This is a genomic window from Akkermansia sp. UNK.MGS-1 (genome assembly GCF_000980515.1).
Lineage (GTDB): Bacteria > Verrucomicrobiota > Verrucomicrobiia > Verrucomicrobiales > Akkermansiaceae > Akkermansia > Akkermansia muciniphila.
Map to the genome: position 1 here is coordinate 194,971 of NZ_LBCB01000008.1, position 51,413 is coordinate 246,383.

Annotated in this window: 36 protein-coding genes and 1 pseudogene; 12 read left to right on the forward strand and 25 right to left on the reverse strand. The window is 55.4% G+C overall.

Going from position 1 to position 51,413, the window contains the following annotated elements; translation table 11 throughout:
• From WW58_RS04495 to WW58_RS04505, 3 genes are all read right to left on the reverse strand, one after another.
• On the reverse strand, positions 1-867 hold an 867-nt coding region (locus WW58_RS04495), incomplete at its 3' end, for a glycosylhydrolase-like jelly roll fold domain-containing protein (RefSeq protein WP_046435722.1).
• A 153-nt stretch (positions 868-1,020) separates the two neighbouring features.
• Positions 1,021-4,890, reverse strand: coding sequence for a glycoside hydrolase family 2 (locus WW58_RS04500; RefSeq protein ID WP_046435723.1), 3,870 nt, complete (start codon positions 4,888-4,890; stop codon positions 1,021-1,023).
• Between the two features lie 22 nt (positions 4,891-4,912).
• The gene (locus WW58_RS04505) at positions 4,913-7,051 is read right to left on the reverse strand and encodes a glycoside hydrolase family 2 protein (protein ID WP_102732122.1); all 2,139 of its coding nucleotides are present in this window, start codon (positions 7,049-7,051) and stop codon (positions 4,913-4,915) included.
• 325 nt (positions 7,052-7,376) lie between these two features.
• Here WW58_RS04505 and WW58_RS04510 point away from each other — a divergent pair, with 325 nt between their 5' ends.
• Entirely contained in the window at positions 7,377-8,471 is a 1,095-nt protein-coding gene (locus WW58_RS04510; protein WP_164907728.1) for a tyrosine-type recombinase/integrase, read from the forward strand.
• A gap of 70 nt (positions 8,472-8,541) precedes the next feature.
• Here WW58_RS04510 and speA read toward each other — a convergent pair whose 3' ends face one another.
• The gene (gene speA / locus WW58_RS04515; protein WP_046435856.1) at positions 8,542-10,479 is read right to left on the reverse strand and encodes a biosynthetic arginine decarboxylase; all 1,938 of its coding nucleotides are present in this window, start codon (positions 10,477-10,479) and stop codon (positions 8,542-8,544) included.
• Between the two features lie 23 nt (positions 10,480-10,502).
• Positions 10,503-11,705, reverse strand: coding sequence for a carboxynorspermidine decarboxylase (gene nspC / locus WW58_RS04520; protein WP_022198810.1), 1,203 nt, complete (start codon positions 11,703-11,705; stop codon positions 10,503-10,505).
• Between the two features lie 221 nt (positions 11,706-11,926).
• Here nspC and WW58_RS04525 point away from each other — a divergent pair, with 221 nt between their 5' ends.
• Complete coding sequence (locus tag WW58_RS04525; RefSeq protein ID WP_128153903.1) at positions 11,927-12,673, forward strand: hypothetical protein; 747 nt, start codon at positions 11,927-11,929, stop codon at positions 12,671-12,673.
• A gap of 315 nt (positions 12,674-12,988) precedes the next feature.
• Here the strand turns inward: WW58_RS04525 and WW58_RS04530 are convergent, their stop codons facing one another.
• The gene (locus WW58_RS04530) at positions 12,989-14,674 is read right to left on the reverse strand and encodes a sulfatase (RefSeq protein WP_232051405.1); all 1,686 of its coding nucleotides are present in this window, start codon (positions 14,672-14,674) and stop codon (positions 12,989-12,991) included.
• A gap of 169 nt (positions 14,675-14,843) precedes the next feature.
• Between WW58_RS04530 and leuS the strand changes: the two genes are divergently transcribed.
• Both leuS and rpe read left to right on the forward strand, forming a co-directional pair.
• On the forward strand, positions 14,844-17,417 hold the full coding sequence (gene leuS, locus WW58_RS04535) for a leucine--tRNA ligase (RefSeq protein ID WP_046435859.1): 2,574 nt from the start codon (positions 14,844-14,846) through the stop codon (positions 17,415-17,417).
• Between the two features lie 24 nt (positions 17,418-17,441).
• On the forward strand, positions 17,442-18,095 hold the full coding sequence (gene rpe / locus WW58_RS04540; RefSeq protein WP_031931165.1) for a ribulose-phosphate 3-epimerase: 654 nt from the start codon (positions 17,442-17,444) through the stop codon (positions 18,093-18,095).
• A 128-nt stretch (positions 18,096-18,223) separates the two neighbouring features.
• On the opposite strand, the gene WW58_RS04545 is transcribed toward rpe, so the two are convergent.
• From WW58_RS04545 to WW58_RS04560, 4 genes and pseudogenes are all read right to left on the reverse strand, one after another.
• Entirely contained in the window at positions 18,224-19,120 is an 897-nt protein-coding gene (locus tag WW58_RS04545) for a phosphatidylserine decarboxylase (RefSeq protein WP_022198805.1), read from the reverse strand.
• A gap of 319 nt (positions 19,121-19,439) precedes the next feature.
• A pseudogene (locus tag WW58_RS04550) lies at positions 19,440-20,271 on the reverse strand (basic secretory protein-like protein).
• 714 nt (positions 20,272-20,985) lie between these two features.
• A complete protein-coding gene (gene ilvB / locus WW58_RS04555; RefSeq protein WP_046435729.1) occupies positions 20,986-22,839 on the reverse strand; it encodes a biosynthetic-type acetolactate synthase large subunit in 1,854 nt (617 codons plus the stop codon).
• A 149-nt stretch (positions 22,840-22,988) separates the two neighbouring features.
• Complete coding sequence (locus WW58_RS04560) at positions 22,989-23,597, reverse strand: HAD family hydrolase (RefSeq protein WP_046435731.1); 609 nt, start codon at positions 23,595-23,597, stop codon at positions 22,989-22,991.
• Positions 23,598-23,757: 160 nt separating this feature from the next.
• Here WW58_RS04560 and rpsT point away from each other — a divergent pair, with 160 nt between their 5' ends.
• Positions 23,758-24,021 carry a 30S ribosomal protein S20 gene (gene rpsT, locus WW58_RS04565; RefSeq protein WP_012420682.1) on the forward strand — a complete coding sequence of 88 codons (264 nt, stop codon included), beginning with the start codon at positions 23,758-23,760 and terminating at the stop codon, positions 24,019-24,021.
• Between the two features lie 80 nt (positions 24,022-24,101).
• On the forward strand, positions 24,102-24,323 hold the full coding sequence (locus tag WW58_RS04570; RefSeq protein ID WP_022198802.1) for a hypothetical protein: 222 nt from the start codon (positions 24,102-24,104) through the stop codon (positions 24,321-24,323).
• Between the two features lie 135 nt (positions 24,324-24,458).
• Here the strand turns inward: WW58_RS04570 and WW58_RS04575 are convergent, their stop codons facing one another.
• A complete protein-coding gene (locus tag WW58_RS04575) occupies positions 24,459-25,658 on the reverse strand; it encodes a 4-hydroxy-3-methylbut-2-enyl diphosphate reductase (RefSeq protein ID WP_046435734.1) in 1,200 nt (399 codons plus the stop codon).
• 70 nt (positions 25,659-25,728) lie between these two features.
• Between WW58_RS04575 and WW58_RS04580 the strand changes: the two genes are divergently transcribed.
• Genes WW58_RS04580 through WW58_RS04590 form a run of 3 tightly spaced genes read left to right on the forward strand, consistent with a single transcriptional unit; the run spans position 25,729 to position 28,400 of the window.
• On the forward strand, positions 25,729-26,787 hold the full coding sequence (locus tag WW58_RS04580) for a tRNA dihydrouridine synthase (protein ID WP_012420680.1): 1,059 nt from the start codon (positions 25,729-25,731) through the stop codon (positions 26,785-26,787).
• Between the two features lie 12 nt (positions 26,788-26,799).
• Positions 26,800-27,939: a transglutaminase-like domain-containing protein gene (locus tag WW58_RS12980; RefSeq protein ID WP_215833432.1), complete on the forward strand. Its 1,140-nt coding sequence runs from the start codon at positions 26,800-26,802 to the stop codon at positions 27,937-27,939.
• Positions 27,936-28,400 (forward strand): diacylglycerol/lipid kinase family protein, encoded by a 465-nt coding sequence (locus WW58_RS04590; protein ID WP_215833431.1) that lies wholly within the window; start codon positions 27,936-27,938, stop codon positions 28,398-28,400. The genes WW58_RS12980 and WW58_RS04590 overlap by 4 nt, the downstream gene beginning before the upstream one ends.
• A gap of 258 nt (positions 28,401-28,658) precedes the next feature.
• Here the strand turns inward: WW58_RS04590 and WW58_RS04600 are convergent, their stop codons facing one another.
• Together WW58_RS04600 and WW58_RS04610 are read right to left on the reverse strand one after the other, a co-directional pair.
• A complete protein-coding gene (locus WW58_RS04600; protein WP_046435737.1) occupies positions 28,659-28,979 on the reverse strand; it encodes a hypothetical protein in 321 nt (106 codons plus the stop codon).
• Between the two features lie 413 nt (positions 28,980-29,392).
• On the reverse strand, positions 29,393-29,548 hold the full coding sequence (locus WW58_RS04610; RefSeq protein WP_288143406.1) for a hypothetical protein: 156 nt from the start codon (positions 29,546-29,548) through the stop codon (positions 29,393-29,395).
• Between the two features lie 505 nt (positions 29,549-30,053).
• On the opposite strand from WW58_RS04610, the gene WW58_RS12985 reads away from it, so the two are divergent.
• Positions 30,054-30,401 carry a hypothetical protein gene (locus WW58_RS12985; protein ID WP_257228008.1) on the forward strand — a complete coding sequence of 116 codons (348 nt, stop codon included), beginning with the start codon at positions 30,054-30,056 and terminating at the stop codon, positions 30,399-30,401.
• Between the two features lie 143 nt (positions 30,402-30,544).
• Here the strand turns inward: WW58_RS12985 and WW58_RS04620 are convergent, their stop codons facing one another.
• The 12 genes from WW58_RS04620 to WW58_RS04675 all read right to left on the reverse strand — a co-directional run bounded on the left by WW58_RS04620 (position 30,545) and on the right by WW58_RS04675 (position 48,747).
• Positions 30,545-31,327 (reverse strand): enoyl-ACP reductase FabI, encoded by a 783-nt coding sequence (locus WW58_RS04620; protein WP_012420677.1) that lies wholly within the window; start codon positions 31,325-31,327, stop codon positions 30,545-30,547.
• A gap of 67 nt (positions 31,328-31,394) precedes the next feature.
• Positions 31,395-32,270 (reverse strand): bifunctional methylenetetrahydrofolate dehydrogenase/methenyltetrahydrofolate cyclohydrolase FolD, encoded by an 876-nt coding sequence (gene folD / locus WW58_RS04625; RefSeq protein ID WP_022198797.1) that lies wholly within the window; start codon positions 32,268-32,270, stop codon positions 31,395-31,397.
• Positions 32,243-32,971, reverse strand: coding sequence for a lysophospholipid acyltransferase family protein (locus WW58_RS04630; protein WP_022198796.1), 729 nt, complete (start codon positions 32,969-32,971; stop codon positions 32,243-32,245). The genes folD and WW58_RS04630 overlap by 28 nt, the downstream gene beginning before the upstream one ends.
• 15 nt (positions 32,972-32,986) lie before the next feature.
• Positions 32,987-34,570: a hypothetical protein gene (locus tag WW58_RS04635; RefSeq protein WP_215833109.1), complete on the reverse strand. Its 1,584-nt coding sequence runs from the start codon at positions 34,568-34,570 to the stop codon at positions 32,987-32,989.
• Positions 34,571-34,648: 78 nt separating this feature from the next.
• Positions 34,649-37,150 (reverse strand): Amuc_1098 family type IV pilus outer membrane protein, encoded by a 2,502-nt coding sequence (locus WW58_RS04640; RefSeq protein ID WP_046435745.1) that lies wholly within the window; start codon positions 37,148-37,150, stop codon positions 34,649-34,651.
• A 135-nt stretch (positions 37,151-37,285) separates the two neighbouring features.
• Positions 37,286-39,055: an alpha-amylase family glycosyl hydrolase gene (locus WW58_RS04645; RefSeq protein ID WP_102734541.1), complete on the reverse strand. Its 1,770-nt coding sequence runs from the start codon at positions 39,053-39,055 to the stop codon at positions 37,286-37,288.
• A gap of 26 nt (positions 39,056-39,081) precedes the next feature.
• Positions 39,082-40,464: a CCA tRNA nucleotidyltransferase gene (locus tag WW58_RS04650; protein WP_232051404.1), complete on the reverse strand. Its 1,383-nt coding sequence runs from the start codon at positions 40,462-40,464 to the stop codon at positions 39,082-39,084.
• 8 nt (positions 40,465-40,472) lie between these two features.
• Positions 40,473-41,771, reverse strand: coding sequence for a TlpA family protein disulfide reductase (locus WW58_RS04655; protein WP_022198790.1), 1,299 nt, complete (start codon positions 41,769-41,771; stop codon positions 40,473-40,475).
• A 503-nt stretch (positions 41,772-42,274) separates the two neighbouring features.
• Positions 42,275-44,515, reverse strand: a complete 2,241-nt coding sequence (locus WW58_RS04660) for an inorganic phosphate transporter (protein ID WP_022198789.1) — start codon at positions 44,513-44,515, stop codon at positions 42,275-42,277.
• 114 nt (positions 44,516-44,629) lie between these two features.
• Positions 44,630-47,215, reverse strand: coding sequence for an ATP-dependent helicase HrpB (gene hrpB / locus WW58_RS04665; protein WP_046435746.1), 2,586 nt, complete (start codon positions 47,213-47,215; stop codon positions 44,630-44,632).
• A gap of 36 nt (positions 47,216-47,251) precedes the next feature.
• Positions 47,252-48,217, reverse strand: a complete 966-nt coding sequence (locus WW58_RS12990; RefSeq protein ID WP_102732132.1) for a phosphatidate cytidylyltransferase — start codon at positions 48,215-48,217, stop codon at positions 47,252-47,254.
• Complete coding sequence (locus WW58_RS04675; RefSeq protein WP_102737876.1) at positions 48,217-48,747, reverse strand: hypothetical protein; 531 nt, start codon at positions 48,745-48,747, stop codon at positions 48,217-48,219. The genes WW58_RS12990 and WW58_RS04675 overlap by 1 nt, the downstream gene beginning before the upstream one ends.
• Between WW58_RS04675 and WW58_RS04680 the strand changes: the two genes are divergently transcribed.
• Together WW58_RS04680 and WW58_RS04685 are read left to right on the forward strand one after the other, a co-directional pair.
• On the forward strand, positions 48,740-50,959 hold the full coding sequence (locus WW58_RS04680) for a carboxy terminal-processing peptidase (protein ID WP_257228149.1): 2,220 nt from the start codon (positions 48,740-48,742) through the stop codon (positions 50,957-50,959). The genes WW58_RS04675 and WW58_RS04680 overlap by 8 nt on opposite strands.
• Before the next feature lie 174 nt (positions 50,960-51,133).
• Positions 51,134-51,413, forward strand: a 280-nt coding sequence (locus WW58_RS04685; RefSeq protein WP_288143407.1) for an RpiB/LacA/LacB family sugar-phosphate isomerase, incomplete at its 3' end; no start/stop codon positions are given.

Sequence of the window (51,413 nt, forward strand, 5' to 3'; positions counted from 1 at the left end):
GGGATTTTCAGCCCGGTCCAGCACCTGCCCCTTCCCGTCCAACAATTCCGTCGTCACACGGTACATATTGGGGGCCGCGGGGCTCCACAACCTGGGGGAAGCCAGAGGAGGCAGGTCAGCCTGTACGCGAAACTCTTCCCCGGCCCTCAGTTCCGCGTCCTTCTCTCCCCGCAACACCACGCGGCCGCTTTGCTCCTCCCGCACAGTATGCCGCACCGTCACTTTCCTCACGATCCCGGTATCATTCTTCACTTCCGTCAAAATCCGGACCTTCCCGCGGGCCGCCGTCACCTCCGGCGTCTGAACCCATACTCCGTGCGCGGGCAGATACACGGGAGAACACACGTGCAGATGCACGTTCCGGTACAGTCCTCCGGAAAAAGTATGCTCCCCCGCCCGCGGCGCAATGCGGGGGCTCCAGCGGTTATCCACCCGTACCTCCACCCAATTCTCGCCGGGTTTCAGGAAAGGCGTCAAATCCGACCGGAAGGCCGTATATCCCCCTTCATGCCTTCCCGCAGTCTTCCCGTTCACCTTCACCTCCGCCACCTGGAAAGCTGCGCCGCAATCCAGAAACACCTTCTTCCCCTGCCATTCCTCCGGCATGACAAGCTTCTTGCGGTAGGAGCCGAGCCCCGTGTAAAAGGAATCGGACATAAAGTAGGGCAAACTGAACGTATGGGGCAGATGAACCGTCTGCCAGCCGCTCTTTCCGGGCTCGTCCTCAAGCCGGAACTCCCAGCCGCGATTCCAGATCATCCTCCCGAACGGGGATGAAGCTTTTTCCGCAGAGGAAACGCCTGTTTCCGCTCCGGCCATGGAAAAACACAGGGCAGCGCCCAGCATGCAGGCCATCATCTTGCGCATGCGTATGTTACCATTCCGCCATGCTCTTTCTTTCATTTAAAAAACATTTCCGCACCCTGAAAAGCCCGTAACAACAAGCCGTGCACCCCGGAAAAGGCTCACGGCTGGAAAACTTCTCCATCCGGGAAGCAACGCAAAACGTCTGCCGCTCCGTTACTGGGTAATGATATTCAGCTCCGCAACAGTGGCGCTCTGTTCCCCGCCCCTCACCGGAGACCGGGCGTCAAGCTTGAAGTAGCGTGCCTCCACAGGCCTACCGAAGTCGATGCGCTGAACAGCCGGATCCTTCCGGATATAATGGTAGGAGAACTGGCCTTTTTTCACTTCCCTCCAATTCTGACCGTCATCGGAAACGGAAAACGTGTACTGGCTGATGAGGCCCTTGTCCTTGTCCATTCTGGGCGTGTAGATAAATCCGGTAAACTTCATTCTGGTTCCCATATCCACGGCAATGGAGTGGGGGAACCCCGGCAGGCCGTTCGTATAGGATGTATGCCAACAGGTATCCGGATTCCCGTCAATGGCAAAATGGGCGAAACCGGTATCCGGCTCTTCCGAAGAAGCGCTTAGAATTTTCCATTCGCCCTGCCCCTTGACGAGGGGGAACTTCCTCTCTCCGGGAGACGTGGAAGGAACCTTGCCGGACTTCACGGAGGCAGCCCAGGCCCTCACTTCCCCTTCGGGAAGCTTGAAGGGATTCCGGTACGTTTTTTCCGGCCCCTTGTTGACGGAATACTTTATCTCCGCCTCGGGCGTAGAGGAAGTCAGACTGACCATGCCGTCCCCATCCCGTTCAATGACAGGGGAATGGGGAACGACCAGCCCCGTGCGCGCCAGATTCAGCAGGGCGGACGAGGGAGCCAGCACAAACCCCAGGGCTGTGGCCCCGCTCAATGTCTGGTACTTAGCCAGCGGGCGGGGCCCGCAGGAAGAGCCACCCAGCCCCATCTGGAAAGCATCCAGATTCACAATCACTTTATTTTTCTCCGGCAGCCTGTCCAGACTCCTGGCATCGTTAAGCTCCTTCGGCGTATAACGCAGGACGGAAACCTCCAGCGGAGCCCTGGGAGAGGAGGCTCCCACCCACAGAGCCTGGTCCTCTTGGGGTTTGGACAAGGCTATCCAGTCCGTTTCCATGCGATTGCCCATATCCTGGGGCCGGGAATAAGCAAAAAACATATCGTCCACGGAAGTGCGGAAAATGTCCTTCCAGCAGCTCGTGCGGCGGTCCCGGTAATTATCCCACGGTCCCAGCCCCAGGTACTCTACCCGGTCATACGCGGCAGGCATCCCGAAAGTGACGCCCAGCCGGAGGAGTTCTTCTCCCTTGGCGGAGGGATACATTCGGACGGAAGCATTGATAATGCCGTTGCCGAAAACCGTCCACGCGACTTCCCCGGAAAAGGAAAGCTCGGAACCTTTCGTCCGGAACTGTGCCGTGATTCGGGCCACGCCGGGGGAAATGACGGCAGCTTTAACGTCGGAATATTCCGCTTTCATATTCTGCATCTTCATTTTCCCTTCAACCTTGCTCCTGATCCAGGCATCGTTATCCACCGGAGAGCGGTACGCCTGGAGCTCCACCGGATAGCCGGGCAAAATCAAATCCCGGCCGCCATACCGGAGGGAGGAAAGCATCCCATTTTTGAAGGAGGCGGAAAAACCTTTTCCCTGCACGACCACGGAATCCCCCTGAAGCACGGAAACAGCAGGCAGCGCCGCCGGGGGAGGCACGGAAACCTCCTTCTCTGCAGATGCCGGAAACCACTCGTAAGCTTCGCACTCATTCGCCACATGTTCCAGTTGCTTGGCGGAAAGTTCCTTCACGTCTTCCGGGAGCTTGAACCGGGCATCCGCCAGAACCATCAGGGAACCGGTCCGCATAGCGGCTGAAGGCAGATTAACCGTTGCGGATTTGCCGGGGGGGACCTCCGGCAGAACCATGCGCTCCACGGCATGGCCGCCTCCGGGAACAAGGGATACCAGATAAAGCGTATAACCTTTCAAAGGCTTATGGAAATATTTGTTGCGAACGGACAGGGAACCGTCCTTGCGCTCAAAAGCCATGTACTGGTATACTTTCTTCACCTCCTTCGTCTTGGCCGTGGTGTTCCGGTTGCCAAGAATAATGCCGTTGTCGCAGAAATTGGCCTGGTTGGGCCTGTCTCCGAACATGCCGCCGTAAGCCTGTGTTACTCCCTTGAAAGGGGCGGGCTTGTAAATGCCGTTTCCGGCAGGATTGGCGCGGAGGGACTGGTCCACGAAATCCCAGATGGCTCCGCCCACCATGCGCGGGGAAGACTCGAAGGCATCCATGTACTCCTTGAAATTACCCAGGGCATTCCCCATGGAGTGGGCATATTCGCACACGAAAAAGGGGCGGGAAGTTTTCTGCTTCCCCCAGTTTTCCACCCGGTCCACGGGCGGATACATGGCGGAATCCATATCCACGGCCTTGTGGCCGTGCGGAAATTCGCAGTAATGGAGGGGCCGCGTAGTGTCATAAGCCCTGATAGCCGCCGCTGCCGCCTCAAAATTGGGACCGTTGCCGGACTCATTGCCCAGGGACCAGAAAACAATGGAAGGGTGGTTCTTGGAACGATGCACCATGCTCATATTGCGCTCCACATGGGCTTTCTTCCAGGAAGGCTTCCGGGAAATATCCATGCTGCTATTGCGGATGCCGTGGGCTTCACAGTTGGCCTCGTCCATCACGTACAGGCCGTAGCGGTCGCACAACTCATAAAAATAAGGATGATTGGGATAGTGGGAACAACGGACGGTATTGATATTATGCGCCTTGATAATCTGCACGTCCTTTTCCATCACTTCCCGCGGAATGGCGCGCCCGTAATCAGGATGGGCTTCATGGCGGTTGACCCCCTTGAACTTGACGGCTCTGCCGTTAATCAGCACGGCACCGTTATCCGCAATCTCCACGGAACGGAACCCGATATTGACGGAACGGGTATCTTTTCCATTCAGAGAATAAGTCACCCTGTACAGGTTGGGCGTTTCCGCCGTCCATGGCTTCACACCGGGAAATTTCCTGTTCAGGGAAATCTGCACCTCGCCTCCGGAGGGAATGGGGGGAACCTCCAGCGTTCCGGAATCCAGCCTTCCCCTGTTATCCGTCTGCACGCGGCCGGAACCGTTCCTGCCCTCCCAGTTCAATTTGGTGGAAATCCCGTCGATGGAATAATTCAGCTTCATGCCGGCGGGAATATCCTTTTTACCGGAATTGCGGATGGTGAACGTTCCGTCCAGTACCCCGGTTGTGTAATCCTCCCTGTCCAGTCCGGCCTTCAGGAACAGGTCACGCACGTGCGTCTGCGGCTGGGCAAACAGGGTCACGTCCCGGAAAATGCCGGAAAGGCGCAGGAAATCCTGGTCCTCCAGGTAAGAACCGTCGCTCCAGCGGTATACTTCCACGGCAATCGTATTCCTGCCGGGCCTGACATGGGGAGTAAGGTCAAACTCCGCCCCTGTATAGGAATCTTCGGAATAGCCGACTTGACGGCCATTTACCCACACATAAAAGGCGGACTCCACCCCGTCAAACCGGATCATCACCTGCTCTCCCTTCCAGGAAACGGGCAAATTGAAATCCCGGCGGTAGGAACCCACGGAATTACGCTCCCTGTACGCCGGCCAGTTCTTGGGCGGTTCCCCCATTACCTTGGGAGGATTCGGCTTGAATGGATAGGGAACATTCGTGTAAATGGCCGTTCCATAACCGTAAAGCTGCCAGTTGGAAGGAACCTTGACCGTATCCCATCCGGAAACGGAATAGGAGGGATTGAAGAAATCGGCAGGCCTCTCGTCCGGAGTCATGGAAAATTTGAACTTCCAATCCCCGTTCAAGCTCAACGTTTTATCCGATGCCGGAAAAACGGAGGCTCGGGGAGCCTCCTTATTGATTCCCGTCACCTCTTCATTTTCCCAATCCGGAACATCCCCCAGCAGGGGAAGAGCCGGAGCCAGACACATCACGGAAAACAGAAACGCGCGTACCGTCTTCATCTCGGAATGAATATGGAATTGCTTACTTATACTTTTTCAGGGACGGATCCTGATAACGCTCTGAATCCTTCTTCCCGTCACCTCCGGCAGGGTTCAACGTCCACTTGCAGGAATCCGTGTACGTTTTCCCTCCTATGGAAGCCGTGGCCGTAATAGTGTTGACGCCGGGCTTGAGAGTCACTTCCGGCCAGACGGCGCGCTTCAAATCATCCGGTTTGACACTCCCAACGGGCTTCCCGTTGACGCTCAGCTTCACCACGGAACCATTGCTGTAAACCTTCACGGGCACCGTTTTTTCCGTACGTTCCGCAAACCTGCGGGATGTGATGTATACGGTAGGACGGGGGCTCCAGTTGGCCCTGTAGAAAAAATAGGCGTCCTTGGGCGTCTTGCGGTCATAGGTCACCAGCCCCTTGTCGTTAATGCCGGGGCTTTCCCCCTCAAAACGGGAAGAGGAACCGAAGTCAAACATGTTCCAGACAAAGGCCCCCCACACCTCCGGCCTTTCCCTGATGCACCTGTAATTGACCTCATGCGCATGGGACTGCCATTCCTCCGGATGCCAGAATCCGGTGGGAGACGGTCTTTGGGCCGGATTCTCATGCATGTCCACGCTGGCGCCGTGACCATACTCACTGACGGCAATGCCCATCTTGCCGCCATAGTCGCGGATGTAGCCGTTCAGGTTGCCCTTCATGGTTTCGGGCCCTCCTCCGTACCAGCCGGGATACGTATTGAATGCGATGTGGTCAGGAATATTGTTCAGTTTTCTGCGGCCCGCCTGATTGCTGGCCCCCACGGTCATGCGGGAGGGATCAGTCTCCTTCACGAACTTGTTCAATTCCGTCAACTCAGCTTCCATGTCCACTCCTCTCGTGGCAGCCTCGGGCTGGTGTCCGATTTCATTGAAAATTCCCCACATGCAAATGGAGGGATGATTCCAATGCTGGAAAATCATCTCCCGGGCCTGGAGGCGGTTATTCTCCCGGAACTCCGGCGTATCCCACACCAGGTTGACATTGGGGACCTCGGACCAGACAATCAGCCCCGCCTTGTCGCACAGGTCGTAAATATTGGTGGATGCGGGATAGTGGCCCGTTCTAACCCCATCCGCCCCCATATCCGCAATCAGCCTGATATCCCGCGCCTCATCTTCCGGGGAAAGGGCCCACCCCTTCCCCTTCATATCCTGATGGCGGCTGACCCCCTTGATCTGCATGGTCTTTCCGTTCAGGACAAAACCTTCCTTGGGATTGACGGAAACCGTCCTCAGTCCCAGCGGCTGCACCAGCTCATCCGTCTGGCCATCTGCCGTCCTGATGGAAGTTTTCACCTGGTACAGGTAAGGATTCTTCACTCCGTTCCAGAGTATGGGATTGGCGATTGCCAGCGTTACGGGAACCTCCAGTCTATTCTTTTCCCCGGCGGCGGCCTTTACCGTCTTCCCGGCTACCTTCCTGCCCTTCATGTCCAGGATTTCCACGGCAACATCCACATCCCCGGCCTTTCCGTCCGAATTGAGAAGGGTCTTCACTTCCACCTCGGCCTTGGATTTGCTTAAAGACTTTGTCGTGATGAAAACGCCGGGAGAAGCATAAAAAAGAGGATCAATGCAGACACCGTCCGTCTCAATCAGTTCAATGGGCCGGTACAGCCCGCCGAACATGGAAAAATCCCCGCGCTGGGGGGCGATATGATTACGCTGCGTGTTGTCCACCAGAACGGAAATCGTATTGGAGCCTTTTTTCAAAAGGGGCGTTATTTCATAACAGAAAGCCGTAAACGCCCCCTCATGGCTGCCGGCAGGTTTCCCATTGACGGAAACCTCGGAAACAATGCTGGCTCCCCCGCCGCGGATGAAATACCTCTTGCCCGGCCTGGGCTCCACCGGAAGCGTGCGCGAATAAACGGCCGGCCCGCGGCGGTAGGCGTCACTGTTGACGGATTTGGCGTCTTCCCGCTTCCCCTGAGCACCATTGGCGGCATCCTCTGCGTTCCATGTATGGGGCACCGTCACTTTTTCAGCAGGCTTCCCGTTAAAACTGAAATCCCAGGAACCGTTCAGGGGATAAACCTCACGGGCGTCCGCCGCGAAAAAAGACCCCAATACGCAGCAAAGGCCGACACATGATACGTTGAAAGAATGAATTCTGATGTTCATGGTACAGAAAAGCAGTACCTACCATATACGTTCAGCCATATAAAATACTTTCATCCGGCCGTTCCTTTACCCCTCTTCCGACAGAAATATACTCATGCCGGACAAGTCACGTCCATCTTGACATTCAGCACAGGGAGCCGCGCTTTCTAACATTTTCGGTTCCTGCACCATCAGAAACTTTGATTTTGCGGCCGGTTCAAAGAAAACATAAGTAACAACATATCCTTGACGGTTACGCGTTTTCTAGTGGAAAGCATAAGTTTTCCCCATTATAAGGATAGCCTTTTTCATTAAAACCGTGTTTGGACAAACACGAGAAATGAACATGAAAAAAGCACCGAATACAAACAAATTGAAATATGTCGGAGCCGCACTTCTGGAGGGGGAATCAGTCACCCTGATCCAGGCTGCAAGGCTGGTATTGGAAATCAAGGAAGCCCTTGGAGATGAAATCTGTACCATTACCCGGTGCCGGGAAGTCGTCTCCCTGGGATTGAACGCCATTAAAAACAAACATCAAACCGTCAGTTTCGGCACGGCGGCCGTGGAATGCCTACGTTCCAAAAGCCACCGCCGTCCCCGGACGCTGACGGACATCAGGAGCATCATCCACAAGCTTAAAAAGAGCAATCCGGAACTGGAACACACCTCCCTGCGCAACCTGAGCGTGGAGGAATGCCAGAACATCCTGATGAATACCTTTACCACATCCCGGCAGAGGCACAAAGCGAGGCTCATCTTGAGCGGAATTTTCTCGTTCTCCGTCAAACGCGGATGGTGTGACGAGAATCCCATCCTCCGCGTAGACACGCCTTTTCTGCAGGAGCAGGAAATCCCCGCTCTGACGCTGAAGGAAATAACTCAGCTTCTCAAGGCAGCCATGGAAGAATTTGACGGAAGCTGCGCAGCCGGAGCGGCGCTGATGATCTTTGCAGGAATCCGCCCGCAGGAAGTGGAACGCCTGCTCTGGGAAAACATCGCTCTCCGCGACGGCTGTATCATTCTGAACTCCAAGCATACCAAAACCGGAGGCGCCAGGCACGTCACCATCCTGCCCGTGCTCGCCAAATGGCTCAAATTCTGCCGTGACAGGACCAAACCCGGACCCGGAACTCCCATCTGCCCGAAAGGGTGGACAATCAAGTGGCGCAAAATCCGGAAAAAAGCCGGCTGGGGAGGAAGAAAAAAATCATGGGTGCCGGACTGCCTGCGGCACACCTACGCCAGCTACCACGCCAAGCACTTCAAGGACTACAACCTGTTGCAAATGGAAATGGGGCACCGCTCCTCCTCCCTGCTCCGCACACGGTACTTGAACATGAAAGGCATCTCTCCGCAAACGGCCACGCGCTTCTGGGCCCTGACGCCAGCCAAGGTCATTGAAGAAACGAAACCGCCGGAAGAACCGCTGGTCTCCTGATCCGCAACAAAGGAAAACGCGCCGGCACGGGACAGACGCTCCCTGTTGAAGCAAAAGACAAGACCGTTTCCTACAGTTCGTAATAAGTGTATCCATTCAATCCGGAACGGAACACTTCCAAGGCTCTCCGGCGTTCGGACGGAGATATTTTCCCCTCGGCTACGGCTTGCTCCGCAAACGTGCGGAACTTGTTGATCAACTCCTTGGGATCATACTCCACGTAGGAAAGGACATCGGACACCGTATCGCCCTCCACTTCATGGGTATAAACGGGGCGGCCGCCTTCCAGATGCACGCCAACCACATTCGTATCTCCCAGCAGGTTATGCAAATCCCCCAAGGTCTCCTGATAGGCTCCTACCAGGAATACGCCTATGTAATAATCGTCCTCGCCGGGTTTGATGGCATGCAGGGGGAGGGCGGTTGCCACGTCCTCACGGTCAATGAAATGGTCTATCTTTCCGTCGCAATCGCACGTGATGTCTGCCAGCACGGCCTTATTCGTGGGCCGTTCATTCAAACGGTGCAGAGGCATCACGGGGAAAAGCTGGCGGATGGCCCAGGAATCCGGAAGAGACTGGAACAGTGAAAAATTGCCGTAATAAAAGTCCACCATGGAGCAGGAAAGCTCCCTGAGATCCTCCGGAATGGTCTCCATCTCCGCCAGCATGCGGGAAATGCGGCTCAGGATATGCCAATAATAAGCCTCTCCCAGCCCGCGCTGCCGTAGGGTGGCGTTCCCGTAAAAAAACTGGGCTCTCAACTGGTCCCGGTAATAGCAGGCGTCATTATAGCACTCCTGCATATTCTTCCTGGCCAGCGTCCGGTCCGTATCCGCAAAAGCCTTCAACAGCTCCGGAGCGTCATCCGGAAGCTCGGGCGGAGGTTCCTCGCCCGGCGCGCTCGTCACATCCAGCACGTTGAACACCAGCACGGAATAATAGGCCACTACGGCCCGTCCGGACTCCGTCACCAGCGTGGGATGGGGAACCCCGTACTTGGAACACATGTCTCCCACAACCTCCACCACGTCACGGGCAAACTCCGCAATGGAATAATTGCAGGAAGAATGGAAATTCGTCTTGGAACCGTCATAATCCACGGCCAGGCCGCCGCCCATGTCCAGCGTGCCCAGAGGGGCGCCCTCCTTCACCAGGTCCACGTAAATGCGGACCGCCTCCGTCAGCCCCTCGCGCACCACGGAAATATTTGGAATCTGGGACCCCTGATGATAATGGAGCAGCTTCAGGCAATCCAGCGCATCCACCTGCTTCAGCTTATCCACCACATCCACCACCTGGGCTGCGTTCAACCCGAAAACGGACTTATCCCCCGCGGATTCCTGCCATAAACCGGACCCCTTGGCCGCCAGCTTGACGCGCACGCCCAGATTAGGGCGGATATCCATCCTTCTGGCGCGCTCCATAATAACGTCCAGCTCGGAAGGCATTTCCAGCACAATAAAAATATTCAGCCCCATCTTCTGGGCCGTCAACGCCAGGTCAATAAACTCGTCATCCTTGTACCCGTTGCAAATCAGATAGGCATTCGGATTGTGCATATGGGCCATGGCGGCTATCAGCTCCGGCTTGGAACCGGCCTCCAGACCGTAATCATACTTGGTGCCGAACTCCGCAATCTCCTCCACCACCTGGCGCTGCTGGTTCACCTTGATGGGGTAAACGCCCTGGTACTTACCCTGGTACCCCGCCTCCTTGATTGCTTTCCGGAAACTGTCGTTCAGCTCCGCAATACGGCTGCGCAGCAAATCCCGGAACCGGAACAGAACGGGAACGGTAGTCCCGCGCTCCTTCAGCCCCTCCAGCAGATCGCACAGGCTGACATCCTTCTTTCCTCCATCCTCGTCATTCAGGCGTACGGTAACCTCTCCCTTTTTGCTGATGCGGAAATAACCGTTCCCCCAATCGTCAATGCCGTACAAATCTGCGGAATCATGGTGACTCCACCCGTGGACTTTCTGCTTGATGCCTTCTTTAGCTGTTGCCATGTCAATCTGTCTGGTCAAATATTCTAGCCCAGGCGGGCCTCAAAATCTTCATAGGAAAAACGGCGCACCGTCTCCACGGAACCGTCTTTTCTCTGAACGGCGATGTCCGGATGGCGCACGCCATTGAAAAACGTAGTCTTCACCATCGTATAATGCGCCATATCGTCAAACACAAGTTCGTCACCTACCGCCAGGGGCTCCGCGAAGGAATAATCTCCGAGCCGGTCTCCCGCCAGGCACGTGGGGGCGCCCAGCCGGTACGTATAAGCTTTTTCCCCGGCCTTCCCCGCCAGCGCATAGCTCTCCCCTTCCAACCGTACGGCGGGCTGCTGCGCGGAACGGAGGGAAGCGTCTCCTGCAATCTGGAACACATCCGGCCGATAAGGCATTTCCAGCGTATCCGGCATGTGGGCGGATGCGGAAACATCCAGAATGGCATGATTCACCCCCTCCGCGGAAAAAAGGTCCAACACCCGGCACCGCAGCACCCCGGTATGAATGGCAGCGGCCTCTCCCGGTTCCAGCCATACTTCCACGCCGTAGCGTTCGCGGATGCGGCGGATAAGTGCCGCCAGCAGCTTCCGGTCATAGTCGGGTTTGGTAATCCAATGACCTCCTCCCATATTCAGCCAAGAAATCTCCGGGCGGCTCAGAAGATGGCCGAAGTGGCGTTCCACCGCATCCATCGTTACCGCCAGGTCATCCGCTCCCTGTTCGCATAAAGTATGAAAATGAAGACCGGAAATGCCGGACAGGTCCGCCCCCTGCATCATGTCCGGCGTCACGCCCAGGCGGGAACCGGGGGCACAGGGGTCATATATGGGCGTATGCCCGGTGGAACATTGGGGATTGACGCGCAAGCCGCATTTCAATTCACCGGAAACAAAGCGGGGATGCCGCATCACTTCCTCCCGGAAACGGCTCCACTGCGTCAGGCTGTTAAAATCAAGATGGCTGGAAATCTCCGCCAGCTCCGCTATTTCCTCCGGGGCATGGCCGGGAGAATAAGTCAGCACATGCTTCCCGAACCTGCGCCGGGCCAGCCGCGCCTCCCACAGGCCGGAAGCGCAGCAGCCGTCCAGCCAGGGGGACAGGGCCTCAAAACAGGGCCAGCAGGAAAACCCCTTCAGCGCCAGAGCGATGCGGCACCCTGCGGCATCCGCCACATCCCTCAGGATAAGAGCGTTGCGTTCCAGGGCCGGCAGGCTGATGATAAAGGCGGACATAAAGCAACGACAACCTAAGCGATTCAGAACGATTTGCGAGAAAAATTTTAGTAATTTACCATCATACCTGCGAGACGGGCATGAGAACGCCTTCCCCACTCCCGCCAGCCCCCCGCATCAAACGGAAACGTCAAAAAACGGCACAAAACGGTACCTCCTGCATTCTTTTCCTTGAAATGGGATGTATTTTCCTCTTTTATAACGTAACCATTGCGATTGCCATGACTAACATTCATCCCTTCACTACTGCAGCAGCCTGCATCCTGACCGCCGGAGCAGCGCTCTTCACCAGCTCTTGCCAACCTGCCTCTCCCGAGAGCTATGCCCGTCAATTTGCTACTGCCCAGCACGTATCCGTGCACGGCTACAATGGCCGTGAAACGCTGACCTCCCGGGTTTACGCTGACTGGGGCAGCATGCCGGCCAATGCGCGCCGCGCCATGGAGGAATACATCAAGGGCGCTGAATGGAAAACGATGGACTACATCCGCCCGCAGTACTTCATCCAGGTAGACCGCTCTTTCTGGGCGATCTGCATTGACAATGACGGCAACATGACAGGCATCATTCCCTTCCGCAATGGCAAGGACGCCCGCAAGATGTCCGTCAACAACCACTTCAAGATGCTGGTCAACACGACGGACCGGGCTCCCGCCCTGGGCTATGCCATCCTGAAAAACCTGGCTTATGCTGACGGACTCCGCGTCAGCACCCGCAAGGCTGACGGTCTGGAAACTCCCGTTCCCGCCCCTCCGGCCATGAAAGTCGTTGTTCCGCCCAAGGGAGCTGCTCCGTCCGCAGCGCCCGCTGCCAAATCCGCAGCAACGTCCGTTTCTGAACCAGGCGCTACGGAAGAAACTCCTGCCGACGATACTGCCGGAACGGAAGAGGAACCCTCTGCGGACAGCGCTGCTGAAAGCGAAGATACCACGACAACGGATGATGCCGCTGTCACCGATGATTTTTAAACCCTCCCTTTCAGGGAACTTCGTTATTTAACCTCTGTCACGCCCCGACGCCATATCCGTCGGGGCGTTTTTATCCCTCCCGAACCAGTTCCCTTGCTCATTCCTCCCCTTACTCCGAAACAAGCTGCGGCCTTCATTCACGAAGAACGATGACCCTGCATCCGGAAAAGAAAACACACACCATTCCTATACCGGACAGAAAAAACTACTGGAAAAGGAAGTGAGGGCACCCCAGCCTCGACCCGGTCCGCCCGGCGGGACGTGAATCCTGCCGGGGGTTATGAAAAAACTTTGGAAAAACGTTATTGCGGATCATCAAAAACCATTCCCCTTCACCTGGTCGGGCCACGGAACGGAACTCCCGGCAGGAGCGCCCAGCTCATTGTCCTTCTTATAGGTTGGCATCTGCGCCTTCCTCTCCCGGAGCAACCTGCCCATGACAACAGCCATTTCCCTGGTTTTCCGCGGCTCCCTGGAAGCCAGGTTTTCCTTCTCGCCGATATCTTTCCTTAAATGGTACAGCTCAAAGCTCTGGGTCAGGTGGCGGTAAATCAATTTCCAATCCCCCTGGCGCAATGCGGTGGAAGAAGTATACTGAGGCGCCTGCCGACTGCCTTCCCCCCAATTATTCGGCTGGTGGAACAAAAGGGGGCGGTCTTCAGGAAACCGGCCGCCTTTGAGCAAAGGAACCAGGCTTAAGCCGTCAAGCTTCTGCGGAACTTCTACGTTCCGGCATCCGGCGATATCCAGAAGAGTTGGGAAAAAATCGTCAATAACCACCGGGACGGCACACCTTGAACCGCCCTTCGTCACGCCCGGCCAGGAAACAATCATAGGCTCCCGGATACCGCCTTCCATGCACGACCCCTTGCCGAAGGAAAGAGGGTAATTGGCCTCTTCATTGCCCAGTCTGCCGGAGATGGCCAGGCCTCCGTTATCCGACATAAACACCAGTACGGTATTTTTTTCCAGATGATGTTCCCTGAGATACTTCATGATATCCCCCAGGCTTTTGTCCATCCCCTCGATCAGCCCGGAATAATGCTTCTCCGTCCGGGACCACTTGTGGCCGTCCTCCGGGTTTTTGTAGGCATCCGCAAACCTCTTGTCGTAAGCGCGCTCATCCAGCGGAGAATGCAAAGCGTAATGGGCCATGTACAGATAAAAGGGCTTGCCAGCCTCCCTGGGATTGGTCCTGATGGCTTCCAGGCGTTTAATGGCCTCCCGCGTCAGGGCCTCCGTCAAAAATACATCGTCCTGGTAATAATTATTCTCATCCAGTCCGCGCACATGGTTAAACCCCTTTCCGTAATGCCTGGAACCGCGGTAATCCGCCGGATGGCCGATCTCCGTACCTGCGATATTATAATCAAATCCCATATTCAACGGATTGGAACCCGGAGTTCCCTGCGTGCCGAAATGGGCCTTCCCGCAATGGACGGTAACATAACCGCACTTCTTCAGCATCTCTGGCAGTGTAGCCGCCGTGGCAAAAGGACGCGTCATGTGATAGCGCATATCCTCCCCGGAAATGGGGCGTTTTGTCGTTCCCCTGGCGGGAGTGCCTATAGGCTGAAGGCCGTTCAACGCCCAGTCCGGAGGCAGGAGGCTCCTGCTGTTGGCGTCCGTCGTCCCGTTCTGTTCCCGTACCCAGCAGGTCACGCGGTGCCGCGCCGGATTCATGCCGGACATCAGGCTCACCCGGGAAGGAGTGCAAAGGGGATGAGCATATGCATCCGTAAACGTCATGCCCTGGGAAGCCAGCTTCTCCATATTCGGCGTCCGGTAGCGCCTGTTCAAAAAGGTTTTCTTCGGGTTGCCCTGGCTGTCGGACCAGAACGGGTGGGAAGTATCCTGCCATCCCATGTCATCTACCAGGAAAACGATGATATTGGGCTTCTTTCCGGAAACAGGGTTGGAACCATTGCCCAGAGCGGATGCCCCGGCAAACAGGAACAATGCTCCGCAGACGGCAGACATAATACAGGAAGTAAACTTCATGGTCGCAATCAACAAAAACCTTTCAGTTAAGAAATACGCGCAAACGTCTTCTTACCTTTCCCCTTTTTTCCGAAAAACGGCATCATGCCCCCGGAGCATTGGAAGCGCCTGCATTCCGCCTGGTTTAGGCTTGATTGACCCGCGGGCGGAGTATACATTCCCTCCCGTCATGTCCGAGCGCAAGAAACCATATCCCTTTGACGTTTTTGAACCTAAATGGCAACAGATCTGGGACGAGAGGAAAACCTTTAAAGTAAACAACCCCGGAGAAGAGGGCTTTGATGCGTCCAAACCCAAATACTACGTGCTGGACATGTTCCCCTACCCCAGCGGGGCGGGCCTGCATGTGGGCCATCCGGAAGGGTACACCGCCACGGACATTGTAGCGCGTTTCAAACGCATGAACGGCTTCAACGTGCTCCATCCCATGGGGTGGGACTCCTTCGGCCTTCCGGCGGAACAATACGCCATTAAAACCGGACAGCACCCCTCCGTCACTACCTTCCGGAATATAGACAACTTCCGCCGCCAGCTCAAAATGCTGGGGTTCTCTTACGACTGGGACCGGGAAATAGCAACAACGGACCATGAATACGTCCGTTGGACCCAGTGGATATTCCTCCAGCTTTACAACTCCTACTACAACAAGGAACTGAAAAAGGCGCGCCCCGTTTCCGAACTGGAGGAACAGGGATTGAGCCGGGAAGAAATCGACCAGCGCCGGCTGGCCTACGTAGCGGAAGCTGCCGTCAACTGGTCCCCGGACCTGGGAACCGTCCTTGCCAATGAGGAAGTGGAGGAATGGAAATCCAAGGGACACCGCGTGGAACGCCGCCCCCTGCGCCAGTGGATGCTGCGCATCACGGACTACGCGGAACGCCTCATTGACGAGCTGGAGCCCCTGGACTGGCCGGAATCCATTAAACTGCTTCAGCGCAACTGGATAGGCAAATCGGAAGGTGCGGAAGTGGACTTCACCCTGGACGGAGAAACGATTACTGTTTACACCACCAGGCCGGACACCCTCTTCGGAGCCACCTACATGGTTCTTTCCCCGGAGCACCCTCTGGTAGATACCGTCACCACGCCGGAACAGAAACATGCTGTGGAACAATACCGCGCCCAGTGCGCCTCCAAAAGCGACCTGGAACGCACGGACCTCTCCAAGGAAAAAACAGGGGTCTTCACCGGAGCCTATGCCGTCAATCCGGTCAATGGAAAACAAATTCCCGTCTGGATCGCGGACTATGTGCTGATGGGCTACGGAACCGGAGCCATCATGGCCGTCCCCGCCCATGACGAACGCGACTTCGCCTTTGCCCAGGTCTTCGGCCTGCCCATTCTCCAGGTAGTTCAGCCGCCCAGTGAAGACATGGACTGGCGCGGCTTCTGCGGTTATGAAGGTTCCAGCGTGAACTCCGGCTTCCTGACCGGGCTGCCTACTCCGGAAGCCAAGGAAAAAATGATCCTCTGGCTGGAAGAAAACGGCAAGGGACGCCGCAAAGTAAACTACAAGCTGCGCGACTGGCTCTTCTCCCGCCAGCGTTACTGGGGGGAACCATTCCCCATCGTATGGGAAAACGGTCACCACCGCGCCCTGCCGGAAAGCGAACTCCCCGTACTCCAGCCGGATCTGGACGACTTCGCCCCCACGGGAGACCCCCGCGGCCCGCTGGTCAAGGCTGCGGAATGGATAGCCTACACGCCCACAGCCCACCGTGAAACAAACACCATGCCCCAATGGGCCGGCTCCTGCTGGTACTACCTGCGTTACCTGGATCCGGCCAACACGGAACGCTTCGTCAGCCGGGAAGCGGAACAATACTGGATGGGCTCCGCCGGCTCCCCCGGAGGCGTGGACCTGTACGTGGGCGGCACGGAACACGCCGTGCTCCACCTTCTCTATGCCCGCTTCTGGCACAAGGTACTCTTTGACCTAGGCTACCTCAGCACCAATGAACCCTTCCAGAAACTCGTCAACCAAGGGCTCATCCTGGGGGAAGACGGCCAGAAAATGTCCAAATCCCGCGGCAACGTCGTCAATCCGGATGACATCGTCCGCGAATATGGCGCGGACTCCCTGCGGTTATATGAAATGTTCATGGGCCCTCTCAAGGACGTGAAACCCTGGGCAACCAAAGGTGTGGAAGGCATTTCCCGCTTCCTGGCCCGCGTCTGGCGCGTGGCCTTCCGGGAAAATCAGGAAGGAGAATGGGAAATCAACTCCAAACTGGTGGAGAACGCTCCGGAAGCCGGGGTGCTTGCCGTACGCAAGGAATTGCACAAAACCATTAAAAAAGTGACGGAGGACATCAATGGCATGTCCTTCAACACCGCCATCGCGAAAATGATGGAATGCACCAATGCCATGACCTCCGCGGATGTGGTGGACGTTCAGGACTATGATGCTTTCCTGACCCTGCTGAATCCCTTTGCCCCCCACCTTACGGAAGAAATACACAGCCGCCTGCAAACAGCCTTCCCGGCTCTGGCCCAGACGCAGCTTTGCCAGAAAAGCTGGCCTGAATGGGAGGAAGCCCTGCTGGAGGAAAATACCGTTCCCATGGTCATCCAGGTGAACGGCAAACTGAGGGACAAACTGGAAGTGCCCAAGGACATCTCCCGGGAAGAACTGGAAAAACAGGCCCTGGCCTCCGCCAAGGTGAAAACCTTCCTGGACGGCGTCACTGTGCGCAAGGTAATTGTCGTGCCCGGCCGCCTGGTCAACATTGTAGCCAACTGACATCCCGAAAAGCCTCCCTCAGCCATGACCATAATCTCCCCGTCCCTGCTGGCCGCTGATTTCTCCCGCATTGGGGAGGAAGCGCGGCGGGCCTTTGACTCCGGCGCCGACTGGCTGCATCTGGACATCATGGACGGCCACTTTGTGGACAACATCTCCTTTGGCCCGGAAATCTGCGCCGCCGTCAGAAAAGCGGTGGGGCCGGACCGCTTTCTGGATGCCCACCTGATGATAGAACGGCCGGACCACTACTTTGACCGCTTCGTCAGGGCTGGCGTGAACCTCATCTGCTTTCACGTGGAACTGGGAGACTCCTACTACATTCGCAACACACTCGGGCGAATCCGGGAAGCCGGAGTAAAAAACGGCCTGGCTCTCAACCCGGCCACACCCTTTGAAACCGTAGAACCTTACCTGGCGGAAATAGACCTGCTGCTGGTCATGTCCGTAGTGCCTGGCTTCGGCGGCCAGTCCTTCATGCCTTCCGTATTGGACAAGGTGGAAAAAGCCGCCGAATGGCGCACGGAAAACCGCGCCTCCTTCCTCATTCAAATGGACGGAGGAATTGGCCAAAACAATGCCGCTCAGTGTGCTCTGGCCGGAGCGGATGTGCTGGTGGCAGGCTCCTCTACCTTCAAGGCTCCGGATATGGCCCGCGCCATTGCGGAAATGAAATGACCCGCCTGGCACTTCGGAAAATCAAAAAATCCGAAAATCCGCCCTGAAACGCCGGAATCCATCCCCGGCATTCCGTCAGGAAAGAGCCCTACTCAAAACATTGCGGGACAGGCACGCCAGCCCGGAGGCTATGTCGCTGCCGTGCCCATCATGTCTCCCTGCCGGGCAAACAGCTCCAAGCCTTCTTCCGTCTTTTCCAACAAATCGGAAGCCAAACTGACTCTTCCCGGTTCAAAAAAGCACATTACCGTGGAGCCTCCAAAGGCAAAATACCCCTTCTCCGCCCCTCTTGCGGAGAAAACACCCGGAACATACGTCTCTTCAATCAACCCAACTCCGGTAGCTCCCACCTCCAGCATGGCGACCTCTCCCCACAACTCTGACCGGATCAGGGTCAAATTCCTTTTATTAGTCCATAACCACGCCAGACGGCCGCGCAGGCAATACGGAGACACGCTTGCCAGCGGGCCTCCCAGCTTCGTCCAGGGACCGGGCACCCCGGACACCGGAAAATGAAAACGGTGGTAATCCGTAGGGCACAGGCGCGACAAGACGACGGCGCCGGCCGCATACCGCTCAGCCAGGGTGTCGCTCCCCAGAAGGGAAGGCAGGTCAAAACGCTGCCCTTTCACGAAAACGTTCTTAATTCGGTCGGCGCGTTCCCAGCCCATGTGCCGGGCATCCGCGGGAAAAACGGCCGTATCCTCCCCGCCGGCCAAAGGGCGAGCTCCCGGTTTCAGGCGGCGGTAGAAAAAATCGTTGAAATGCCTGAACTCCCCCACTCCCTTGAGAGAATCTTCCATATTAATGCCGTACTCCTCCACAAAGGAGGGAATGGAGCGGGCGCTGGAAGGGCGATTCTTCAACCAACCCAGCAAACGGGAAAAAACGCCGCGTTTAATCAGGACATGCAGTGCCGCCTTCCCCGAAGCAGTGCCGTAAATCCATTGCATATACTTCTCCCCCGGTACCTGCTCCCGTTCCTCCCTGCCCGTATAGCGGTTGTAATAGCGTATGCCCTCCATGAAACCCTAGAGTGTCTTCCGCCCCTCCGTTTGTCCAGCCGAAAGAATATCCCTGCCTCCCGTTTCCAGCATGCAGCATGGGAGCTTCGCTCCTCCTCACCGTTTCCCATCCCTCTGTCCAAGGCACCCTGTCCCGCCCAGGATTCAAATACTGCGAAGCATGAGGCATCCTGTCTTTCTGCCGGGCCACTCAAACCTTGCTTTTCAAAAATGGTAAACGAGAAATACCCACGCCTTAAGAACGCTCTCCACGGCCATTCCTTCTATTCCAGCCTCCTGTCTAGATATCCCATCAAAACTCCTGAACTATGAAACGCCCCTATTTCTCCTCTTCCATTACCCTTTGATACTCCCGCCACAACTCATCAATATGATACTCGCTGCCCAAAGCATATTTAACGGCGCCATCAAACGACCACGGAACGACCTCAAGAGCACTACGGTTCAATTTGCGTAGAAATTCAGGGTCTTTATAATCCCGCAGCCACACAAAAAAATGACCTGCATGGAGGTAGCCATCCATATAACTGCCGCCCGTAGGACGGTAGGCTCCTCTATGGAATCCCCCGTTAGCTATACGAACGGCATCAGCCATCCCCTCGATAAATGCTCTAAATTCCCTGTTCGTTCCATAGGAACCTATCCCCTGGGGTTCCTGTTGGTAAACATGGGTTAGCTCATGCAACAAGACTCCTCGAATTTCAAAATAAACCTTCGCCGCATCATCATCTTTAAACAAACCCTCAATATGGCGCGTGCTGCAGGAAATGGCCACCTCTCCATTTCCTCCCCATTTGCAGGCAACTCCATCGGTATCCTCCAGCATGAAACGCAAATGGTGGACAGGAACAATACATTCTTCAGGACTCTCATACAACGTATGGAGAACAATACGGGACAACTGACGGATATAAACCTCCGTATCTGGAATCAATCGGTGAAAAATGCGGGAACCTTTACTATGCGGAGCCTTATCATCGAATGAAATGCGGCCCAAAGAAAAATTCCCCCCAGATTATATCCGAATCCTCATTCAGAACAATGGCTGAGGCATCTTTTTCCGTCTTATGCTCCGGAGCTTCCAGAATACATGAAAATATCCCCATGAACAAGCACAAACATAACCCGGAAACCAGACAATATCTTTTCATATTCGTCCAATAATACTTCCCGTCATTTCTCCTCTATCAGCCGAAAAACCAACTTCCTCCGTCAAAATATTGCATTCAACAAAAAACACAAAAATCCATCTTTCATTCTTCAGCAACAAATACCCTTATTTCAATATATCTCCCTCCCTTAATAAAACAACGATTCGTATTTAAATATGTCAAACATACATAAAAACTTCAATTCACGCACCCGTGTGGGTGCGACGGCCTGACGAATACGGTTTGAGTATCAAACATGCAACAAAGGTCTTGCGCCAACCTGATGCAAGAACCGGATGCGGTCAGGCCTGATCAAAGGGAATTTTTCTGTCAAGCTACATTTCTCAATCGCTTACAGCATGCGCCGGATTCCCGGCAATTTTCTGTGAGCTTGAGGCTGGCGCAAGCGCAGCATCCGATGTGGCATCATCTTAGAAAATCTCAGTTACTTCACGTCCGAGCCAGCGTGCACTCAATTTGGCTCATTGATGCTAACCGTTCTTTTTTACTGCGTCCAGAAACATCTTCCTCATTCCTTCACAAAACCAGGAATTCACCTACCGGAAAACAGGAATATCCGGATCTATATACATGCCTTGCTGCCACCCTAACGGCAGTCAACTAACCTGTCTTCCTCTTGCGCCGCCATGCAACAGGAGCCGCCCTTACGGACGGCTCCTGTTTAAGGCTCAATAGAAGAAGCTTGCCTCGCTCTTACAGGGCAGTCGGGATTTCCTTGCCCAGTTCAGACGCCTTTTTGGCGGAACCATCCCCGGCAATACGTTCCAGAATCACATCCTTGTAGCTCATGCCCCCCAGAATCATCGGCAGCACATGCACATCATGGGGAACCATGACGTCCAGGACATAGGCCTCAGGGGATTCAATCATCCGGGTGATAGCCGCCGGAAGCTCCTCTATGCGAAGCACACGCTCGCACTTGACGCCGAATCCGGCACAAATAAGCGGATAGTTCGGGTAGATGACATCTTCCGTTTTATGGGTAGGATCATAATTGTCGTGCGGGTCCGCCAGGAAGGTTTGGGCCCGGTTGGAATCATACTTCAAATCTTCCCACTGAACCACCATGCCCAGGTGCTGGTTGTTCAGGATAATGCATTTGACGGGCAGACGCTCCACATGAATAGTTGCCAGCTCCTGAATATTCATGAGCATGGAACCGTCCCCGTCAATATTCACTACCAGTCTGTCCGGATAAGCCAGGCAAGCTCCCATGGAGGCGGGAAGTCCATACCCCATGGTTCCCAAACCGCCGGAAGTAGCCAGACGGCGGGGCTTGTCAAACTTGAAGAATTGAGCGGCAAACATCTGATGCTGGCCCACCCCCGTGCAGATGATGGGATCCTTGTCTGCCGTCTGGCGGTAGAGCTCCTCAATGACGGCCTGCGGGGCGATATACCCCTTGCGGTCTTCATAGGAGAAGGGGTACTGTTTTTTCCAGCCGTCAATCACGCCAAACCATTCCGGCGTGCGGGTGAAGCCGGAAGATCTGCGTTCCCAGCCTTTTGCGGCCAGAGCGGAGTTGAGCACCCGGAGGGCGTCCTTCACGTTTGCGCGGATGGGATACGCCACCTTCTTGTTTTTATTGATCTCGCTGGCGTCGATATCAATGTGAACGATCGTGGATTCCGGACAGAACATATTGACGGCGCCTGTCACGCGGTCGTCAAACCGGGCGCCCAGGGCAATAACCAGATCCGCTTCATTCACGGCGTTATTCGCAAACACGGCTCCGTGCATGCCCAGCCAACGCAGGGAAAGAGGGTGGGTTTCCGGCATGGCACCAATGCCCATCAGGGTGGTCGCCACAGGAATCTGGGAACGTTCCGCAAATTCCAGAAGATCCCCGGAAGCTTCCGCAGAAATGATGCCGCCACCGGCGTAAATGACAGGCCGCCTGGCGTTTTCAATCAACGGGATGAGTTCTTCCAGCTTGTCCGCAGGGACGGGCAGCACGGGGTTGTAGCCGGGAATATCCATCTCCATGTCAAAGTCCGGTGTAAACACGGCCTCCTGCACGTCCTTGGGCATGTCAATCAGCACAGGGCCCGGACGGCCCGTAGAGGCAATGTAGAAGGCTTCCTTGATGATACGGGGCAGTTCTTCCGGTTCCGTCACCAGATAGCTGTGCTTCACGATAGGGGCGGTCATACCGAATACGTCCGTTTCCTGGAAGGCGCCGCGTCCAATCAAGGAGCGCATGACCTGAGCCGTAATCGCCACCAGAGGCGTGGAGTCCAGATAAGCATCCGCAATGGAGGTAATCATGTTGGTGGCGCCGGGGCCGGAGGTGGAAATGCAAACACCCACCTTGCCCGTAACGCGGCCATAGCCTTCCGCACCGAATGCCCCGCCCTGTTCATGACGGGGCAGGATGGTCCGTATCTTGGGCTGATGGCTCAGGGCCTGATGAATCGGCATGCTGGCGCCGCCAGGATAGGCAAAAACGACGTCTACACCTTCACGCACGAGGCATTCCACGAGCACTTCAGCTCCTGTCATGCGGGTTTTCGTCGGGGCGGATGATGTTTTGTCGTTTGTGCTCATGTGCAAATAATATTTTATTTGTTCAATAGGAAAAAAGGTTCTAACGCATTCCGGGCGCAATGTGAAGCCTTTTCCTTAAAAGGAAGAAGGGCATGGAGAAAGGAGGAAAATCCCGGAATCCCCTTCCGTACCAAATCCGGAAAGAGGAATCAGGCCAGGGATGGCCGCCGGACCTGTATGCAGTCCATTCCTGCGGCCGCGGCAGCTTTCATGCCGGGTTCGGCATCCTCAAAAACCACGCAACGGTCCGGGGATGCCCCCAGGAGTTCCGCCGCCTTCAAAAACATGTCCGGAGCAGGTTTGCCATGCTCCACCTCATCCGGCGTCAAAATCACATCAAAAAGGCCTGAAAGTCCGGCAGCAGCCAGAGTCCGGGACGCTCCCGGCATGGCGCTCCCGGTAGCTATCGCCTTGGGGGCGTCTCCCAGGGAATGCACGAATTCCACCACTTCCTGGATAGGCTGCATGCCTTCCTTTTCCAGCATTTCCAAATAAATGCGGCGCTTGTCCGCAGCTGTGGACTCCGCATCCATGTGCATGCCGTACCGTTCATTTAAAAAACGCACCACATCATTGGCGGATTTTCCGCCGCAGGAATAAAATTCATCCGTCCGGAACACATGGTCCGGAGCCCCCGCTCGAGCCAGGGCTTCACGCCATGCCCTGTAATGGAGCGGCATACTGTCCACCAGGGTGCCGTCCAAATCAAAAATATATCCTTCATATTTTTTTTCAGGCAAATCCACGCGTTTCTTCATAACGGGAGAATATAGTGCCACAAACTCCTTTTCCGGTAAAGCCCACAGTCAGCCCGTGAAGGAAAGGAATGCCTTAAAAAATACATCAAGAGCTTGACATTTTGTCCTGTTATTCTAATGTTCTTGCCACCTCGAAACGGAAACCGAACCTTTTTTAAACATGGCCAATACCAAATCCGCACTCAAGCGCATCCGCCAGACAGCAACCCGCACCGCCCGCAACCGCGCCGTGACCTCCAAGTTGAAGACCCTCCGCAAGAAAGTTGCCGCTGCAGTGGAAACGTCCGACAAGGAAGCCGCTGCTGCTGCCTACAACACTTTCTCCTCAGCCGTTGACAAAGCCGCCAAGGTTGGCACCATCCCCGCCAATCGTGCAGCCAACTACAAGAGCAAGGCCGCCAAGGCCATCGCAAAAATCGCCTGAGTTTTCACTTCGGTTTTCTGACGATTCTTTATGGCAAGCCGCTCTGTTCTGCTGAGCGGCTTGTTTTATTTTCTACTCCCATGCAGCAATCCCGCCTGGATAAAGCCAAACTGATTATTGACCGTCCCGGGGACTTCAAGGTTTGCGAAGCCTGCGGTTCCATCGTATCCCTGACTACGGCAGTGTGTCCCAACTGCAACGCCTACCGTTTTGACTCCAATACGGAATATGTCGTGGAACAAGCTGTACTGCTTGCATCCCGGGAACAACGTTCCGTTACACCGGAAGATTTGGAAATTTAGGAAACGCTCCCGCGCAGTTTTCCCTATGCTTTCTTCCGCGGCCCAGGCAACTGCGCCGTGTTACGGAAAAAACGGCCGTGCCGCCGTTGAAAGAGAACTCTTTTTTTTCTCATTCACCAAACCGGAGGCGTTTTGCTACTTGCGCAGATCCGCAATGCGGAGGATGGTGGCCTCAATCAGGTTGGCCGGGCATGAGGCGCCCGCCGTAATTCCCACCTTCAGGGATTTGCCCAGGTTCTGCACTACCGGTTCCGTAGTCATGCGGCGCACTTCCCGCGTCTTCGTATCAAAAGCATCCACATACTGGATGGACTTGATGCATTCTGCGGACTCAATGAAGTACGTGGGCACATGCTCCCTGGCAATATCCACCAGATGCGTTGTGTTGGAACTGTTGTAGCCACCCACCACAAACATGACGTCCAGAGGATTTTTCAGCAGTTCATACAGGGCATCTTGGCGATCCTGGGTAGCACCGCAAATGGTGTCAAACACATAAAAATTATCATCGTCTCCGTCCCTCTGAACAATGGCATCCTTCACCATCTTCTGGAGCGTCTGCGTCTCCGTTTTCAACATGGTGGTCTGGTTGGCGATGCCAACCTCCTCCAGATCCCGGTCGGGATCGAATCCCGGGGAACAGCATCCTTCAAACCGTTTCAGGAATGCCTCGCGGTCTCCGCGGCCCATGATGTAGTCGCACAGGATACGGGCATCCTCCAAATCGTAAACCACCAGGTATTTCCCCCTTCCCCGTTCCCCAAGAGCCCGGGAAGCCGTAGCGCTGGTTTCCTCATGGGTAGCCTTACCGTGGATAATGGAGGTAATCCCCATGGCGGCGTAATTCTTCACTCTTTTCCAGACCTTCATCACGTCTCCGCATGTCGTATCCACAATCTGCACGCCCTTCTCCTCCAGCGCATCCATGAAAGGAGTGGGAACACCGAACGCGGGAATAATCACCACATCGTCCGGAGCAACCCGGTCATAGGAGGAATCCAACTGCTTCCAGGGAAGTTTTCGAATGCCCATTTCCTCCAGCTGCCGGTTCACTTCCGGATTGTGAATAATGTCCCCAATCAGAAAAATCCGCCGGTCAGGAAACACTTTGCGTGCCGCATATGCTATATCAATAGCACGGCGCACGCCGTTGCAGAACCCGAACTCCCGGGCGAGAAAAAATTCCGTATGGCCCAGATTGTACACATTGCCCGCAGAACGGATGTGGGAAATCAATTCACTCTGGTAATGCTGCTGGATTTCCTTTTCCACCTGCTCCATTACTTCGGCCCGTCTCACATTCACTCTGGCTTTGCGGGTTGAGTCCTGATTCATGCTCCCAGCTTCCACACTTTCCTTCTTTCGTCAAGACAATCACAGCTTGCCAACCGGAGCTTTTCACGGTATGCACAGACCCATGCTCCTGGCCCTGGCCCCCATGAAAGATGTGACGGATCTGGCTTTCCTCAACACATTGAAGGACTTGAATTCCCTGCCGGATTATTTCATCACGGAGTATTTCCGGACGGTGGCCCATCATAAAAAGATGTCGCCATACATTCTGCGCTCCATTGATGAAAATCCTACAGGCCGCCCCATTTACGGACAGCTCGTGGGCCATGAACCGGAATACCTGGCAAGGGATGCGCAGGTCCTGATGGAACACGCCTGTGCAGGCGTGGATCTGAACATGGGCTGCCCCGCTCCCATCGTATGCCGGAGAAATGCGGGCGGAGGCATGCTGCGGTCCCTGAAGGCCATGGACGCGGCCCTGGGAGCGCTTCGGGACGTATTGCCCCCCGGAGCCTTCACCGTCAAATGCCGCCTGGGATACGAAACGCCGGACGAGTTTGAACGGATTCTTCCGGTAATTGCCTCCCATTCCCCGGACAGGGTGTGCATCCACGCCCGCACCGTCCGTGAGGGCTACCGCTCCCCGGTACACCCGGAATGGGTGAAATGGGCCGCAGGAATGCTGAAATGCCCAGTAGTCGCCAACGGAAATATTGTGGATGCAGCCACAGCGGAGGCATGGGTGCGGCTGGCCCGGCCAGCTGGGCTGATGATTGGACGGGCAGCCCTGCGCAATCCCTGGATATTTTCACAGCTTCATTCCCGCTTTCAGGGCCATCCTGCAGCAGACCTTACCTTCCGGAACGTGCTGCACTATATTCGCCGCCTTTATGAACGCACGCGGGAAATGCAGGAACATTATGTGGAGGAAAAACACATCCACCGCATGAAAAAATATCTGGTTTACACCGCGCGGGGACTTCCCGACACTTTTGACCATTACATGAAAAGGGCGAAAACCGCCCGCGATTTCATGCGCATTTGCGAGGATATTCTGGATAACGACGCACCCTTTGCCCCCACTCCGCCGGAAGACACGCATCTCTTTGCCCATTTCCATACCCTTCTTGCGCAAGAGGAAGCTTGTCTCCCTCCCGGAATTCAGGTATGAATTTCAACGTTCATGAATCTGCTGCCTTTCGCCCTTCTCCCGGGCCTGACCGCCGCTATTTGCGCCGCCCATGACGCCATTCAGGACGGGGTGGAGTTTCTGCGTGCCCACATGCCCGCGCAGGACAGGGGAACGGTTACGCAAGAAAGGCTGGTCCGGGAAGTCCGCCTCGCCCTGGCTGCACGGAGCCAATTCCCCTGGGCTGCCCAGGTTCCGTGGGAACTTTATGAAAATAATGTTCTCCCTTATGCCGTAGTCAACGAACCGCGCGACGAATGGAGGGAGCAGTTCCATCACCTCTTCTCACCGCTTGTTTCCCCATGCAAGACGGGGCGGGAAGCCGCCCTCGCCATCGCCTCCCACATCCAGAAAACCCTGAATGTACGCTATTCCACGGAGAGAAGAGTTCCCCACCAGGGAGTCAGGGAATCCCTGCAATCCGGCAAGGTTTCCTGTACAGGCCAAAGCATCCTGCTAATCTGCGCTCTTCGCTCCGTGGGCATTCCGGCCCGCATGGCGGGCGTTCTTACCTGGAACCACGTGCGCGGCAACCACAACTGGGTGGAAGCCTGGTGTGACGGAGAATGGAAAATGCTGGAATACAATGAAAAGGACTTCAACACCCCGTGGGTGATGTCCGCCATCAGCATGCTGGATCCCCGCAAACCGGAGAACGCCATTTATGCCACCTCCTGGAAAAAAGAACCTTCAGGAGCCTTTTTTCCTATGATATGGGAAGCCCGCTACGACGAAAAACGGCACGCGCTGGCTTTCCCTCCGGAAAGCCGTACCGTCCCCGCCGTCAATATCACGGACCGCTACATGAAACTGGCGAATGAATGGGTGGCGGCCCAACCGGAATATGTGCCCGGCAGCCGGCTGATGCTGGACATCAGGGAAGAGAGAAAAAACGGTGCCAGAAGGCTTCCCTTGCACGTCGTCCTCAAATCGGAAGAAGGGAAAGTTCTGGCGGAAGGCATTACACCCGGACCGTCCGACGACATGAGGAAGTTTCTTGAGGTACTCCTGCCGGACAATATTTCCCGCGGCATGCTGGAGTTCAAGCTGCCTGACGGAACCGTGCGCCATGAACCTGTGGCACACACGGAAGCTCCGGTACAGATTTTGAACTTCTTCGTGTCCGCTCCATGAAAATTCCCCTGTTTTTCAATAACACGGCGCGCAGCGCCAGAGCCGGTCGATTCCGCCGCTGGCTGGATCAGCACCGGGATTTTTTTAACGTTATTGAACCGGAAAGCAGGGAAGACATGTTGAACCATTTGGTTTCCCAGGTGAATTCCGGAGCGCCCGCCGTGGCTGTGGCGGGAGGGGACGGCACGCTGGGAATCGCGGCAAGGGCTCTCTGCAATACGGAAACGGCGCTGGCCCCCTTCCCTGCGGATACTATGAATGTTTTTTCACGGGAAATAGGAATCCGTCCGGATTTCGACCACGCCCTGCATATTCTGAACACGGGGCGTTCCAAAAATGTGGACCTGTTCGCATTCAACGGGCAAGTTTTTCTTCAAATGGCGGGCATTGGCGCGGACGCCCGCGCCGTAGAACTGACCACGTGGGAAATGAAAAAAAATGGAAAGCCTTCGCCTACGTAATTGCCGGCGCCCGGGTCTCCTCGTGAATCTTGTCAAGAGAAAGGATGAGTTGAAAGTAGCAACCAGCCTCGGCTCCTTTCTGCCTATCATCACCAAGGGAATTAAATTCCTTAGATTTCAGGAAACGAAGATAAAACTTGGAGACGAGGTCGTCATATACACAGTCCGGTACTACGAACATGCCTACACCATAATATTTTTCATTGAGCAGGGAGATAGCATCTTTTAGTTCCTAGGCGTTCATGTATTTAGGATTCTTCATCTTTTTCCTACTGTATATTTCCACTGCCTGTACACTCCAACGTTGGAGCCAGAAAAGCGAAGCCGTCCAATCCTATCTCCATCCTCATTCATCAGGGGGACTTCAACACAAAGCTTCCCCTTGTCGTAAGTGACTTGAACCGCATCGGCTGGCACGTCCTTGGCATCATACCTTACTTGGTCACCTAAGTAGACTATTATTCGCTCGTAGGTTCCTCTCGTTATTTCGGGCCCCGAATCCTCACAAGAAGGGAGGATGATAGTAAAGACAAGGGCAACAATCACTAGCTTATAATTCATGTATCCAAGAATTTTCATTTTTTCCTATGGTTCAATATATTTTATAATATATCACGCTAACGTTAGCTCCTTGAATACAAATCTGTCCAATCTTATCCCCGTTCTTGTTCAGCTGAGGGACATAGACATTAATACCCCCCCCAGGCGCGCGCGTAACTCGAACATCCTTGGAATTCAGATACTTGGCGGTATATCTTACTCGATTACCTATGGAGACTCCGACTTCCGAATAGTCTTCTTCCTCTTCTCTAGACCACGAAAGTTTCCGACCGAAGACGATAAAGACAAAAAAGATGAATACAGCTGCCGCAATATAAATTGATCTATCGATACACATACATTTATTTATAATAATTAAGATTATAATTCACAAGTTCAGATTTATCCACATAATTATACATAGATAATTCCAAGATCTTGGAGAAGATTATTTAGCTCGCCACCGAAAGCATTCTGAAACGAGAATTACCTCCCTCCTCATTATCTTCCAGCTTGTCCGGAAAGTTGTCCCGGCAATAGGCAATCACCATATGAACTGCGATGAAGAGAACGGAAGCCTTAATCATCGTATGTGAATCTGTGTGCATGTTGCATACATATTCCAGATCCTTTGTAAAAGCAACAAGGTTTTCTGCAACGTTGCCAATAATGAATTCCATTCCAACTTATGCAGAAGCTTTTTACCCGGGAAAAATTTTTGCGGTATAGCCTCCCATTTCATGGGCCTTTTTGACAACTGCGTCAATGTCTACTCCCTTCGCTAATCTAAAGGCCGGGCCCCATCCCTCAACTTAATCATTTCCCATTTAGCACCAGATACTTAAATCAAATCAGGATATTAGCCACCTGTTCCTGTATCTGACCGAGGGATATTTCCGGTCTTTGTTTGTCTATTTCGTTTCCCATTGATTTAGTGCATGATTTAGAAAATCATCGGGACAGGATTTATGGGTGAGGGTCAACCTTCTTCTTTACTACTTATGTTGATTCAGTTTAAGGGATTCACCAGAGTCACAAGAGCACCGTTTTTATCTCTCTGTGCTCTAGCATTAAATATCATAGTATAGTACGGAAAAACAGCCGCGCCTCACCCTGACCACAGATGAAGGCCGGGTACTGGAAGGACGCTCCATCATCTTCGGCAACGGGCGCAAATATGGCGGGCCGCTTAACTTCTTTGCTGAAGCGGACAACAGTGACGGCCTTCTGGACGCAGTAGTATTCAGGCATTCCATTACTTCCATCATCGGGGAATTCCTGATGGCCGCAGTCCAAGGGGGCTTTCATTCCCGGAGGAGCGGCAGTTTTGAATACATCCGGATGACGGGGGGAACCGTCACCTCCGCCGGACAGGCCGCCTGCGAACTGGACGGCGATTATGCAGGAAACGCTCCGGTCCGCATCACCCGCCCCGGTTCGCTGAAAGTGTTCGTCCCCTGAAACGCAGCGGGAAAACAGGGCCTTTTTGACAGAAGCCAGGAATCCCCCAGCCCCCCTTACCTTCTCCATGAAACCGTAAACAAGCCGTACCGGAAAAACCGGTACGGCTTGTGAACAGGAAGAAAGCTTCCGCAGGGAATGCGTTACATTCCCATAATCTGATAACCGCCGTCCACGTAAATCACCTGCCCGGTGATTGCGGCTGCGCCGTCACTGGCCAGGAAAACGCCGGTGGCTCCCAATTCCTCACCCGTGCAGGAACGGCCCAGAGGGGCATGCTCCTCATACACCTTGAACATGGTGTTAAAACCGGAAACGCCGCGAGCAGCAAGCGTCTGCATGGGGCCTGCACTGATGCAATTGACACGGATACCGCGGGAACGGCCCAAATCATAAGCCAGATAACGGGTGCAGGCTTCCAGGGCAGCTTTGGAAACTCCCATCAGATTGTAGTTAGGAACCACTTTTTCGGATCCCAGATAGGACATCGCCAAAATGCTGCCGTTGTCGGACATCATGGGTTCCACGGCGCGGGAAAGAGCTACCAGGGAATAAGCGGAGATATCCAGGGAAATCTTGAACGCCTCGCGGCCCGTTTCCAGGAAACTGCCGCCAAGAGCCTCCTTCGGGGCAAAAGCCACGGAATGCAGCAGACAATCTACTTTATCCGTATGTTGGCGGACCCTTTCAAAGAAAGCGTTAACAGATTCATCACTGCTGACATCCAGATCATAAACGGGAACATCCTCTCCGAAGTTCTCATGGATCAGCTTGAGAACTCCGTCCTTGAGACGTTCTCCCTGATAATTGAAGATGAGCTTTGCGCCCGCTTCATGCCACGCCTTGGCAATTGCGAACGCGATGCTGCGCTTGTTCGCTACGCCGACTACGACACCAACTTTGCCTTCGAGTAATTTACTTGACATAATGGTAACTGAATACTGCCTTACTTTCCTTCATTTGACAAGAAAAACGGACGTCACGGCATTTTCGTCAGGCTCCCGTCTGCTGGCGGCACGCTTTGACCGTATTAGCCATCAACATGGCGATAGTCATCGGCCCCACGCCGCCGGGCACGGGAGTAATGGCCCGGCACTTGGGAGCCACCTCGTCATAGGCTACGTCTCCCACAATCCGGTAGCCGCGCTTGGCGGAGGCATCTTCCACACGGTTGATGCCCACATCCACCACTACGGCGCCGTCTTTCACAAAATCAGCCGTCACAAAAGCGGGCCGGCCTATGGCTGCCACGATGATATCAGCGGAACGGCAAAGTTCCGGCAGGTTTTTCGTACGGGAATGAGCCACGGTTACGGTAGCGTTTGCCTGTTTGGACATCAAAAGATGCGCCATCGGTTTGCCCACAATCATGCTGCGGCCAATGACCACGGCATTCGCTCCCGCCGTTTCAATGCCGGCGGCCTTTAACAGCCTCATACAGCCCAGAGGGGTACAGGGCACAAAACCGGTCTCATCTTCCAGCACCAGCTTGGCGACATTCTCCGGATGGAAGCCGTCCACATCCTTGGCAGGGTCTATTTCCAGGACCACGGCCGCCTCGTCGATATGGGGAGGAGGCGGGCTTTGCACCAGTATGCCGTGGACGGCAGGATCCACGTTCAATTCACGGACAATCCGGAGCAGTTCTTCCTGGGAGGCGTCGGAAGGGAGAACTATTTTACGGGAATTCATCCCCAGCTCCGCACACTTTTTCACCTTGGAATTTACATATACCTGGGAAGCGGGATCTTCCCCTACCAGAACCACGGCCAAACCGGGCGTTATTCCCTGTTCCCTGAGCCGGGCAATATCCCTTTCAACCTCTTCCAGCACCTGGGAAGCTACTTGTTTTCCATCGATGATTTGCATAATAATGATTGGTTAAGAGGCGGGAAGTCCGGAAGCCCCTCGCCAAGCAGCCCGGCCAGAAGACGGGCATAATCCGCCACCTGTTCATCCGTTGCGTCCGGAGGAATGAACAGGCGCTTTTTCCATAGAATATTTACGTTGGAACACGGTTTGGGAATGGCATAGCGGTCCCAGGTCTTGTTCAAACGCCAGCAGCTTTCATATTCGATGCATACGGGAACGATGGGCAGCCCTGACTGGGAGGCCAGTTTGACAATACCGTGGTGCACTTCGTAAATAGGGCCTCGCGGACCATCCGGAGTAAAACAGAAGCAGACGTCCCCCTCCTGGATCTTTCGCATCATTTCCATGTAGGCCAGAGCCCCCCGCCGTCCGGAAGATCCCCGGACGGCACCCAGGCCAAAATGCCTGCATACGGCCTCCACCAGGGCGCCGTCCTTGCTGGCGCTGGTAAGCACACTCATCTTGAGCGGCTTCTGGGCCAGGGACCACGCATAACCCGGCACCATCGTGCGGTTGTGCCAAAGGGCTACCAGAAAAGGCGCCGTATAAACATCATCATGCTCCTCCTTGATGGAACGGATATTCAGGCTCATGCAAATGGGCTGGAGTACGGACCACAGGCCAAATCCGGCCAGCCTGGTCCACCAGCGGGAACGCTTTTCAGATGTTTTCCGAACAATAGGATTGAGCAGCAGCATGGAGTCCTGACAATATCACATGAATCCGTCTACCGTAATACGGGGAGGAGAGGAATTTGACGGAGCTGGAAGAGCTATTCCACGGGAAGGAGCGGTATGCATTTCCGGGCGGCCCGTGCGCGGCGCCTCTTCCCGGAACATTCCGGCAGAGTTGTCCTGTGGAGACTCCGGAGTACCGGAAATTTTCACAGGAAGAATAATTTCATGCCCTTCCTGCGTCACGCCGGAAGGCAGTTTCCGGCTGTCCACCATGTAGGAAGGAATTTTAAAAACCAGCTTCCCCGTCAAGGAAGTACCGTTACTGTACACCCCCCCGGTCACTCCCAGAAAGCCCTGCTCAAACAGGGAAATTTCCTTCAGGGAGGCGGAACGGCCCATTCCATCGCTTTCCAGCAGGAAAGAACCGGACGTAAAGACGGGAGAAGAGTACGGCAGCCTTATTTCCGTATTCCGGGCAGCCATGGCCGCCAACAGGCGCAAAACAGGCAGCCTGATCATGGTCGCCTTGATAACGGAACCGCTGTATCCTTTTAGGGAGGGCCTCTTCTGTTCAGTTGTTACAGGCAAAGCAAAATCCAGCTTCAATTCATGCTTTTCATCCCCTTCCTGTTCTCCCGTCTGCACCTTGAGAAGGGAAGAGAAATCATCTCCCAGCAGGGAAGCGAGATCGAAATTTTTTCCTGTCAAAGTCCACGCCTGGTGACGAAAATCCGTACCCAGAAGGAAATTCCCCGTAATCATGAAGGGGCTGAGATCCGTAGGCTTATTGAGCAGGCGCCCTTTGTCCAGAAAACCGGAAAAAGTGAGCTGCTTGACGCCGCTCCCGTTTAGAATGACGGAACCGGAATCAACCCCCATCAGCGGCCAGCCCTTGATTTTCAATTTTTGCTGTGACAAATCCAGCACGTATTCCGGTTCAGGTCCGTTCCCGGACGTGCGGATGTAGGCTTCCGCCGTCATATAAAAGGGAGCGCCATTCCTCTCCAGAGTAAATTCTTCCGTCCCATGGGCATACCCCACTTCCAGACGCGGCGCTGTGTATCGCCGGAAAACGAACGGCAATTCCCGTTTCGTCTGCGGTACGGCAAATTTAACGAATCCGGGCCGCAAACCGACTACCGCCCTGGACACATTAAGGCTTTCCCCCTTGATTTTCCCCATGAATAAGGGCACGGCGGAAATTTCCCCGGAGATGCCTTCCATCGCCACAAAGGACAGGCAGGAATCTTCCGGAAAGGATACCCTGATGCGTGAAGCCTTCATGGTAAGGCCATCCACCGCCATTCCGGAAATTTTCACATCTCCGCCCCAGGCGGCGGAAAGATCAGCTTGCAGACGGCCGGCAAATTCCTCCGTATTGAAAGAAGTAAGGCGGTACATATACGTCCCCGCCAGCGCACCGGCAACCAGCAGAACCAGAATGCAAAGGCCTATTAAAAAACGCTTGTTTTTCAACATGGCCCTGTTTGGCTCCCGCTGGTCGTCACTGTAAGTCCGCCGGCGCTTTTCCACCCGGATCACCTTGCTGCCGTCCGGGCGCACTACTACTTCCCTTCTCCGTTCTACTCCGTGGGAATCCGACGCATGCAGCTGACGCATGATATTATCAGCCCCCTGGGAAGGAGAAGACTCAAAATCGGAACCGCTGTTTTTCAATGGTCTTGATCCGGTTAAAGGTTACTGGACATTGCTGAGGGCGGGGAGAGAAGCGTCCCCTGCCGGGACCTCCTCGTCCGGAATGGAAGTATCCGGCGTATAAAGCTTCTTGCCGCCCGGATCCACCACTTCCGCCTTTACCATGATGATGATGGCCTTGCGCTGTTCCTTGGACCCCTTGGAACGGAAAAGGCGCCCCACCCAGGGAATATCCCCCAGAACGGGAATTTTATCCTCATACGTAATGGAAGTGGATTTTTTCAAGGCGCCGATGACGAGCGTATTGCCGGTGGCTATGCGCACCGGAGCGGTCAGGCGCCGCGTGGAAAACACGGGCTGAAGGATGAAGTTGTCTGAAGTTTTCACCATGACGACATCTTCCTTTGCGTCCTTTTCCTGGGAGACCATGGGAACGAAAAGCGACGTACCGTAATTGATGAAACCGTCAAAATCCACGATTTCCGGCACTACGGTCATTTCCACGATGGATTTGTCATCGCTGATGCCGGTCACTTCCACATTGAAGATCGTGCCGAGCTGCCTGGTTTCAAAGGCAGTGGGATGGGCGGGAGTCATGGGCATGACCGGAATACCGCCGCCGTTATTGTCATTGTCGCCCCAGTCATTATTATTGCCCGTGCTGTTGGGAACTTCAGGCGGATCATATTCCGTAGGGTAAATCAGTTCCCTGCCGCTGAAAAAGGTGGCTTTTTCACCGGGGCGCACAATCACGGAAGGATGCTGCATAATGTCTGTGCCTTTTTTCTGGCTCAGGCCGCGCATAATCATCGTGATATCCGCGTGACTCCACATGCCGCGCAGAGTGACGATGCTGGGAGCGCCGCCGGGAACATAGGTCGCATCAGAACTTCTGGCGGAAGTGCCGCGTTCTATCATGCTGTCAATGCTATCTTCCGTAAAAACCTGGTTGCCGGAACGCAGCCCGCCCACCACTCCTGCGGGAGCGACGGCTCCGGCCACATTGGCGGCACTGTCCAGCACGGAATTGTTATAGTCATTTTTATCGGTTCCCGCGCCGCCCATGAACCACTTGGTAGGGTCCAGGTTCAGATTGACGATCCAGTTAAAGCCCAATTCCTCCAAGTCCGTCTGATTGACTTCCAGAAAGGTCGCGCTGACCACCACCTGGAGGGGCTGTTCCGCAGTCCTGGCCGCTACCAGCTCCTCCAGCATGCTCAAATCTCTGGGCGTGCCATGGAAAAGAAGAGTGGAGTTGCCCGAGTTGTATTTAATGAAACTGCCTTCCGGGAATTTCACCCCCATGGAAGCCAGCGCCTTTTGCGGATCCACCCGTTTCAGGGTCATGCCGGAAGAACCGGAATCACCGGAACTGAAGGGGTCTGAATTTTCGGCGCTGGAGTCCTCCGACAATCCGGAAAAGAAGCCCGGCGGAAGGGTAATGGACTTGGTGACCATGTAGGAAGTTCCGTCTGAACTGGATACCAGTTCCGCACCAAAGGCATTTGTCCGCAGAATAAGGCCGGATGCGCGCGCCACGTATTCCAGAGCCTCACGAAGAGGTACATTCTGAAGATTAAGCGTAATTCTCTTGGCGGCGGCGTCCCTGGCGGAAACGCTGTCTGCAGGACCGGGATCCACGGAAATATTCACGCCGCGTTCCGCCGCAGTCATGGCCGTGGCATCATGCGTCCTGGCCTGGCTGCGCAGATAGTCCACGGCTTCCTGCACCGTCGCTCCATCCAGCTGCACACGGGGCAGACGGATCATGCCCAGTTTCTGGTCCACATTCACCACCGGGTTATCCAGGGGACGGGAAAATGAAGCGGGTTCTTCCGGTGTTTCCGTCAAAGGAACGGGCATCTCCCACTGTCTGGAAACATCCGCCAGGGCACTGCTGCGGGTTTCATCCCTGGCAGCGCTAAAATAGGCGGTTCTGGCGCGGTTAACCAGTTCCATGCCGCGCCGCGCCGCCGTATTGTAAGGGTCCGTCTTAAGGACGGACGTAAATTCCTTCAGGGCCGCATCATACTGGCCCAGTTCATAATAGCCGAAAGCCAGGTGAAGCAGACGGCTGACTTCCTCTACATTTTTTACGTGTTCCGGAGACAATGCCGGATTCGTACGCACCGGGTCGCGGGCTATTTCCAACGTGCGCCTGGCCAGGGCATGGTCCGGAGTGGATTTCAGGGCATCTTCCAGCAACTTGACGGCCTCATCATAACGCCCCGCCTTGATATATTCCTGGGCCACGGCCACGCTGGCATCCGCGATGCTGGTTTCCAGGAAACGGCGGCGCTTCTCCATGTTGGGGGATTTGGGCAGCGCAGTCAGGCTTCTGCGGTAATTGTCCAGAGCTTCCTGGTACTTGCCCTCGGAATATTGCTGACGCGCCTGCCCCAACAGCAGCATGGAAGCCTGAGCCTGCTCTTCCATCCGGGCTGCTGCCCGGCGTGCGGCCCCTGCCCCCTCCTGGGCCAGCCCCTGGCCGGCTCCAATACCGGCAACGGCAAGCGCCATGGCAATTTGCTGAATGGCAGACATGGAGTGAGGGAAACGTCTAGTCATAGGAATTTCCGGGACTATACCGAATTAAAAACCGCCCGTCATCATAAAAACGCCCAGCAGAGTAAAAAATATCGGCAAAGGCTGCAGCTTCCCTCCGGAGGGAACGTTTCTTTAAACGGCAGACAGTTCCAGCACGCCCACATGTCCCGGTTTCAGGGGATGGGACAGACCGCAGTCCATCAATTCCCGCCGCTCAAAAATCCTCTCCTCATCCTCGGCGTCCATCAGGTTTCTGACGCGTACCCGATCCGTCTGGATGCCGCACCAGCCGAAAGCGTGCTGGGGAATGGAAATGCGCAGGTTGTAGAAATTGATATTTGGAGAAAGGTTCCCCACCACAAGCACGGTAGCCCTGGCGCGGGCATCATGCCGGAGCATGGCATATACCCAGTGGCCGGAAGTGTCTTCCGCCGGTTCCCTGCCGAAAGTGGTGTTTTTCATATTAGCCCAGTTCAGTCCGTAAAAATCTCCCCGGTCCAGCGCCGGATGCTGCATCAGAGGAAGAAGCTTCCGATGAAAATTTCTCAGTTCTGCGGACTCTTCCGGCAGCAGGGAAGAGTCAAACCGGCCATTCGCCACCCAGGGCTGGAGCCGGGGGAGGCAGGTATAGTCAAAAATACTGGTACGTCCGTCATGTCCGCCGAAACCGCCGGGCCCCTCCGCCCGTTCCCCCACTTCCTGCCCGTTGTACACCAGCACGGGACCGCTCCCGGAGGCATACACCAGCGTCATGACCGCCGGCAGAACAACGCGTCCCACGCCGCCCCAGGAAAGAGGGGAGCACACGCGAGTTTCATCATGGTTTTCCACGTAGCGGACGCCGTGGGTCATGTATATGGGATTGCTTCGGAAAAGCCGGTCGAAGTCATTGGCCCAGTTATTTTCCGTGTACATATGGAGCGCCAGATGATAGCAGTCGGAATCGTAAACGGCATTAAATCCGGCATCCAGAAGGGCGGCGCACGGATCGCCGGGTGTGGTTTTCATGTGGTCGTTGTATGCCTCCGCCATGAAAAACACGTCCGGCAGACGCACCCGGGAACGGGAAATGGCCCATTTCCAGAAAGCCATGGGGATCATTTGGGCCATGTCGCACCTGAAACCGCCGATGCCCAGGCTTTGCCAGAAGGAAAGGATATCGTCCATGATGCGCCATGTCTTGGGCACATGCTGCTTGGGGCTGGTCCACCCCGGCAACAGGCGGAGGGCAGGAAGACCGGCCATAAAGTTATAGCCGTAGTTGAGCTTGACCGTTTCATACCAGTCGTACTTGCCGGGATTCCATGTAACGGCATTGTTGCCCGTCACACGTCCGAACGTCATTTCCCCTTCAAACAGGCCGTCCGGCAGACGCAGGGGTGGACCGTCCCCAGGGCTGTTGGAGGTCAGGTAAAAGTACCCCTGCTCCGGAGAAAAAAACGTATGGGGATCATCTCCTTCTCCAAAATCGTCATGCCCGTCCCAGTCCGCCAGGTAGGCTCGGGAAACATGGTTGGGAATAAAATCCATCATCGGCAGCAGCCCCACCGTCCGGCAACGCTTTACCAGAGCCTTGAACTCATCCATTCTCTTCTCCGGGGAGGAGGCCAGATCCGGATCCACGTCAAAATAATCCACCACGGCATAGGGACTTCCTGCCAGGCCTTTTACGATGGATTTCGGCTGGGCGGCTAGCCCGGGATGGGACGTCTGCGTAGCGTGCCTCAGCACCCCGGTCAGCCAGATGTGTGTGAAACCCATCCGTGCTATTTCACGTAAGGCTTTATCCGTCACTCCATTAAAAGTTCCGCACCCGTTCGTTTCCCGGCTCCCCCAGTCAACTCCATGGGTCTCCATATTGGAAAAATGACGAACAAATAGTTGATAAATGACAGGACGCATGAGTTGAAATAATCAAATTTTGACGCTTATAATGCTAACTTTTTCAGGTATTCTGCAAGCGCATTCTGTTCCACCGGGGCAATTTGTCCCAGCTGCAGCAGGGCTTCCTCCCTGGTCCGGAGCGTTCCCTCCAACTGAAGCTCCTGCAGACGGGACAGCCATTTCCCGAAATCAGGCCCCGGGGACAGCCCCAGATTCACCAGATCACGCCCGGTCACCAGAGGAGGAGGCACCAGAGGGGCATTCCGGTAGGAATCCATGAAGTCCCTGACAAATTGCCAGTTGTCCATCAGTCCGTTGGAGGAAAGGCAATCCAGGCGGTGGAGTTCCAGTTCATCCCGGAAATGAGGAGCGTTCATGAACATTCGCAGCGTAGATTTCCTCATCTGCCTCACGTTGATGAAGCGCATATGGCGCTCCACCATGGAACACACCGCATCCACCACGGCATTGGAATATTTCAGCCTTCTTAAAATGACCCTGGCCATGGAAGAGCCTTCCTTGTCATGACCGGAAAAACGGATGCGCCCCGTTTCATCCACCTGACGGCAGGGAGGTTTCCCGATGTCATGCAGCAGAACCCCCAGGGCCAGCTCCAAAGACACGGGGGAGCCGTCCCTTCCCAGCGCATCCAGCATCATCAGCGTATGGGTGTATACGTCTCCTTCCGGATGCCATTGGGGAGGTTGCGTACAGCCTATCATATCGTATATTTCCGGAATGACATGCTTCATCAACCCCGTTTCCACCAGCATTTCCACACCCCGTTTCCTTCCGGGAGACAATAAAATCCTGTCCAGTTCCTCCCGGATGCGTTCCGGGGAAATCCGGGCCAGCAGCGGAGCGTTCCTGAAAATGGAGGAGCAAGTCTCCTTCTCCACCTGAACTTCCCTGGTAACGGCAAAACGTACGGCGCGCATCAGCCGCAGGGAATCTTCTTCAAAACGACGGTCCGGCTCCCCGATGCACCTCAATACGCGGGCCCGGATATCCTCCACTCCGCCTACATAATCCACCACACGGCCCGGAGGCAAAGAAAACGGATCTTCAAAGAGGCCGTTCATGGTAAAATCACGCCGCCGGGCATCTTCTTCCGCATCCGTGAAACAGACGGCCTCCGGCCTCCGGCCATCCCTGTAGCTTCCGTCTCTGCGGAAGGTCGCCACCTCAAAGGAAAAACCTTCGCGGCGTACCAGCATCACGCCGAAGGCGGCGCCCACTTCCCATGCATCCGGAAACAGGCGCAACACTTCATCCGGGCGGGCGGAAGTAGCAATATCGATATCCTTCACGGAATATCCCAGCAATCTGTCCCGAACACAGCCGCCCACAAAATATACGGTGTGTCCTGCTCCGGAAAGAACCCGGGCCACGTCCTCCGCGGCCTTTCTCAACAGAATCCCCTCCATGAAACGGATCATTCAGGCATGGGCCTCAAAGGAGGAGCGGAAAGAGAATGGTCCTCCGCACCGGAGGGGGCGGAAGGGAACGCGGGCCGCGGCCTATCAGGCCGGGAAACAGAGGGAACGCGCGTATCCGGGGAATTAATCCTGGCCGGCGGAGAAACAGGCTTGGAGGAAGCAGGGGAGGAGGGAGACTTTTTCCCATCCGGCTTTTCTTTCTTTTTTCCCTCAAGTTTGCCCATGACCGCGTACAGGTTGGCGTCAAACAGCATATCCGGCGTGCCGCGCATCAGGATTTTCCCCGCAGGGTCCAGCAGATACACCCGCGGGGTGAGCCTCACCCGGTAATCCTTAAACGCCGCCGCTTTTTCATCCACCAGGGAGGGCATATCCATTTTCAAGTTCAATAGGGCCTTTTCTATGTTCTCTCTCTTTCCGGGAGCCACCGGCATCACCGTCAAACCGGGAAATTCTTTTCGGAGAGACGCGGCCTTTTGCAAAAACTGAACGGAACGCATATCCTGCGGATCCCAAAAAACCACCAGCACGGGCTTATTCCCGGAGGGGAGCGTCACTTTTCCGGCCGCCGCGGTAGAGGGAAGGCTGATTTCAGGCCCGGTCTGCCCGATATTGAGATTGCGTATTTCATACAGTTCCTCCTTCACAATATTTTGAACCGGAATAGGGCCGAAACTGGAATCATAGCATTTGATAATGGCGTCTTTCAGCAATTTTCCGCGGGCCGCCACCAGCCTGACGTCATCCTGAAGCATCCCTGTCGTTTCCTTCATCACCATGGCCAGGCCCAGGGAAGCCAGGCCCTGGTCCTCAGGGAACTGGTTGTAATCCTTGATCTGTTCCAGAATAACGCGGCAGCGCAGGTCACGGGAATTGCTCAGGGCATACGCCGCCTTTCCCGCCCCCTGTTCCCGGAACAGCGTATTTTCCAGGGAATCCAGGCAGAACACGACAATTTTCCTGGCCATGTCTCCATTGGGGAACGCCTGCGCTACAGCCTGGGGATGATCCAGAAACCAGACGACAGCCGGAAGAAGGCAGGATTTTTGAGTCTCGGGTTTCTGAAGGTCGCGCCCTACCAGCCTCCATAATTCCCGAGCCACCGGAACGGCATCTGGACGGTTTTTCATCAATTCCGCCCTTTTTTCCCCGCTTTCAGCCGTTTTCAATGCGGATTCCCAGTCGGACTGCCTCATCCGCCAATCCTCCAGCACATTGTTCATGCCCGTCTCGTCCGCCGGAGCCCATCCAAGCAGGCTGCATGCACCGGCTATCACGCAAAACGCTCTCTTCATACCCTGCCACTATGCCCTGACGCATCCCACACGTCAATCAAACCCCGTGGCAAAACGCAGCCTATTTTTTCTTTTCCCCTCCCTTCCAGCTGTTTACAGCGCGGAATACATCTTCCGGAAATGAACAAACCCCGGCGAATCCCTTCGCCGGGGCTGCTGTTCAACTAACTACCTATGAAGACGGTCGAGTCCTTAAGTGGATGAAGCGCTCTCTCTTTCACTGCATCCGGATCATAACCGTTATGGGTGAGACAAACGCACGGCAAATATGTTCAAACATTATTTCTTTTGTATGACACAAGGCCCGGGAAGACAAAAAAGCGGCTACGGAATTTCTCCCGTAGCCGCTCCAACTAACTACCTATGAAATCAGGGTTATTCCTGGTGACAAGGGAAGCTCTCGTTCCTCCCTTATCGAACATCCCTGTTCATTCAGGATACCTTCACGAATTAAACGCTCAAGAATTTTTTTCCTTACGTGAAAAAAACAGAGAACCGCCGCTTCAGGCTGCTACAAAGTTTCGTTCGTCATTGGTCAGGGCCCGCACCTGCACGGCCATAAACCTCATTTCATTAAGCATGTTCAGATAAAGCAGGGAGGAACGGGTGCGCGTCTGGTTGCGCTGGGCCCGCTTGATCTGGCGCTTGGTGGCCTTTGCCACCAGTTGAAGAAGCTGTTCCTGGGCCACCATCGTATAGTCGAACTGAATGTACGTCCCCGTCTGGAGCATTTTGCAATATTCATCCAGCAGCTTGATGAGGGCGGTATGCACCTCCTTCAAATCGTCCACCTGGTCAATCGTAAACGGCGTGTGGTTATTATCCACATACGTGAAGATGGACTCGGAAAACTGCGACAGGCTCTGCGTAGCTTCATTCAGATGCTCCAGGGCCTGCACAAAGTGGTAGCCCATATCCAGGGAACGGGACTGCATCTTGTACAGAATAGGGAGAATATCGTACTTGTGATGTTCGCTGCTGGTCATGGCCAGCCGTTCTGCGGCATCCGCCAGTTCTTTCAGGGCCTTCCTGTCCCCCTGGAAAAAGTTTTCCACGGTGTCATTGTAAATTTCCCGCAGCTTGAGCGTGCTGTCCACAATCTGGTGGCTGCATACATCCAGGATATTTTCTTCCGTAATCTGGTCAAAACGCTCTACGGAAAGCTTGCTTTCCCGCTTGCGGTGCATGATGGTGGACTTTACCAGAATGACAACCACCAGGGCCAGCAGACCGAAGATGGCGTACACCTGTCCGTAATGCAGGATGGTAGCCATGACGGCGGCCAGCGTAAAGGCAGCCAGCCCGGTCATGAACCAGCCGGAAATCACCGTCAGCACGCCGGTTACACGGTAAACCGCGCTCTCCCTTCCCCATGCCTTGTCCGCCAGGGAGGAGCCCATCGCCACCATGAACGTCACGTACGTGGTGGAAAGAGGGAGCTGCCTGCCAGTAGCCCATGCAATCAACAGGGAAGCAACCGTCAGATTCACCGTGGCGCGAATCAGGTCAAATGCCACCCGGTCCTTGGGATTCAAGGGCTGGGGGGCGGGATCCCACTGGTGGTTCATGCGCACCAGCATGCGGGCGGGAATAAGCCTTTTCACCCCGCGTCCCAGGGCGATGGCGCTGCGAACGATGGCGCGGGCGGGGGGGACGGAGCCGAAACGCTCAATACCGCCTTCACCCTGCCTGGAAAGTTCCACGCCGGTGGCGATCACCGTTTTTGCCTTTTTGGAGAACCACAAGGCAAAAATCATCATACAGCCCGCGGCGAACAAAATATAATGGTTTACCGGCATGCCCTGCCCCGGCATCAGACACTCCATGGAGGTGATGGATGAGGGAGAGCCACCGGCCGCCGCCACGCCGCTGGCGTACTGGAAGGAATCCAGACCACCCATGAAAACGCCGATGAAATTCACCAGGTCGTTGCCCGCAAAGGCCAGAGCCAGGGAAAAAGTGCCCGCCAGAACGGTCAGGCGCAGAATATTCGTCATGAACAAATGCTGAAGCAGGAACATGAGCACGGAAAAACCGCCGAAGGCCGTGAGCAGGGCCATGCCCAGATTCTGGTCAATGTATTGGATGAACGAGGGCTCCATCAGGGTAGACTCCTTCAAGCCCTTGAAAACGGCAAAATAGGCTATCGCCGTCATGGCAATGCCGCACCAGAAGCAGCCGAACCATTTGAACCGGGACTGGTATTTAAACGTGAACGCCAGACGGGAAATCCACATGACGATGGTGCCCACCGTAAAGGCGATGGCTACGGAAAGAAGAATGCTGGTGACAATCTCAAAAGCCTTGTCCGTATTAATGAAATCCCACACGGACTGAACCAGGCGGAGCTTGGAAATCTTGAACAGGGCCGTCGCTACGGCAGACCCCAAAATACCGAATACCAGGGAAACGGTGGTGGACGTAGGCAATCCGAAAGTATTGAAGGTATCCAGCAGAATCACTTCGCTGATCATTACCCCCAGGAAAAGCAGCATCACTTCATGATAACTGAACATGTCCGGGTGAAAAATACCGTTGCGGGCTACTTCCATCATGCCTCCGGAGAAACAGGCCCCCACCAGCACGCCGATGGAAGCTACGGTCAGGATCACCCGCACGGGTGCAGCCTTGGAACCGATGGCGGAATTGAGGAAGTTGACAGCGTCATTCGCTACGCCGTTGATCAAGTCAAATGCCGCCAGAAGCAGCAGGGCTGTGATGATAATCCAGTAAATTGAGTCCATAACTGTCTCTTGTGAATGGTGGGCGGAGGGCATCCGCGAGCTGCACCACCGCCTCTTTACACGGAAACGGTCGATTTTGCTACTGTTTTGTTACAGAAAAATCCTTTCTCCTTATCACCGGGAACGGGGAAGGAAATCCAGTTCCCCGGGGTCGGGCCAACGGTGCCGGGGATAACGCCCCGCCAGGTCCTTTTTCATTTGCCCGTATCCGTTCCGCCAAAAACTTTCCAGAGATCCCGTTACCTGCCACGGCCTCTGGCTGGGGGCCAGCACCTCCACAATCACGGGTACGGCCCCGTTGGCAATGCGTGGGGAAACCGCCACGCCGAACAGGCGCTGCACCGTCAGACTGATCACCGGGGAGGAATCCTCCCCGTACCTGACCTTGGCGTGCTGGCCGTTGGGCAACGTGAGGCTTACCGGGGCATAATCGTCCAGCGCCTTCGCCTGCCAGCCGGAAAGCCAATCCCTCAGCACGGGAATAATTTCCCTTTCCTTGATGTCCTTATAACCCACGGCCCCTTCACAGACCAAAGAAATGGCGACCAGCTTGTCCTCCTCCGAAAACCGGGGCAGCTCCAGTTCCGGCATCCAAACGCTCAAACCATTAAGACGGCGTATCCACTGTTCCACGGCATCATTCCATTTCACCAGCTTCAGGGTTCCGTCCACTACTTTTTCAGCCAAAACCGGGGCGGCCAGCTCCGTAGGGGCATCCCCGCGGTCACGATCCTCCAGCACCAGATCTCCATACATCAGCTTCCGGTGCAGACGCACGCGCCGCAAAGCGGCATCGAAGACGGCTTCCTCCCCGCAGGAAAAACGCTCCGGCCAAATGGAACGCAAATCTTCCGGCGCAATAAGCGTACAGCGTCCCACACGGGTTTCCACCGCCTTTCCGGACAATTCCGCCACCTCTGCGGCTACGAAATGCTCTCCTTGAAACACCACGCTTCCTTCCGCCAGCCTGCCGCCCACCCCGCCGGCCATGCGGCATGTATTGGCTGCCACGCCATTTCGCACACCCACATGGTCCGCAAAACTCTCAATCATTGCACGGACTACGGCAGGGCGCGCCGCCGTAAAATCCGGTCCCGGCGTTTCCCGGGCTTTTCCCCGGCTGCCGACGGACAGAAGCTGCCGGTATGCCATCCATGCCTCCCGCGTCCCGCGGGAAGAGATGCCCCAGCGGGTACACGCCGCCGCCCCAAAACCGGCATCCACAGCCTTCTCCACCGCGCGCCACTCCGCCTGGAAATCCGTGTAATCCGCAGAATCGCGCAAATGATCGTTCAGCCCCCCCTTTACCGCAACACCTTCTCCCTGCATCAGGGCTGCAACGGCGGCCAGCTCCACGGCACACTGTTCATCCTGGCCGGCCACCATCAGACGGGCCAGCCGGGGCGGCAGGGGAAAAGCGGTCATCCTTTTTCCCGTATCCGTCAGGCTTCCATCCTCTTCCGTCGCACCCAGGGCAGCCAACAAATTCACGGCCCGCTGCATCACCAGGGGGGCAGGAACATCCAGCCAACGGAAATTTTCCGGTACGGTGACGCCCCAGGCAGCCAAATTCAAAACGGCTCCGGCCAGATCCACCCGGAAACATTCGGGCGGGTCAAAATCCTCCTTCCGGGCCTGTTCCGCCTCACTCCACAGCCGGAAACAGCGCCCCGGAGCCACGCGCCCGGCACGGCCCGCGCGCTGAGCGGCGGACGCCTTGGAAATCTTCACCAGATGCAGCGTATCCATCCCCCGGTACGGATCCCATCCGGACCGGCGGACCAGCCCGGAATCAACCACCGTACGCACTCCCTCAATCGTCAGGGAAGTTTCCGCCACATTAGTGGAAACAATGACACGGGGGATATCCCCCCGCTCCACGGCGCAATTCTGCTGCTCCGGCGCCAGAGACCCGTAAAGGGGAAAAACGTCCCGGCCGCTCATCCACGGCTTTCCTGCCAGCAACTCCACCGTTTTCCGTATCTCATACACGCCCGGCATAAATACCAGCACATCCCCGCAGTCATCCTCCCTCACCGCCTCCCGCACAACATCCGCCGCCTGCTCCCATATGGGGGGAGGAGCCACCCTGCCGCGTCCGTCACTGACCAGGCGGGGAGCCCGGTAAACGACTTCCACGGGATACTGCCTGCCTTGCGCTTCCAGAACCCGGCAGGAACCTCCCATATATTCCCGCAGCCCTGATATCTCCAGTGTGGCGGACATCACGACCACGGCCAGATCCCGGCGCGGCCCTTCCTGCAGATCCAGCACACGCCCCAGGGATAAATCCCCGGAAAGGCTGCGTTCATGGAACTCATCAAACACCACGGCGCTCACCCCTTCCAAGGAGGGCCATTCCGTCAGCCAGCGCTCCAACATGCCGTCCGTCACGTACGCGATACGGGTGCGGGAGGAAATGTACCGTTCAAAACGCACCGCATACCCCACTTCTTTTCCCAGCTCCACCCCGCGCAGCCGGGCCACATGCCGCGCCAGCAGGCGAGCGGCCATCCGCCGGGGCTGTACAACGACAATCAGGCCACGGTCTCCCAGACCGGCGTCATCCATCATCGGAGGAACGCCGGTGGACTTGCCGGAGCCGGTAGGAGCTTTCAACAAAATGCGCGGAGAAGGAACCCGCAGAGCCTCCATCAATTCTCCGCGGATTTCCTCAATGGGAAGAGAAGAAAAAACCATACCGGGTTACAGGGAATCCGTTCGTGCCGGGGACATTCAGCCGATGCAGGCCAGCAGAAACCAGAAAAACGGCACGGTAAAGGAAGGGCTGTCAATCAAATCAAAAATTCCTCCTATCCCCGGCAGCAGGGAACCGGAATCCTTGATGGCCAGGCTGCGTTTAACCAGGGACCCGGCCAGATCCCCGTAAACGGAAAGCAGGAAAATGAGGGATGTGCATCCCATCAGTACCAGTACCTGGGTTATGGACAAGACGGAAATTCTGAACATCGGGAAAACCAGCCCTATGGCCGCCGCATTCGTCAGCACCCAGGAACCGAGGAGGCCCTCCCACGTTTTCTTGGGGCTGATGTGGGGAATGAGCCTGCGGGAAAAAAGGCGGCCGCCCAGCAGGAACCCGCTCACGTAGGCAAAAATGTCCGCCATCTTCGTTACCAGAACGACCCACAGCACACACATGACAATGGCCGGATAAACACACCCCGCCCTCATATACGCCAGATGCAGGGCCAGAATGGCAAAAGAGAACAGCCAGACGGGATAAATAAAGGAAAGCAGCGTAGTACCCACGGAACGGAGAGCCCTGCTTCCATCCACCGGGTGCTTCATCTCACGGATGAAGGCAACCACTACCAGGAGGACCGGAGCGGCAAGTGCCACCAGAAGAGGAAGGGGGATGAGGAAAGAAACCTGTTCCGCAAGGGCGCTTTCCCGGAATTTAGTGATGCAGCATGACCAGGACAGCAATACGGGGTACGCCACTCCGAAAAGAAAGCTCAAGTTCGGCTGGGAGGCTTTTCCGGAACGCAGCAGCATGTGCCGCCATTCCCAGGCGGCCAAAATACAGAAAATGCAGACCAGACCGTAATACCCAAGTTCGCAGTCCCACCACAAAGCCCCGGCCAGCAACCCAAGCAAAACCACGGTGCTGAATGAACGCTGCAGCAAAACACCCATCTTGCTTCCGGAAAAACTCTTGTCCCGATTCGGTATGCTCATCATCACGCGAAGTGTACAGAAAACCGTTGCAACCTCAATCCTGAAATGCTTCCTTTCCTGCGGCGTCTCTTCGGAAAACGTCCGTTCTCCCCATCCTCACCCTCCCCGCTGCAAACAGGAAAGCAGTCATCCCGCCACTTTTCCCTCTCCGGGAAGGATGCAGCAACGGAAAACCAAAGAAAACACGCAACAACAAAAAGCGGAAGAAATGCGGAAAAAACATCCGTAAAATGAAATCCATTTCCATGCAGCTCCAATATGACAAATGCCGGACTTCCGCACAAAATTTCAAACTTTATGGTGGATTTATCCACCCATGAATTCTCTTCTTTCCTCCCCCTGCCGCCGCCGGATATTTCCGGATGAACCGGCTTCCATTTACTCTTGTCCCCTTCCGGAAACAAGGAGAGCAAAATAGCGTCATGTGGACGTTTTATAAGATAGACAATCACCTGCAAATCAGTAACACTTACATCCCGGCGCCAGCTTTTTCCCCAAATGGAAAAAAACGCACCCTTTTCCGTTATGAACATGCACTCATTCCGTTGGATTAGACTCACCGCATTCTCGGCCCTGGCCGCAGCCGCCATTACTTCCTGCGCCTCTGCGGCTACGGACTTCAACCAGGTGGGCAAGCAAATGTCCCTGCTGCTCCAGAATTTCCACTTCTCCCGCAAAGAATTCAGCGATGAACTATCCGCCAAATTCCTGGAAACCTACCTGCGCAAGGTAGACCCCAACAAAATATTCTTCACCCAGCAGGACGTAGACGCCCTCAAAAGAAAATACGGTAAGGAGCTGGACGACTACCTTATGTCCGGCCAGATGATGGATGCGGCCCAGGCCATGCACGCCCTTTACCGCCAGCGCGCCATGCAGCGCATCTCCTATGCGCGGGATTTGCTGAAAAAGGGAGGCTTCACCTTTGACAAAGACAAGTCTATCGAACGTTCCCGCCGCAAAACAGCCGCGTGGCCCAAGGATGAGGCGGAAATGCAGCAGGTCTGGAAAGACATGGTGGAGGAACAGCTCCTGTCCGAAATCCTGCGCCGTGAAACCGTAGCGCGCCTGGCCAAGGAACAGAACAAGCCCGATCCCCTGGCCAATGAAAAACCCGCGGAGGAAAAACTGCTTATGCGTTATGAACGCATTCAACGCAATATTCAGGAAACGGATCTGGAAGACGTAGCGGAAACACTGCTCAGCGCCGTAGCCTTGACGTATGACCCGCATACGGATTACATGGGTGCGCGCCAGGTGGACCGTTTCAAAATCTCCATGGGTACGGAACTCACCGGCATCGGCGCCCTGTTGGGCAGTGAAGACGACGGTTCCACCAAAATTACCGGTATCGTTGTGGGAGGACCGGCTGACAAATCCGGAGAATTGAAGCTGAACGACCGCATCGTTGCCATTGACTCCGACAACTCCGGAGAAATGGTGGATATCCTGTTCATGAAGCTGGACAAAGTGGTGGATATGATCCGCGGAGCCGAAAATACCCAGATGCGCCTGAAAGTAGAGCCGGCAGACGCCCCCGGACAGGCCAAAATCATTACGCTGACCCGCTCCAAGGTACCTCTGAAGGATGAACTTGCCAAAGGTGAAATCATTGAACTTACCGGAGCTCCGGAAGGCAGGAACCGCATTGGCGTGCTGAGCCTTCCCTCCTTCTACGCAGACATGGAAGGCGGAGACCGCCGCTGTGCCAAGGATGTCAAAAAAATCCTGGAACGGATGAACAAGGAAAATGTGGATGGCCTGGTAATTGACCTGCGCAGCAACGGCGGCGGTTCCCTGGAGGAAGTGCGCCTGATGACGGGCTTCTTTACCGGAAACGGCCCCGTGGTACAAATCAAGGACACCCGCGGCAACGTGGATATCAAATCCGCCCACAACCGCCAGAAACTCTTCAATGGCCCCATTGTGGTGCTCATTAATAAACTCAGCGCATCCGCCTCTGAAATTCTGGCCGCGGCCCTTCAGGATTACGGCCGCGCCGTGATTGTGGGGGATGAATCCACCTTCGGGAAGGGGTCTGTGCAGCAGCCTGTGGACATCGGCCAATACCTGCCTTTCTTCGCGGCCAGAGACCGTGCGGGCCTGCTGAAAGTCACTACCCAAAAATTTTACCGTGTGGCGGGCGGCTCCACCCAGCTCAAAGGCGTGGAAAGCGATATCCAGCTTCCCACCGCTACGGCGGCATTCGAGCTGGGAGAAGACATTCTGGACTACGCGATGCCCTATGACCAGATTACGCCCTGCACCAACTACAAAAAGGACTCCTCCATCGCGGCCATGCTGCCCGTGCTGAAAGATGCCAGCGCGAAGCGCGTGGAAAAAGACCGCGACCTCCAGATTGCCAGGGAAGATATCGCCATGATGAAACAGCGCATCAAGGACAACAAGCTTTCCCTGAACAAGAAAATCCGGGAACAGGAAAACTCCGCCCTGGAAGAACGCCGCAAATCCATCAACAAGGAACGTAAAATCCGCTTCGCGGAAATGGCCAAGGAAGACGCAACCAAATACAAAATTTACCGCCTGACGCTGGATGACGTCAACGCCAAGGAGCTGCCCCTGGCGGATCCGGAAAAAGACAATGAACAATTCATGCACCTGGCGGAAGACCCCACGGCAGAACTGGACGACTCCCCGGAATACCCCTCCGGCCTTGATCCGGAACTCCGCGAAGGCATCAACATCGTCCAGGATATGCTGAAGCTGGAATCCTCCGGAAAATAACGGCTCGCTCCTCGCGAACCTCCTTGCCGCCCCGGCCCCATTCAGGGAACCGGGGTTCTTTTTTCCGAGGCAATTCCGGGAGCCGTGCCTCCCGAACAGCCCGAAATGAATCCGGGGCTTGCCAGCCGGAGGGAAATAAGGCAGTATTTTTGCCCGTCAGCAATGAGCACCACCATGAATACGACATACAAAATTGCCATCGGCGCGGATCACGCCGGAGTCGATCTCAAGGAAACCGTAGCAGAACTCCTCAAGGCATGGGGTCATGAAGTGACCGACATGGGAACCATGACCAAAAATTCCTGTGATTATTCCGACTACGCCAATGCAGTCGCAAGCAGCATTGCTGACGGCACCAACGACCGCGGCATCCTTATCTGCCGGTCCGGCATCGGCATGAGCATTGCCGCCAACCGCTGGGTGGGCGTCCGCGCCGCCCTCTGCCGCACGGCCC

Bases quoted from the DNA above. Each gene is read 5' to 3' on its own strand.
- WW58_RS04500 (WP_046435723.1), bottom strand. From the start codon at position 4,890: ATGAAGACGGTACGCGCGTTTCTGTTTTCCGTGATGTGTCTGGCTCCG.
- WW58_RS04505 (WP_102732122.1), bottom strand. From the start codon at position 7,051: ATGAACATCAGAATTCATTCTTTCAACGTATCATGTGTCGGCCTTTGC.
- WW58_RS04510 (WP_164907728.1), top strand. From the start codon at position 7,377: ATGAAAAAAGCACCGAATACAAACAAATTGAAATATGTCGGAGCCGCA.
- speA (WP_046435856.1), bottom strand. From the start codon at position 10,479: ATGGCAACAGCTAAAGAAGGCATCAAGCAGAAAGTCCACGGGTGGAGT.
- nspC (WP_022198810.1), bottom strand. From the start codon at position 11,705: ATGTCCGCCTTTATCATCAGCCTGCCGGCCCTGGAACGCAACGCTCTT.
- WW58_RS04525 (WP_128153903.1), top strand. From the start codon at position 11,927: ATGACTAACATTCATCCCTTCACTACTGCAGCAGCCTGCATCCTGACC.
- WW58_RS04530 (WP_232051405.1), bottom strand. From the start codon at position 14,674: ATGAAGTTTACTTCCTGTATTATGTCTGCCGTCTGCGGAGCATTGTTC.
- leuS (WP_046435859.1), top strand. From the start codon at position 14,844: ATGTCCGAGCGCAAGAAACCATATCCCTTTGACGTTTTTGAACCTAAA.
- rpe (WP_031931165.1), top strand. From the start codon at position 17,442: ATGACCATAATCTCCCCGTCCCTGCTGGCCGCTGATTTCTCCCGCATT.
- WW58_RS04545 (WP_022198805.1), bottom strand. From the start codon at position 19,120: ATGGAGGGCATACGCTATTACAACCGCTATACGGGCAGGGAGGAACGG.
- ilvB (WP_046435729.1), bottom strand. From the start codon at position 22,839: ATGAGCACAAACGACAAAACATCATCCGCCCCGACGAAAACCCGCATG.
- WW58_RS04560 (WP_046435731.1), bottom strand. From the start codon at position 23,597: ATGAAGAAACGCGTGGATTTGCCTGAAAAAAAATATGAAGGATATATT.
- rpsT (WP_012420682.1), top strand. From the start codon at position 23,758: ATGGCCAATACCAAATCCGCACTCAAGCGCATCCGCCAGACAGCAACC.
- WW58_RS04570 (WP_022198802.1), top strand. From the start codon at position 24,102: ATGCAGCAATCCCGCCTGGATAAAGCCAAACTGATTATTGACCGTCCC.
- WW58_RS04575 (WP_046435734.1), bottom strand. From the start codon at position 25,658: ATGAATCAGGACTCAACCCGCAAAGCCAGAGTGAATGTGAGACGGGCC.
- WW58_RS04580 (WP_012420680.1), top strand. From the start codon at position 25,729: ATGCACAGACCCATGCTCCTGGCCCTGGCCCCCATGAAAGATGTGACG.
- WW58_RS12980 (WP_215833432.1), top strand. From the start codon at position 26,800: ATGAATCTGCTGCCTTTCGCCCTTCTCCCGGGCCTGACCGCCGCTATT.
- WW58_RS04590 (WP_215833431.1), top strand. From the start codon at position 27,936: ATGAAAATTCCCCTGTTTTTCAATAACACGGCGCGCAGCGCCAGAGCC.
- WW58_RS04600 (WP_046435737.1), bottom strand. From the start codon at position 28,979: ATGAAAATTCTTGGATACATGAATTATAAGCTAGTGATTGTTGCCCTT.
- WW58_RS04610 (WP_288143406.1), bottom strand. From the start codon at position 29,548: ATGCACACAGATTCACATACGATGATTAAGGCTTCCGTTCTCTTCATC.
- WW58_RS04620 (WP_012420677.1), bottom strand. From the start codon at position 31,327: ATGTCAAGTAAATTACTCGAAGGCAAAGTTGGTGTCGTAGTCGGCGTA.
- folD (WP_022198797.1), bottom strand. From the start codon at position 32,270: ATGCAAATCATCGATGGAAAACAAGTAGCTTCCCAGGTGCTGGAAGAG.
- WW58_RS04630 (WP_022198796.1), bottom strand. From the start codon at position 32,971: ATGCTGCTGCTCAATCCTATTGTTCGGAAAACATCTGAAAAGCGTTCC.
- WW58_RS04635 (WP_215833109.1), bottom strand. From the start codon at position 34,570: ATGCGTCAGCTGCATGCGTCGGATTCCCACGGAGTAGAACGGAGAAGG.
- WW58_RS04640 (WP_046435745.1), bottom strand. From the start codon at position 37,150: ATGTCTGCCATTCAGCAAATTGCCATGGCGCTTGCCGTTGCCGGTATT.
- WW58_RS04645 (WP_102734541.1), bottom strand. From the start codon at position 39,055: ATGCGTCCTGTCATTTATCAACTATTTGTTCGTCATTTTTCCAATATG.
- WW58_RS04650 (WP_232051404.1), bottom strand. From the start codon at position 40,464: ATGGAGGGGATTCTGTTGAGAAAGGCCGCGGAGGACGTGGCCCGGGTT.
- WW58_RS04655 (WP_022198790.1), bottom strand. From the start codon at position 41,771: ATGAAGAGAGCGTTTTGCGTGATAGCCGGTGCATGCAGCCTGCTTGGA.
- WW58_RS04660 (WP_022198789.1), bottom strand. From the start codon at position 44,515: ATGGACTCAATTTACTGGATTATCATCACAGCCCTGCTGCTTCTGGCG.
- hrpB (WP_046435746.1), bottom strand. From the start codon at position 47,215: ATGGTTTTTTCTTCTCTTCCCATTGAGGAAATCCGCGGAGAATTGATG.
- WW58_RS12990 (WP_102732132.1), bottom strand. From the start codon at position 48,217: ATGATGAGCATACCGAATCGGGACAAGAGTTTTTCCGGAAGCAAGATG.
- WW58_RS04680 (WP_257228149.1), top strand. From the start codon at position 48,740: ATGAACATGCACTCATTCCGTTGGATTAGACTCACCGCATTCTCGGCC.
- WW58_RS04675 (WP_102737876.1), bottom strand. From the start codon at position 48,747: ATGTTCATAACGGAAAAGGGTGCGTTTTTTTCCATTTGGGGAAAAAGC.